Annotated in this window: 33 protein-coding genes, 2 tRNA genes, 1 other RNA gene and 2 pseudogenes; 20 read left to right on the top strand and 18 right to left on the bottom strand. The window is 45.9% G+C overall.

Annotation, left to right across the window (positions count from 1 at the left end):
• Window positions 1-145 precede the first annotated feature (145 nt).
• Complete coding sequence (locus tag ACWJAO_RS06720; protein WP_449139693.1) at window positions 146-1,030, top strand: Rpn family recombination-promoting nuclease/putative transposase; 885 nt, start codon at window positions 146-148, stop codon at window positions 1,028-1,030.
• Between the two features lie 58 nt (window positions 1,031-1,088).
• On the opposite strand, the gene ACWJAO_RS06715 is transcribed toward ACWJAO_RS06720, so the two are convergent.
• From ACWJAO_RS06715 to ACWJAO_RS06695, 5 genes are all read right to left on the bottom strand, one after another.
• Window positions 1,089-2,261: a glycoside hydrolase family 27 protein gene (locus ACWJAO_RS06715; protein WP_449139695.1), complete on the bottom strand. Its 1,173-nt coding sequence runs from the start codon at window positions 2,259-2,261 to the stop codon at window positions 1,089-1,091.
• Between the two features lie 92 nt (window positions 2,262-2,353).
• Window positions 2,354-3,724: a DUF6055 domain-containing protein gene (locus tag ACWJAO_RS06710; protein ID WP_449139692.1), complete on the bottom strand. Its 1,371-nt coding sequence runs from the start codon at window positions 3,722-3,724 to the stop codon at window positions 2,354-2,356.
• Window positions 3,725-3,801: 77 nt separating this feature from the next.
• Window positions 3,802-5,496, bottom strand: coding sequence for a RagB/SusD family nutrient uptake outer membrane protein (locus tag ACWJAO_RS06705; protein ID WP_449139691.1), 1,695 nt, complete (start codon window positions 5,494-5,496; stop codon window positions 3,802-3,804).
• Window positions 5,497-5,514: 18 nt separating this feature from the next.
• Entirely contained in the window at window positions 5,515-8,691 is a 3,177-nt protein-coding gene (locus tag ACWJAO_RS06700) for a SusC/RagA family TonB-linked outer membrane protein (protein WP_449139690.1), read from the bottom strand.
• Between the two features lie 188 nt (window positions 8,692-8,879).
• Entirely contained in the window at window positions 8,880-11,729 is a 2,850-nt protein-coding gene (locus tag ACWJAO_RS06695; protein ID WP_449139694.1) for a beta-L-arabinofuranosidase domain-containing protein, read from the bottom strand.
• A 328-nt stretch (window positions 11,730-12,057) separates the two neighbouring features.
• On the opposite strand from ACWJAO_RS06695, the gene ACWJAO_RS06690 reads away from it, so the two are divergent.
• The 3 genes from ACWJAO_RS06690 to ACWJAO_RS06680 are packed head-to-tail and all read left to right on the top strand — an operon-like array spanning window position 12,058 to window position 18,995.
• Window positions 12,058-14,043, top strand: coding sequence for a glycoside hydrolase family 97 protein (locus ACWJAO_RS06690; RefSeq protein ID WP_449139689.1), 1,986 nt, complete (start codon window positions 12,058-12,060; stop codon window positions 14,041-14,043).
• Window positions 14,044-14,064: 21 nt separating this feature from the next.
• A complete protein-coding gene (locus tag ACWJAO_RS06685; protein ID WP_449139688.1) occupies window positions 14,065-16,500 on the top strand; it encodes a family 43 glycosylhydrolase in 2,436 nt (811 codons plus the stop codon).
• 20 nt (window positions 16,501-16,520) lie between these two features.
• A complete protein-coding gene (locus tag ACWJAO_RS06680; RefSeq protein WP_449139687.1) occupies window positions 16,521-18,995 on the top strand; it encodes a glycoside hydrolase family 127 protein in 2,475 nt (824 codons plus the stop codon).
• Window positions 18,996-19,392: 397 nt separating this feature from the next.
• On the opposite strand, the gene ACWJAO_RS06675 is transcribed toward ACWJAO_RS06680, so the two are convergent.
• Window positions 19,393-20,838: a PepSY domain-containing protein gene (locus tag ACWJAO_RS06675; RefSeq protein WP_449139686.1), complete on the bottom strand. Its 1,446-nt coding sequence runs from the start codon at window positions 20,836-20,838 to the stop codon at window positions 19,393-19,395.
• A gap of 246 nt (window positions 20,839-21,084) precedes the next feature.
• Between ACWJAO_RS06675 and ssrA the strand changes: the two genes are divergently transcribed.
• Window positions 21,085-21,482, top strand: a transfer-messenger RNA (tmRNA) gene (gene ssrA, locus ACWJAO_RS06670).
• A 64-nt stretch (window positions 21,483-21,546) separates the two neighbouring features.
• Here the strand turns inward: ssrA and ACWJAO_RS06665 are convergent.
• The 4 genes from ACWJAO_RS06665 to rsmA all read right to left on the bottom strand — a co-directional run bounded on the left by ACWJAO_RS06665 (window position 21,547) and on the right by rsmA (window position 24,940).
• Entirely contained in the window at window positions 21,547-22,461 is a 915-nt protein-coding gene (locus ACWJAO_RS06665) for a helix-turn-helix domain-containing protein (protein ID WP_449139685.1), read from the bottom strand.
• 49 nt (window positions 22,462-22,510) lie between these two features.
• Window positions 22,511-23,443, bottom strand: coding sequence for a ribosome small subunit-dependent GTPase A (gene rsgA / locus ACWJAO_RS06660; protein ID WP_006847160.1), 933 nt, complete (start codon window positions 23,441-23,443; stop codon window positions 22,511-22,513).
• A 34-nt stretch (window positions 23,444-23,477) separates the two neighbouring features.
• The gene (gene frr / locus ACWJAO_RS06655; protein WP_006847159.1) at window positions 23,478-24,038 is read right to left on the bottom strand and encodes a ribosome recycling factor; all 561 of its coding nucleotides are present in this window, start codon (window positions 24,036-24,038) and stop codon (window positions 23,478-23,480) included.
• Window positions 24,039-24,127: 89 nt separating this feature from the next.
• A complete protein-coding gene (gene rsmA / locus ACWJAO_RS06650) occupies window positions 24,128-24,940 on the bottom strand; it encodes a 16S rRNA (adenine(1518)-N(6)/adenine(1519)-N(6))-dimethyltransferase RsmA (RefSeq protein WP_449139684.1) in 813 nt (270 codons plus the stop codon).
• Window positions 24,941-25,168: 228 nt separating this feature from the next.
• On the opposite strand from rsmA, the gene ACWJAO_RS06645 reads away from it, so the two are divergent.
• The 4 genes from ACWJAO_RS06645 to ACWJAO_RS06630 all read left to right on the top strand — a co-directional run bounded on the left by ACWJAO_RS06645 (window position 25,169) and on the right by ACWJAO_RS06630 (window position 30,963).
• Window positions 25,169-26,167 (top strand): lysylphosphatidylglycerol synthase transmembrane domain-containing protein, encoded by a 999-nt coding sequence (locus ACWJAO_RS06645; RefSeq protein ID WP_449139683.1) that lies wholly within the window; start codon window positions 25,169-25,171, stop codon window positions 26,165-26,167.
• A gap of 82 nt (window positions 26,168-26,249) precedes the next feature.
• The gene (locus tag ACWJAO_RS06640) at window positions 26,250-27,713 is read left to right on the top strand and encodes an aminoacyl-histidine dipeptidase (protein ID WP_449139682.1); all 1,464 of its coding nucleotides are present in this window, start codon (window positions 26,250-26,252) and stop codon (window positions 27,711-27,713) included.
• A 318-nt stretch (window positions 27,714-28,031) separates the two neighbouring features.
• Window positions 28,032-28,958, top strand: a complete 927-nt coding sequence (locus ACWJAO_RS06635; RefSeq protein WP_022121433.1) for a magnesium transporter CorA family protein — start codon at window positions 28,032-28,034, stop codon at window positions 28,956-28,958.
• Window positions 28,959-29,193: 235 nt separating this feature from the next.
• On the top strand, window positions 29,194-30,963 hold the full coding sequence (locus ACWJAO_RS06630) for a DUF349 domain-containing protein (protein ID WP_449139681.1): 1,770 nt from the start codon (window positions 29,194-29,196) through the stop codon (window positions 30,961-30,963).
• Window positions 30,964-31,081: 118 nt separating this feature from the next.
• On the opposite strand, the gene ACWJAO_RS06625 is transcribed toward ACWJAO_RS06630, so the two are convergent.
• Both ACWJAO_RS06625 and ACWJAO_RS06620 read right to left on the bottom strand, forming a co-directional pair.
• Window positions 31,082-31,152: transfer RNA gene (locus tag ACWJAO_RS06625), tRNA-Gln, on the bottom strand.
• Between the two features lie 25 nt (window positions 31,153-31,177).
• Window positions 31,178-31,248, bottom strand: a tRNA-Gln gene (locus tag ACWJAO_RS06620).
• Between the two features lie 212 nt (window positions 31,249-31,460).
• Between ACWJAO_RS06620 and rsfS the strand changes: the two genes are divergently transcribed.
• The 3 genes from rsfS to ACWJAO_RS06605 all read left to right on the top strand — a co-directional run bounded on the left by rsfS (window position 31,461) and on the right by ACWJAO_RS06605 (window position 34,857).
• A complete protein-coding gene (gene rsfS, locus ACWJAO_RS06615) occupies window positions 31,461-31,820 on the top strand; it encodes a ribosome silencing factor (RefSeq protein ID WP_449139680.1) in 360 nt (119 codons plus the stop codon).
• 68 nt (window positions 31,821-31,888) lie between these two features.
• Entirely contained in the window at window positions 31,889-33,979 is a 2,091-nt protein-coding gene (gene ftsH, locus ACWJAO_RS06610; RefSeq protein ID WP_153084659.1) for an ATP-dependent zinc metalloprotease FtsH, read from the top strand.
• An 11-nt stretch (window positions 33,980-33,990) separates the two neighbouring features.
• The gene (locus tag ACWJAO_RS06605) at window positions 33,991-34,857 is read left to right on the top strand and encodes a phosphatidate cytidylyltransferase (RefSeq protein ID WP_449139679.1); all 867 of its coding nucleotides are present in this window, start codon (window positions 33,991-33,993) and stop codon (window positions 34,855-34,857) included.
• Window positions 34,858-35,060: 203 nt separating this feature from the next.
• Here ACWJAO_RS06605 and ACWJAO_RS06600 read toward each other — a convergent pair whose 3' ends face one another.
• From ACWJAO_RS06600 to surE, 3 genes and pseudogenes are all read right to left on the bottom strand, one after another.
• Window positions 35,061-36,014, bottom strand: coding sequence for a glycoside hydrolase family 5 protein (locus tag ACWJAO_RS06600; RefSeq protein WP_449139678.1), 954 nt, complete (start codon window positions 36,012-36,014; stop codon window positions 35,061-35,063).
• Window positions 36,015-36,486: 472 nt separating this feature from the next.
• Window positions 36,487-37,629 (bottom strand): annotated as a pseudogene (gene lpxB / locus ACWJAO_RS06595) (lipid-A-disaccharide synthase); the annotation flags it as partial.
• A gap of 2 nt (window positions 37,630-37,631) precedes the next feature.
• Window positions 37,632-38,396 (bottom strand): 5'/3'-nucleotidase SurE, encoded by a 765-nt coding sequence (surE, locus tag ACWJAO_RS06590; protein WP_153114148.1) that lies wholly within the window; start codon window positions 38,394-38,396, stop codon window positions 37,632-37,634.
• 100 nt (window positions 38,397-38,496) lie between these two features.
• On the opposite strand from surE, the gene ACWJAO_RS06585 reads away from it, so the two are divergent.
• The 6 genes from ACWJAO_RS06585 (at window position 38,497) to ACWJAO_RS06560 (ending at window position 45,893) form a co-directional block, all read left to right on the top strand.
• Window positions 38,497-39,261 (top strand): ParA family protein, encoded by a 765-nt coding sequence (locus ACWJAO_RS06585; RefSeq protein ID WP_117586026.1) that lies wholly within the window; start codon window positions 38,497-38,499, stop codon window positions 39,259-39,261.
• A 56-nt stretch (window positions 39,262-39,317) separates the two neighbouring features.
• Entirely contained in the window at window positions 39,318-40,229 is a 912-nt protein-coding gene (locus tag ACWJAO_RS06580; protein ID WP_022121424.1) for a ParB/RepB/Spo0J family partition protein, read from the top strand.
• 57 nt (window positions 40,230-40,286) lie between these two features.
• Window positions 40,287-40,973 (top strand): DUF5683 domain-containing protein, encoded by a 687-nt coding sequence (locus ACWJAO_RS06575; protein WP_217314805.1) that lies wholly within the window; start codon window positions 40,287-40,289, stop codon window positions 40,971-40,973.
• Window positions 40,974-41,057: 84 nt separating this feature from the next.
• Window positions 41,058-42,416 (top strand): transglycosylase SLT domain-containing protein, encoded by a 1,359-nt coding sequence (locus ACWJAO_RS06570; RefSeq protein WP_449139677.1) that lies wholly within the window; start codon window positions 41,058-41,060, stop codon window positions 42,414-42,416.
• 65 nt (window positions 42,417-42,481) lie between these two features.
• On the top strand, window positions 42,482-44,767 hold the full coding sequence (locus tag ACWJAO_RS06565; protein ID WP_287829956.1) for a RelA/SpoT family protein: 2,286 nt from the start codon (window positions 42,482-42,484) through the stop codon (window positions 44,765-44,767).
• 136 nt (window positions 44,768-44,903) lie between these two features.
• Window positions 44,904-45,893, top strand: coding sequence for a pectinesterase family protein (locus tag ACWJAO_RS06560; protein ID WP_117691726.1), 990 nt, complete (start codon window positions 44,904-44,906; stop codon window positions 45,891-45,893).
• A gap of 28 nt (window positions 45,894-45,921) precedes the next feature.
• Here ACWJAO_RS06560 and ACWJAO_RS06555 read toward each other — a convergent pair whose 3' ends face one another.
• Window positions 45,922-46,269, bottom strand: coding sequence for a MerR family transcriptional regulator (locus ACWJAO_RS06555; protein ID WP_022121419.1), 348 nt, complete (start codon window positions 46,267-46,269; stop codon window positions 45,922-45,924).
• Between the two features lie 177 nt (window positions 46,270-46,446).
• Here ACWJAO_RS06555 and alaS point away from each other — a divergent pair, with 177 nt between their 5' ends.
• Window positions 46,447-49,110 carry an alanine--tRNA ligase gene (alaS, locus tag ACWJAO_RS06550; protein ID WP_218459869.1) on the top strand — a complete coding sequence of 888 codons (2,664 nt, stop codon included), beginning with the start codon at window positions 46,447-46,449 and terminating at the stop codon, window positions 49,108-49,110.
• A gap of 533 nt (window positions 49,111-49,643) precedes the next feature.
• On the opposite strand, the gene ACWJAO_RS06545 is transcribed toward alaS, so the two are convergent.
• Both ACWJAO_RS06545 and ACWJAO_RS06540 read right to left on the bottom strand, forming a co-directional pair.
• Window positions 49,644-50,249, bottom strand: coding sequence for an aminotransferase class IV family protein (locus tag ACWJAO_RS06545; protein ID WP_449139676.1), 606 nt, complete (start codon window positions 50,247-50,249; stop codon window positions 49,644-49,646).
• A gap of 13 nt (window positions 50,250-50,262) precedes the next feature.
• Complete coding sequence (locus ACWJAO_RS06540; RefSeq protein WP_449139675.1) at window positions 50,263-51,252, bottom strand: aminodeoxychorismate synthase component I; 990 nt, start codon at window positions 51,250-51,252, stop codon at window positions 50,263-50,265.
• 379 nt (window positions 51,253-51,631) lie between these two features.
• Here ACWJAO_RS06540 and ACWJAO_RS06535 point away from each other — a divergent pair.
• Window positions 51,632-51,914 (top strand): annotated as a pseudogene (locus ACWJAO_RS06535) (SusC/RagA family TonB-linked outer membrane protein); the annotation flags it as partial.

The following is a 51,914-nucleotide window of genomic DNA, read 5'->3' as shown; positions in this document are numbered from 1 at the left end:
GCACACAGAGCCGATTATTTAAAACGAGAAATAATTAACAGAATTACACGAGCCGTGTGCGGTGAAAGTCGCATGCACGGTTCTTGAAGGGGAAAGTGGGGGCAACCCCACAGACCTACTTAGAATTCTATAAAAAGAACAGATTATGAGATTATCAGAAGAACGATATATCAGCTTACTTACCGACTTTGGTTTCAAACGTATCTTTGGAACAAAGCCAAATAAAGACTTGCTCATCAACTTTCTGAATTCACTTTTCGATGGAGAGCAAGTCATTAAGGATGTCCGCTACCTCAATAGCGAACACGTTGGTGATGTTTTCGCAGAGCGCAAAGCTATCTTTGATGTGTATTGTGAAAATGAGAAAGGAGAAAAGTTCATTGTTGAGATGCAGAACGCTTTTCAGAAATATTTCAAAGACCGATCCCTCTTCTACTCTACATTTCCTATCAGAGAACAAGCTCCAAAAGGACAGGATTGGAATTTCAAGCTAGCCCATGTTTACACGGTAGCATTGCTCAATTTTGATTTTAAGGAAGAAGCTTTCGACCAAAAAGAAATCAACCACGATGTTGGCCTGCTAGACAAAAAGACATTCAAGGTCTTTAACGACAAACTTTCTTTCAAGTATATTGAGATTGCGAAATTCAACAAAAGCGAGACTGAGCTAGAAACGCTGTATGACAAATGGCTCTATGTACTCAAGAATTTACCCAAGCTTGACAAACGACCGAAAGCTTTAAAAGAAAGAATTTTCACGAAGTTGTTTGAAGAAGCAGAAATCGCAAAATTCAGTCAACAAGAGCTACGAGAATACGAGGATAGTCTTAAAGCCTATCGAGACATAAAAAATTCGATCGATACAGCGAAGGAAGAAGGCAGAGAAGAAGGCAGAAAAGAAGGCAGAGAAGAAGGTGTTGCCAAAGAAAAGTTGGCTACCGCAAAGCGTCTTCTCGGCATGGGGCTCACACAAGAGCAAGTTGCCCAAGGAGCAGGTCTTTCAATAGAAGATATAGAGAGACTTATTTAAACAATAATAAAACAAGAAAAACATCCGGTAGCATTAGTTCTATCGGATGGTTTTCTTGTTATTTAATTTTCTTAGAAAGTCTCACCATCAATACACCATGAGCTGGAATGGTTGCCTTGGTATTCTGAGCAGTAGTACCAATATCCTTATGTTTCCAAAGGTCTCTGATTACATATTCATTGGCATGAATGTTCACCTCGTTGGCAAAATAGATAGTCTGGGCTCTCCAGTTGTAGTCCAGCTTCCAAGGGAAATCAGTACGGTTCAGAAAGCAGACAGCCAGTTCTCCGTTGCTCAGAGGCTTTGCCCAGATTTCCTTCTCTCCCATATCCATGAATCGGCGTCCCTGCTCGCCCATAGGGTCCTGGTCAACAGCAATCACTTCCTTGTTGGTCAGTATCTCATGGGTATCCTTATCCATCTTGGTCAAGTCGTTGCCAGCCATCAGCGGAGCTGCCAGCATACACCACATAGAGAAATGAGTGATATACTCATCCTTGGTCATGCCGCCATTTCCCACTTCCAGCATCTCGGCATCATTCCAATGACCAGGTCCGGCATACGGATATAAATCAGCCATCTTGTCAATGACGTTGAGAACTCCTACGCCACCCCAGTCAAAGAGGCATTGGTAGCAATCTCTGATATCGGCAGTAACGCGCCACAGATGTCCGATACCCTTACCCCATTTCCAAGGTTCATGCTCGCCCCATTCGCAAATACTGAGAATCATAGGTCTTCCCGACTCCTTGATTGCATCGCTCATAGTAGCATAAGCAGCTTGCGCATTCTGTCCCTCATCAGAGCACCAGTCATACTTCAAGTAATCTACACCCCATTTGGCATACATCAAAGCATCCTGAAACTGATGACCACGGCTGCCAGGGCGACCTTGACAGGTGTAGCTTCCGGCACAGGAATAAAGTCCGAACTTCAAGCCTTTGCTATGAATATAATCAGCCAGGTATTTCATTCCGTGAGGAAAGCGGTCTGGATCTGCCTGGATGAAGCCAAGCGAGTCGCGTTCTACCTGCCAGCAGTCATCAATAACAACATACTGGTATCCCGCATCCTTCATACCAGTCTCCACCATTTTATCCGCCATATCCATAATCAGCTTTTCGCTGACATTACAACCAAACTTATTCCAAGAGTTCCATCCCATAGGAGGAGTTTGAGCCTGGGCCAGATAAGCAGAATCAGAAACTTCCTTTGGCTTACCAAAGAACATCTGTGCCTTAGAAGGCTGCGCCACAGCAATCGCTAATAACGCAGCCAATAAATACTGAAACTTCAAAATAATAAAAATTAATAACCTTATACCTAAATCAACTTTGTACCATTAAACTTCACTTGATAAGGCCATTGTGCCAATGGCAACTGAGCCAAACTCCAGTGCCCATCCTTTGGACCAGCAGTAACTACAAGCCACAAATGAGCCAATTGCTCGTTTTTAGGCAACTCAAATGAAACTGAAGCATTACGATTGTCAAAGTCTGCTGTTCCAACTTCACCATAGATAGACTTACCCGACTCTGTTACACCAACAAAGCCAAAACGGTAACTACCACACCACCACCAACCACAAGTGTAATTAGGATCACCCATGATATTGTTGAAATTCACAGATACTATTGAACCAGTGGTTGGAACTTCCAACTTCAAAGCATTAAAACCATAGTTTTCTGGACAGTGGCTTGGATCTACCTGTAACCAACCATCACCTATCTCATTCATATACTCTTTAGCACTTGGAAAAGAGTTAGCATACTTACGGGTTACATCACGCACACGGTCATAATCAAAGTTTACCAAGCGAGCATAACAATCATACATCTCATCAAGGAACTGCTGTTGAGATGTTCCTGTCACATTCTGGTATACCACAACTGGATCCTGGTACTCTTGAGCAGCCTTCCAAAGCTTCGCCATAATATCTTTTCCATGCTTCTGACTCCAATACTCTAATACATATGGAGAATGATAGATATTATCGCCATGCAAGAAAGCTTTGTGAGTCAATCCCTTGAAAGCATCCCAATGGTAAGTTTCATCATCTATCCAGTTTGGATTAATCTGCCAAAGCATCCATTGTGAAGTCATCTCATAGATACCACCAAACGTACTATCAAATCCATGTGCTCCATCAGCCTGCAATTGCAACTGGAAGCTATGTCCTAACTCATGGGCAACTGTATTGAGTTTTGGATCTTTCAGTCGATTAGGAGCTGCCCAAAAAGCTCCAATGGTATTATCATAAGTACCACCATACGCAGTGCCATCCAAAGAATACTGAAGCATCACCATCATGCGATACTTGTCAGCCTTAGAACCTTCTGTATGGAAGCCAAGGTCATCACGATAGAACTTATAAAATTTCTCCAACTGAGTTTTGAGATTATCCAAGTCAACACTCATATCAGTACCTTCTAAAGAAGGTGGAGATGCTAAGTCCTTACCAAATCCGCTCTCCCAAAAAATGGCGAGATTTTCAGTATAAGCGGCACGATTATAACAATACTGGAAGGTATCATTACGCCAATCCTGACCAGAGAATTCTCTTGGACGATACAATGATTTGCCATCAGGGATAGGATAAGTTACTGTATAAGGGTCGTGCTCGGTATAATCAGTACATGAAGCCATGCCCAAGAGCAAAGCCAAAGCCCCCAATATATATTTATTTTTTCTCATAAGTATTCGTTTTAATATATTGTTTTTATCGGGAAGGTTCTTTGGCTAACCACAAGAAACCTTCCCTTTTTATCTCTTTACTCATAAGGAGCTCCATCTATCAAATTAGAGCGACGTAACTCATAACGAGGAACAGGCATCCAATAATGCGCCCCAGCAGGAGCCTCACCATTAAATATACGATTGGCTACAACATTACCAGTCTGATACTCCTTGTGTCCATCTCTGTATTTGTAAATGATTACTCCCGTAACAGGCTTACTATAGCACTCTTCCATCTTCTTCCAACGGCGAAGATCAAACCAATGCTGACCTTCAAATACGAGTTCTATCTGGCGCTCGTAATAATAAGCATCCCAAGCTTGCTCTGTATTTGCAGCAGTGGCAGCAGGAAGAAGGGCACGTGTACGCACCTTATTGATATAAGTCATCGCCTCATCGATATTGCCCAACTGGATTTCGCACTCCGCATAGTTGAGATAAATCTCAGCCAAACGAATGAAGAACCAAGGCGTAACATGCTGGGTTGTGCCGTAGTTGTCGTATGAAGGATCCAAGAACTTACGCATAGAATAACCAGTATTGCTGGCATTCCACCACGATTCACCCTGATTACTATCCTTACCAGTTACAACACCATCCTCAGCCGGAATGAAGGTTTCCACTTCACGGGCAGAGTTGCCATATCCCCATTTATCACCATCTAAGATAAATGCTGCATTGAAACGGATTTCACGACCACCCCATGGATAAGAGGTATAACGGTCTTGCAGAACAGGCTTGGTACCATCAGCCATTTGGAACTTATCTACTATTTCCTGGCTAGGGTCAAAGTTTCCCCAACCTTCAAAACCATTTCCACTGCCACAAGGAGCTTGGAATATATAAGAATTATTCTCTCCTGCACCATATTTTGGATCAAAGAGTTTCTCAAAGATAACCTCAGGATTTGTTGGGTCCAAGAACAAGGCACCATATTCCTCACTGTTACTTACCGATTTAAGAGAATATACTCCCAAATCCATGACTGCCTTAGCTGCATCAGCTGCAGCTTGCCATTTTTCACGTGAAGGAGTACCGAAGAGAGGACTTGCCTTATAGAGCAGAATTCTTGACTTCAAAGCCAAGGCAGCTCCCTTGGTTGCACGGCCCAACTCTGAATCATCATATTTTTCGGGTAATAGAGTTGCTGCCTCATCCAAATCCTTACAGATAAAATCTGCAACCTCATCCATATCTGCACGCTTCAACTCAAATTTGTCATTGAGTTGGAAAGTCTTGTCAACCAATGGTACACGACCATAGAGGCTATAGAGCAAATGATAGTTCCAAGCACGAAGGAAGAGTGCCTGTCCTTTTTGGCAATTGCGCTCCGCCTCATCACCAGGCACATTATCAATTTTCTCCAACATAAGGTTCAAGCTCTTGATATAGCCATAAATTGTGCCCCAAGCATCATAACTGGTCTTATCCCAACCAAAGCTATAGGTATCACAGTTAAGAAGACCTGCAGTCACCGTCTCAGAACCATAAAGGTGCTTTTGGAACACTTCTTCAGTATAATTTGAATAACGAGTACCCTTCATGTTTTCTGCCTCAAGGTTGGCATACTGAGCATTCAGATAAATCTTTGACAGAGCCAAATCCCCCCACACAGCATCGTCGGAGTAGCTATTGAGCGGGCTCTGATCAAGTAAGCCGTCGTCACAACTAGTCGTGAGCGAAAGCGTCATTGCTGCGAAAGCAATCGACATAATATATTTTGTTCTCATTGTATGATCATTTATTTGTTAGAATGTGACGTTTGTACCTATGGTAACCATGCGTTGCAATGGATATCCAAGAATACCATTAGAGTTGATCAAGTAGCCATCGTCATTGTAAGAAGAACCGATTTCCGGATCACAAACCTTCATCTTATCAATAGTGAAGAGGTTGTTTCCATTGATATATACACGGAACTTCTCGATACCGATCTTTTGAGTGATACTCTTAGGTATGGTATAGCCCAATTCGATAGACTTCAAGCGAAGGAAGGCTGCATTACGTAACCACCAGTCGGAAGCTACACCATTCCAAGTGTCCCCATATGTCTGCTTGATAAAGGCCTTTGGCCATCGAGCTTTCATATTTTCCTCAGGGGTATTATCTGCACGCCAACGTCCCTCATAGAAGTCTGTAATCATATTCATGGTTGGCTGAACAAGTTGCACAGCTTCAGCTTGACCTTGGAAGAAAACATTCAGGTCGATACCCTTCCAACTACCATTCAATGTCAATCCGTATAGGATTTTAGGTGTAGCCGACTTATTGATTCGAACAGCGTCATCCCATGTAATTTTACCATCGCCATTGGTATCCTGGTAAATCAGGTCTCCAGGCTTGGCATTATCTAGGTGAGGAGTGTTATCCACCTGCTCCTGAGTCTGATAGATGCCCAAAGCATGATAAAGTATAAGTCCATCAATAGGATGGTTGGTTGTACGCTGCCAGTCTGGGGTACTAGCTGCCTCATCCATATATTTCACCTTATTTTCGGCATAAGTAAAGTTACCAGTAACACTCCACTCGAAATCACCCTTGCGATCACGATAGGTAGCCACAAGTTCGATACCAGAGTTATTCACCTTGCCCAAGTTTTCATCTGGCAATACTAATCCAGAATATGATGGAATAGAAGCATTGCGTCTAATCAAGATATCACGACGGCGAGACTGGAACCAGTCGATATCCAATGAGAATTTGTTATTAAGGAATGTAGAGCTAATACCTAAGTTGAGCGTATTGGCAGTTTCCCAAGTTACCAATGGATTGGCTGTTCGTGTCAGATAGAATCCTTTGTTAATGGATCCTTTCTCTCCTGCTCCGAAGTAAGCACCAGTTTGTGTAAACTGATAAGTTGAAAGGTACTGATACTTAGAGATATTATCATTACCCATCTGTCCCCAAGAACCACGAATCTTCAAGAAATCCACTACATTCTTCAATGGTTTGAAGAATGGCTCGTCAGAAATAACCCAACCTGCAGAGAATGAAGGGAATGTACCCCAACGATGACCTGGAGCAAAATTCATGGAACCATCCACACGTACCGTAGCCTCGAAAAGATACTTATCCATATAAGAATAATTTATACGTCCGAAGTAATTCATACGAGTGGTAAGGTCAGAATATCCACCATTATCCTTATCAGCAGGCACGTCACTACCAGCAAAAATATCCATCAACTTATTTGAGAGGAAGTTTGTACGATAAGCATTTATGGTGTGATACTTATACTTACTCTGCTCATAAGCCACGAAAGCCCCCACCTTATGCTTTTCAGCAAAGGTTCGGTTATAACCCAAGCGACCGTTTAATGTAATAGTATAGTAGTAAGAACTCCAATCGTTCAGACTTATTTTACTAGTATCATTACGGCGATTGTTATACTCTTGCTTGGCATTATCGTATTCGTAGAGATCGTAAGGCTGATTTATTTGTTTACCATTCTGCTGAGTATAGTCTAAGCCAGCATATCCCTCCACATACAGACCTTTAGTAATCAAGTCAAGGTCAACATGCAACTTTGGCTTAGCATTAAAGATCAAATTCTTGGAGTTGTTGGAACCAGGAGCACTCGACACCATGACTGCAGCATTATTAGTCAGTCCATCATAACCCGTACGTGGAAGTCCATTAGGGAAATAAGGTGCACTACCAGGGAAGGTACTCATCAAATAAGTAAAGAGATAAGGGGTGGAATAAACACCACGCTTACGCTCCTCCTGACGGAAATTCAAGTCAAGACTTAGCTTTACTCTCTTATTCAGCTTTGCATCCAAATTAGAAGCAAACTGATACTGCTTATAACCATGATCAGAATTCTTATAAATAGCATTCTGATTCATATACTGGGTTGAGAGATAGTAGTTTACCTTGTCTGAACCACCTGAGATAGAGAGGCTATGTTCTGTTTTGGTTGTCCAATCCTTTGCCACTTCGCCCCACCAGTCTGTATTTGGATAGTTGACAGGATCATCACCTGTACGATAATGTTCCAAAGCCTCAGGAGAATAAGTAAGACCGGCCTGACCATGACGGTCGTCTGCATCATACTCATTCACGTAGGTAGCATACTGATATGAGTTAAGCATCTTAGGAATACGGGTAGGCTGAGTGAAAGTAAGACTACCATTATATTGTACTCGTGTACGTCCACTGCTACCACGCTTTGTTGTTACAAGAATAACACCATTAGCCGCACGTGCACCATAAATAGCGGCAGAAGCATCCTTCAGCACAGAAATACTCTCAATATCTTCAGGATTCAAACGGCTAAAGCTACGACCAGCAACACCATCCACGACTATCAGCGGTGAGGTATCACCCAGAGTTCCCTTACCACGTATGAGAATAGAAGCCTCATCGGCACCTGGTTCACCACTACGGTTGTTGGCTATGATACCAGCAGTTTTTCCAGCCAAAGTATTAGCCACATTTGTAGCTGCCACTTTCTGGAGATCGTCACCCGAAATCTGGGAAACAGAGCCAGTAAGAGTTGCTTTCTTCTGAGTACCATAACCAACGACTACAAGCTCATCCAAGAGTTTATTGTCTGCCTGAAGTATAATCTTACCACCTTTAGCAGTAGTAACGCTCTTATATCCAATATAGGATATAACTACAGGAACCTTGCCACCTTTTTTTAATTGTAGAACATAGTTACCATCTAAGTTAGTAACTGTTCCATTAGAAGATCCCTGTTCTACTACACTGGCACCTATAATAGGTTCTCCCTGTTCATCAACAACCACACCCTTAATGGTGGTACCATTCTGCTGAACAACTTGCACAGAAAGGTTAGATGAGGTCTCACTTGCAGCTAGAGTAGGTAATGCCCCCCCACATGCAAGGACCAAACACGCGATAGCTTTTACATAAGCTTGGCTATGTACAAAGCCTGAAATGTTTTGTGTCTGTCTCATTTCTTTTGTTTGTTAGGTTTATAATTGTTTTTTTAAAATTTCGATTGCAAAGTAACAGAATATTTATCATATCATGCCACAAAATCGTCTAAAAAAGTGAAAATATCGTCCAAATCTAGTATATTAGACGATATTTTCGTCTTTTAGCCTATATTACTATTCAGAAATTGCCTTTTCTATTTTTGGGGTTATTGTTTCATCGCCTTCTTCAGCTTTCCCACAGCGGCATGGATCATGTCGTGGGTTCCACTTCCGTCGGTTACGTATTTCTGAACCATTCTGCCATAGCTGATGGCTTCCTTGAGTTCTGCACAGGTGTTATCATCTGGCCAACCGGCACGGCGAAGCAGACCGGAGAGTTCTCGGAGGTCTTCCATCTCGGCAAGGTTGCCAGGACGCATCGTATTGATGGCACGGTTCAGGATGGCAGTAGTGCCTTCCAGTTCATCCTGGGTAACCTTCTTCTTACCCTTTGCCACCAGCTCCTGTGCCTGAGCCATCACCTTCTGCATGCGCTCATAGCCGAATGGTGCCCATGGCGCATACTCCGGAACCTTCTGAGAGAGGGCATTCCACTTCTCCTGATCAGCCTTGCGCTCTGCGGCAAGATTCAGGAGAGAATTCAGTTCGGTGAAATCTATCTTCACCTTCTTGCTCTTATTGCTCTTGGCATCGGTTAGGTTGATGCGGTAGTAGTGGGTGCTGTTGGCGTTGCGATAATAGTCTGGCTGGAATTCCTTGCCATCCAGTTTCAGGGTAAGGAGATTGGCTCCTGCTCCTGTAGTCACGCCGTTTGATTCACCCACAGTAATCTTGCTCAATCGGGAGTCGATGTTCAGCGTAGCCTGGTTCCAAGTCTGTGCCCCCGTACCTGCCATTACCAGCGGTCCGTACATCAGGGTTCCTACCCAGGATGTCTTCAGCGGAGTGCCATCCAGACTTGCCACATCGCTCGAAAGCTTGTCGGCACCATATTCGATATGCTTGCTGAATGGCATGTCGATTTCTACGACATCGCCCACCTTCCAGTGCTTCTGCTCCAGTTCTACATAGGTGCTAGGCTGATAGCTCTTTGCCACTTCCTTGCCGTTCACCTTGATGGAGAAACCTTGCGTAGCCCAGTATGGCACACGGAGTTTCAGGGTGAAATCGCCCTCGCCTTCCGTAATCCTGATGGCTGAATGCTGTGCCGGCCACAGGCAATCCTGCTTGATGGTCACGCCCTTCTCCTTCCAGTGGAGAGTGGTTGGCATATAGAGACCTACCCAGAGGGTATGATCGTTGGCAAAATAAGCCGACTGCTGGTACTTGGTATGGTTTTCAGAACCTGTACCGCCACAGCAGGTGCTCTGAGGAGTCTCGTTGCCGAATGGCTTGGTAGCATTCAATCCTACTGCATACTGATAGCAGGTCTGATACTGGTCCGGATTGAGCGAACCGATAATCTGATTGTACAGCGTGCGCTCGATATAATCGAGATACTGCGCTTTATCAGGGTTATAACAGTTCAAATCCTTGCTCAGCTTGACGAGGTTATACGCACAGCAGGTTTCGTTGATATCCGGATAAGCCTCCGATTCGCCTTCCTGCAGTCCGTTGGTTGCCATACTCAGAATCTGTGTGTATGGCTGACGGAACATCTCTCCGTTACCTACACCACCCATCGCATACATGTATCTGCCCTGCACCAGACTCCAGAAGTTCTGTGCCAGATTGTAATAGTATGGCTTCTGATTACTCTTATAACTGCGCAACGCTCCGATAATCATCGGAATATGCTGGTTGGCATGGCGGGTACGGATGTCGTCGATGTTCTTGCTCAGCGGATCATAGAACTTAGGCGCATCGAAACAGTTGGCAGCCTCGAGGAGCTTCGCCTTTTCATCCGGATTGGAAACCATCTCAGAAAGACGGGAGAGCGATTCGCTCATACCTCCCACCTCACCGGCGATGTACATGTCCCACATCTCGTAGCGGTTGCCCGGCTTGGCTCTGCGCTCATCCTGGGTGCCGTCCTGCTTCACGTGAGTGCGGTAGTGCATGCGGTTCCATACCCAGAGTCCCATATCCTTGGCAATAAGGAGTGCCTTATCGCAGATTTCCTTATCGTCAAAGTAGGTGGCGATGTCTATCAGACCGGCAAGCTGCTTGTGTACGCTGTAATAAGGTGCCCAAACCCATTCGGAGTTATTGTAGGCACGATACATCTCGATAAGAGCACAATGCTGAGCCGGAATGGCGTTGATATAGCCGTAACCATACTGTTCTGGATGCTTCTTATACTCATCAAAAGCAGCCCAGGTTCCCTTCATCTCTCTGAGTTCAGCCTCAGGAGCGAAATCACGAGCCTCCCAGTTGCGCTTCAGATCCTTATTATATACAAAGGTCATCTCCTGATACTGTCGCAACTCATTCACCATACGGGTGATGTTCTTGCGGAGGATAGCCTTCTGCTCAGGATTGGTTGCCACAGCGTATGCCTGTGCGATTGCCGACATATAATGACCAGAGCCATGTCCCTTGAGTTTGGTATCCGGCGAATCCCAGCCATCGCTCTTGGTATAACCCTCCGTGCTCAACCCATAGGTATCACGATAGTTGTAGAGTTGCTGGGTAACATCCCAGGAACAGATTTCACGGATAGCCTCATCGCGGTTGTGGGTAAGTCGGTTGTCACCATCTATGCTCACATCAGCGAGCGAGAAGGTATGAGCCACTTCCTTTTCAGGAGTCTGATAGCCTCCAGCCACCACCTTGATTTGTGCCTTGACAGGATATCCATTGTCGGTTGTCTCGTCACCAATCACAAAACCACCTATCTCATATTGGCTTCCGGCAGGATGCTTCTGCACATCAGCCTCAGCCTGCTCATCAGCAAGCGGAGAGTTAGCCCAGCGTACCTGGCGATACTCTGAATAACCATCGGAATAGGTTACCCACACGAGATTAGGAAGTCGGGGAACTGTGCCCACCGGACAATCCACTGATATGGCACCCACCTTAGAGATGGAGCGATAAACCGTGGCTGCAGTTGTCATTCCCGGCAAACAAGCTACTCCTATTAATAATGTGAACTGCTTTGAATTCATACTGCTAGGTTTAAAATTGATACGTTTTTGTTTCTGCTTGCAAAATAACAGAAAAAAACAACGAAGTCCTAAAATTATCGTACACAAAGATACAATTATCGTCTAACAGGGGGCTTTTGATACGATATTTTCATCATTTTGGACTTTCTTTGCATTACATAAACAATTCTATTCGTAAATTTGCAGCAGAAATAAAAACTTGTGGTAATCCGGTAATATAGGCATTGCCATCAAGCGAACAACAAAACGGACAAAACAACAATAAACCTAGAAAGTTATGGTAAAGAAACTCTTTTTCATCGCCACCTTATTATATATAGGGGCAACAGTATCGGCAGAGAACTATCTGGTAAAATCACCAGATGGTAAAATCGTGGCAGAACTCAACACCAACAAGAATCTCTCTCTTCAATTTAAATACAACGGCTCCATTCTTTTACAGGAGTCTTCAATAGGTGTAACGCTGAACGATGGAATGGACATGGGTAAGAACCCGAAGGTAGCAAGCCACAAGCTTAGCAACCATAAGGAGAGCATCCATGCCCCATTCTATCGTCAGCAAAACTTTGAAACAGGTTATCAGGAACTGAATCTGAAACTGAAGAACGGTTTCGGCATCATCCTGAGAGCTTACGATGAGGGAGTGGCTTACCGATTCTACACCCAGCGAAAGGGCAAGACCATCATCCTGAATGAAACCGCCGCCTACAAGTTTGGCAAGGACAAAAAGGCATGGTTGCCTTATACCACGACTCCCGAAAAGCCATTTGCCATGGCTTTCCAGAATATCTATCACGAAACACGGCTCGATACCGCTAAGCAGGATTTAGCCTTTCTGCCAGCTACCGTAGATTGCGGCAAGGCAAAGGTTACCATCCTGGAGAGCGACTTGGAGAAGTATCCGGGCATGTGGCTGAAGGCTAACAGCAGCGAACAGGATAAAGAGAAGGGAATCCTGAGAGCCGCCTTCGCTCCCTACCCTAAGGAGATGGCTTACTACCCTTGGCGACACATGACCCACGTAAAGAGTACCTGCGATTATATCGCTACCAGCACCGGCAAGCGCAATTATCCTTGGCGCATCTTCGCCATCACAGAGCACGATACACAGATGCCAACCAACAACCTGGTGTATGCACTCGCTGCTCCCAACAAGATTGGAGATACTTCCTGGATCAAACCGGGAAAGGTGGCTTGGGACTGGTGGAACGACTGGAATCTGAAAGGTGTGGATTTCAAGGCGGGCATCAATTTTGAAACTTACAAATATTACATCGATTTTGCTCATAATCACGGTTTGGAATACATCGTCCTTGACGAAGGATGGTACAACTCGAAAGAGGGAAGCATTCTGAAACCGATAGACGATATCCAGTTGCCTAAGCTCATAGAATATGGTAAGAGCAAGGGCGTGGACATCGTACTCTGGGCTGTGTTCAACGTGATGGACGAGAACCTGGAAACCATCTGCAAGACCTATGCTGATATGGGCATCAAGGGATTCAAGGTGGATTTCATGGACCGCGACGACCAGACAGCCATCGAAATGGTGGAACGTCTGGCTGCCTGCACCGCCAAGCATCATCTCATCCTCGACCTGCACGGTATCTACAAGCCACACGGTCTGAACCGCACCTACCCTAACATCCTCAACTACGAGAGTGTCTTCGGTATGGAAGAAAGCCGCTGGACAGAGGCTAAGAACGATATGCCGCTCTACGACGTTACCTTCCCATACATCCGAATGATGGCAGGACAGGTGGATTTCACACCGGGAGCGATGAGAAACGGAACCCGCGATAACTGGAAGGCAATCTACACCAAACCGATTTCGATGGGTACCCGATGCCACCAGGCTGCCTGCTACCTCGTGCAGGACAGTCCGTTTACAATGCTTGCCGACACTCCTACCAACTATGAGGCGGATGAGCCATATACCCGATATATCGCTTCATTGCCTGTAGTCTTCGACAAGACCATCGTGCCACAAGGCGAAATCGGAAAGTATATCGTTACCGCCCGAAAGAAGGGCAACGACTGGTATGTAGGCGGTCAGAGCAACTGGGATGAGCGCACGCTCACCCTGAAATTTGATTTCCTCACAGATGGCGATTACGAGGCAATCGTACTGAAAGACGGCATCAATGCCAACCATGATGCCGAGGATTATAAGATAGAGAAATCCGTCATCAATCAGAAATCAGAATTGAAGTTCCATCTTGCTTCAGGCGGTGGATTCGTTATTAAACTTATTAAGAAATAAATATTTAGAAAAGATGTTCATATGGTTAGTAAAAATATAATTGTAACATTGTTGATAACTGCGGCAGTGCCTGAGACAGGTGCTGCCGCAGCTGCCTACAACACTCCGGGAGCAGGCAACCCTATCCTGCCTGGTTACTTTGCCGACCCAACCATCAAGAAGTTTGGTGATACCTATTATATATATGCTACTACTGACGGTAGCGGAGCCGGTTTCGGACCGGCACAGCTCTGGTGCAGCAAGGATTTCAAAAACTGGACCCTGATGCCGATGAACTGGCCGGACAGCCACTGGATATGGGCACCGGACGTGATGAAGAACGAAGCCGATGGCAAGTATTACTATCTCTACTGCCAGCCTTGCAAACTCCATCTGGGTGTGGGCGATACACCTCGCGGTCCTTGGAAGAACGTGCTGGGCGAGAGCGAAGCCGTGCTCGTACCGGATAGATTCGTAAAGAATGCCATCACTCTAGATGGTCAGACCTTCCGCGATGATGACGGCTCGGTCTATATGTATTGGGGCACCTGGGGCATCTACAAAGGCTTCGGTTGCGGAGCAGGTAAGCTGAATCCTGATATGAAATCGTTCAGCGAAACCAAGCTCATCCCGAACACCGAAGTTACTCACTTCTTCGAGGCGCCATTCGTATTCAAGCGCAATGGCATCTACTACTTCCTCTACTCCTGCGAGCATTGCGAGGATGCCAGCTACCGCGTAGATTACGCCACAGCCAAGAGTCCGCTCGGTCCTTACACCTACCACGGCACTATCCTCAAGACCAATGCCGACGGAAGCGTTCACGGTCCGGGACACAACAGCGTGCTGCAGGAAGGCGACAACTACTACATCGTATATCATCGCCACGACAATCCGCATTCCAACCGTGGATTCCATCGTCAGGTGGCAATCGATAAACTCGAATTCAATGCAGACGGTACCATCAAGGAGGTCATTCCAACCCACGAAGGTCTCGATCTAAAACCGGAGATGAAGGTAGCAAAGAACCTCGCCTTCGGTGCCAAGGTTACCGCCTCTTCCTACTACGACAACGATTTCCGTCCGGAATATGCGGTTGATAACAACAACGGCACACTCTGGCGCCCTCGCACCACCGGACCAGCTTGGATCCAGATAGACCTGGGCAAGAAGCAGAGCATCAAGAGCATCTGGACTCAGTTTGAATACGGAACACAATTCTATCAGTATCTCATCGAGACATCGAATGATGGCAAGCACTGGCAGACCTTCTCTGACAAGCGACAGAACCGTCTGGCCGGTTCGCCGATGGTAGATTTCGGAAATGCCAAGGCACAGTACATCCGCCTCACCTATACCGGCGGACAGAAAAACGGTTTTGGTGGTGCCATCTGGAACATCAAGGTTTACGGTTCCGTAGAAGATTCTGCCCCACAGCAGTGGCTAGGCCTGACTGCAGCCGATTTCGATGGTACAACCTGGCATAACAACGAGGGAATGCTCGCCGGCAAGTTCTCGCTCCTTCAGGGCACCGCCCTCAGAGAGCGTATGGCTGGCAAAGATGCCGTTACCCTGCAACCGGGCGCCCAGCTGGTGATGACTCATCCGCAGCTCGGCAAGACACGCAAGCATACCCTCACCGCCCAGGCTTTCGACAACGGAAGCTGGCATCAGATAGATGAAAACGATCCTCGTCTGAATCTTTCTGAAGGAAAACTGGAAATTAGTGCAGGCGAAAAACAATTTACCCTCACCAATCTCCGTTATTATAACTGGGAACAGGAGGCTGCAGAAAAGGCTTTCGATGCCCAGAGCAACATCGTACGTGAGGCAGTAGCCGACAAGAACAGTCAGGGACTGGTGGTAGATATCAGAGCTGACTACTACAACGAGGGCGATACCGTGCCTTACATCAAGAACGGCAGTCCGCTGGATGTCCATCTCAAGGGCGAGTTTGAGACGCAACACGATACAGCAGCCATCATCAAGACCATAGAGGGCAAGAAGGCATTCGCCTTTACCGGCAAGGAGAGTTACAGAAGCAACTTCATGCTCCCTGCCACCATCCGCGACAACGCTCCATACACCATCGGGGCATGGATTCTGAATCCGGAGATTGCCGAGAATGAATGCGTAGCCGATTTCACCTCTTCGCACGATGAACTGGAGAAGCTGATGCTGGTAAACGGCACCGAACCACGCTGCGGTGTGATGAATCACTATGGATGGTACGAGGATGCCGGCTACAAGGAGATGAAGACCCTAGAAGGCAAGTGGCAGCACGTATATGTCTGCTTCGATGGCAGAATCGAAAGCATCTACATCAACGACAAGCTCATCAGTCAGAAGGATATCCAGCTCCTCGTCAAGCCATCGCAGTTTATGCTTCTGGGCAAGAATGCCGAAGAGGCATGGCCTTTCTCAGGCTATCTGCACTCATTGAAACTCTGGGATGAATACATTCCTTACAAAAAATAAACAAAATAAACTAGCAATACATGAAAAAGATTTTGATGACATCAGCCTTGGCAGCATTGGCATTGATGCCTGCCTCGGCACAAAAGGTAAACAAGAGCTCGGGTGGTTATCCTATCACTCCGGTGCCTTTCACATCAGTAAAGGTTTGGAACAATACGTTCTGGGGACAGCGTATTGAAACCTCTCGCAAGGTGACTATACCTTTGGCTTTCAGCAAATGCGAGTCGGAGGGAAGATACAAGAACTTTGAGCGCGCTGCTCATCCAAGCGACACCTATGATGTGGGCAAACTGATGCCCTACAGCTTCGACGACACCGACCCATACAAAACGATTGAAGGTGCCAGCTACGTGCTGCAAACTTATCCAGACAAGAAACTCAAGGCGTATATCGATAGCGTGCTCGATATCATTGCTCCGGCTCAGGAAGCTGACGGATATCTCTATACCGCACGTACACAGAATCCGAAGCATCCTCATTTCTGGGCTGGCGACAAGCGCTGGAGCATGGAGGAGGATCTGAGCCACGAACTTTACAACCTTGGACACATGGTAGAAGGTGCCGTAGCTCACTGGCAGGCTACTGGCAGCCGCAAGTTCCTCGATATCGCCATCCGCTATGCCGACTGCGTGGTTCGCGAGGTAGGTCCTAATCCAGGACAGGCTTGCGTGGTACCGGGACATCAGATTGCCGAAATGGCACTCTGTAAGCTCTATCTCGCTACCGGCAACAAGAAATATCTCGACGAGGCAAAGTTCTTCCTCGACTATCGCGGTAAGACAAAAATTCAAACAGAATATTCACAGAGCCACAAACCTGTATTGGAGCAGGATGAGGCTGTAGGCCATGCCGTACGTGCCACCTATATGTATGCAGGTATGGCAGATGTAGCAGCCCTCACCGGTGATACTGCCTATATCCACGCCATCGACCGTATCTGGGACAACATCGTGAGCAAGAAGCTCTACATCACCGGAGGAATCGGAGCCACCAACAACGGCGAGGCTTTCGGCATGAACTACGAGCTGCCTAATATGAGCGCCTACTGCGAAACCTGCGCAGCTATCGGCAATGTTTATGTCAACTACCGTCTCTTTCTTCTCCATGGCGAGAGTAAGTATTACGATGTATTGGAGCGCACCCTCTACAATGGTCTCATCAGTGGTGTGAGCATGGACGGCGGCGGCTTCTTCTACCCTAACCCATTGGAGAGTATGGGTCAGCACCAGCGTCAGGCTTGGTTCGGCTGTGCCTGCTGCCCTAGCAACATCTGCCGCTTCCTGCCATCCCTCCCGGGCTATGTATATGCCGTAAAGGATAAGAATGTATATGTCAACCTCTTCCTCAGCAACTCTTCTTCTCTGAAGGTAGCCGGCAAGAAGGTTTCCCTGAGCCAGGATACACAGTACCCTTGGAACGGAGATATCGCCATCAAGGTGGATGACAACAAGGCTGGTCAGTTCGGTATGAAGATCCGCATCCCTGGATGGGTGAAGGGTCAGCCTGTTCCATCTGACCTTTACTACTACAGCGACGGCAAGCGTCTGGGCTATACCATCACCGTAAACGGAAAGAAGGTAGAGGCTAAGGTAACAGAGGATGGCTATTATACCATCAACCGCAAGTGGAAGAAGGGCGATGTGGTTCGCGTTCACTTCGACATGGAGGCACGCACCGTACGTGCCAACAACAAGGTAGAGGCTGACCGTGGCTGCATCAGCATCGAGCGTGGTCCTATCGTATATTGTGCAGAGTGGCCAGACAACCAGGGCTTCGACATCATGAGCATCCTGGAAAACCGCGAACCTCAGTTTGCTGAGGGCAAGCTCTCTTACGATGGCTTCATCGACCCTAAATATAAGAATGTACTGACACTCTACAAGGGTCAGAACATGGAGACCCTGACCGAGAACGTGCAGACCCTCGCCTACGACAAGAGTGGCAAGCTGAGCACCAAGGATCAGACCCTGACCCTCATCCCATACTTCGCCTGGGCTCATCGTGGCAACGGCAACATGAAGGTATGGTTGCCACAGGATGTCAAGGCGGCAAAGCCATCAGCTCCTGCAACTCTCGCAGCTCAGGCTAAGGTAGAATTCTCTTCTCCAGTGCCAGCCAAGAGCAGTATCACCGACGGACTGGTTCCTGCCGATGAGAACGACCGTTCTATCCCATACATCCACTGGTGGCCTAAGAAGAACACCACAGAGTGGATTACCTACACCTTCCCTGAGAGCAAGGAGATCAAGACCAGCACCGTATATTGGTACGACGACCAGCCATGGGGCGGTTGCAAAGTGCCAGACAGCTGGAAGCTCTACTATCAGGACGAGGCAGGCAACTGGAAGGAAGTTTCAGGAGCCGATGCTTATCCATGCAAGCGTGGTGTAGCCTGCATCGTGAATTTCGATCCAGTGAAGACCAAGGCTGTAAAGCTCGAGTTGAAGCAGCCAGAAACCCACTCCTGCGGTTTGTTTGAGTGGAGCGTGAAATAATAAGACTTATTTTTGAATATTTTTCTTTCAAGAATTGCCATATTGCCATATCTGCCAGTAATCTATCTGATTACAAAGCTGTTATGGATATGGCAATTCTTTATTTTTAGGGGTTATCTGCCATATATTGCCATGAACAATCTTTATTCATAACTTCGCCATCGATGCGGAAGAAATTACGTCCCGACGTAGCATCTGATACATCGCGACGTAACAACAACTGCGTCACGACGCAGCATCAGATACGTCGCGACGAAAATGAGGGTACTAATTCTCACAATGGCAACATATGGCAATTCCCGGCGCTTTTCCGAGAATTACCATACGTACTTTTACGCTGAGTATCAACCATTTACACATACAATATGGCAATTAAAACAACGCATTCAAACTTTTTTTATTTTTTCTTCACCAGTCTAATGACATACCCAGACCAAAGGCACCATACGGCAAGTATTCCCATCACGAAGATAAATATATATGTAGCAATACTACCTATGAAGATTCTACCGCTATGAGCCTCCAGAGCCACATTCCATAACGACATAGGCAGCTGGTCCATATAAGCGGGTTGTGGCGCAAAGTCGGTTCCTTCATTATACTCAGCAATGACAGGCGTATCTGAGAAATCCTGACTCATACCTGCTATCGCCTTATTCCCGAAAGGTGCGCCAGTTTTCTTTAGAGCAGATTTCCCGGAAAAATAATCAACGGTTGTTCCCTTTACTCTATCCCAAACAAAGAGACCACTAAACGAACCGCAATACCATTTGCCATCATTGTTTTGCTGAAGGACATTCAATCCCATAACACTGACTGGTGGAGTATTGGAGATGGACTCCAACTTTCCTGTCTGGAAATTCACGGAAAAGAAACCATCCGAAGTTGACAAGAGCCAGTCACCGAACTTTTCATCATAACGCACCACACGGAGTTTGTCATTCCAAGGGTTCTTGCTATGAAGCGTTGTTCCAGGGATAGACGGCATCTTGTTTAACACCAAGGCTATCATCACCGGTGGACGAAGACACCAACCTGTCAAGGCTATCAACAAAGTAAGTATGATGGTGTATCTGCCTAATTTGTCATGCCATTGTAGCGAAGAACGAAGTAACCTCTTCTGTTTAGGCTTTAACCAGAAGATAAAACCTGTGATGCAGAGCAATACCAGGATTATAGCAATGCCATCTACGATGAGTTTGCCAATACTGCCAAACAACTCTCCACTGTGAAGCAGCCATACCGTGCGAAAGACGGTTACTTTCCCGTCATACTCCTTTGGCATAGGCAGCTCTATCCGACGAAAGTTATGATAAGGTGGCAAGGAAACGTAAGCATAGGAACGGCTGAGAACCAAAAGCGTATCTCCATGAGCAGTAATGTCGCTCAACTTCTCTTCTTTCTCTGTCGGAAGAGTCACGCTTTTCCATATTTGATGATTTCCCAACCGGTAAAGTGCAAAAGGAGATACTGACCAGACCGAGCCGTCATCCGTCCTAATAACATTTCTTATCTGCCGGCAGTCCGCCCCTGTTGGCATCCCCTGATTAAAGTCCTTGAATGTGGATGCTGTAGAATCCGTTTGCCAGATTCCCCCGTTTCCATACAGCAATACAGCATCATCCAAAGCAAGCGTTCCCCTCAGCAAACCGCCATTCCAATTCTTGAATTCATAGCGACTTGGCAGATATTTCCTGCTCACGTCCACATCCTTGATAAGCGAACGATGATTGAGCAAAATACCCGACACACAGAACATCAGCATGAAAAAACTCATGATGATACCTAACCATTTATGTTGTTTTCTCCAACTTATTTTCTTATTTAGTATATTCATAATCATTATTATTATCTTGAATGAGGCTGCAAAGGTACATATTTCTAAGAAGATGTGCAATACCTAAAAATAATGAAAATGAGGATATAATTACAGCCATTGGCATTTAGAGTTTGGTTAGCATGTTTAAAGTAAGAATCCATAAAACGCTCATTTTAAGCTATTCAGAATGTTTAGGCTGATTTTTTCCTTAAAAAATTTGGTAATTTCAAATTTTCGCCTTATCTTTGCACCCAATATCAGAAAATTCTCGGGGTTGACTGGATTTGACGGCGAGATGAAATGGTACGTAAGCATGCGGAGGCTCGTTGGCTACCTCCTAAATCCTAGTGAACAAAAAATTAATTGGCGAAAATAACTACGCTCTCGCTGCCTAGTCGAAGTATAGTAAACTAGCTTTATTCCAGCACAGGGTGCTGGAACGAGACATCGCTCAACGGATGTTGTTCCGAATCTTGTTGATCAAGCGGTGCAGGTAAATCGGAAATAGTTCATGTACGCCTCGTTGCATGGATGAAATTTTAGAGGATAAGGGTATGATTGGTGGTCCAGGTCCTGTCATGCCTCGAAAACCGAAGGCTGGAATAAGCATGTAGAAAGCGTATGGTTTCCTTGTGCGGACGAGGGTTCGATTCCCTCCAGCTCCACCCTATTTGATAGAAACAAAAAAACTCGCAGATTCTTCTTTAGAATTTGCGAGTTTTTATTTTATACTTATTGTTTTCTCAAGCTTTCACGATATTTCAGAGGTGACATGTGCAGATGCTCTCTTACATATTTACCGAAGAATGAGGTATTGGAGAAGCCCAGTATACCTGAAATTTCCTTGATAGTTTTCGTCGTGGAACGGAGATAATAGGTGATATCAGCAAGCGTATACTCAGTAATCCACTCGATGGCAGTCTTGCCGGAATGGCGCTTGCAGATGATGGAGAGATATTTTGGTGTGATGCAAAGCTGCTGCGCAAAATACTCAACCGGCTGATGCTTGATTTCGCTCTGCTGCAACATCTCCAGGAACTTATCAAAGAAATCGCTGGCACTGGTTCCCAACGTTTCTTTCGGAAGATCTGTCAGCAAAAGATTGCTCACAGCAAGAAGGGCACTCTTCAGGAGCGTCTCTACAATCTCACGGCGATAAGGTTTCCACGAACTGCGGTCGTTGAACTTCGGATCCAGACAGAGGCGCACCAAGTCGGTAAACTTAGAATAGAACACCATATCCACCTCGTTCATCTTCAACACCGAAACCTTGCTCACATACATGGCACGGTTCCATACCGAGATATGAGAACGAAGGATACTAAGCAAGCCATGATTGCTGACACACATGGCTGTACACGCAAAATCGCCCGACACCTCTTTGATGTCGAGAATAGAGTTAGGCGGACTGATAAATATATCGCCCTTCTCCACGGTGAATTCCCGTCCGTTGAGTTCAGCTCTCAGGCTGCCTCTCTGACAGGATGCAATCATGTTCATCTGGAACCTCATAGGGTCGGGGTTCTGCAACACCTTGACATTATCTATAATCAAGATGTCCTCATCCAGATAGCTCGCACTGATTTCTGCACTCTGTGCGAACTCACCTTCTTCGATACGCTGCCTGACGTCCTTCTGTTCTTTCATTAATATGTTTTTTAAAAATTCTTCACTCTTCAATATTCACTCTTCACTATCAAAAAGCCTCTCTGTATTTGTTTTCGTCCTTATCCTCCAACATAGAGAGATAACTCTGGTAGCGGCTAGCTGCAATATAATGTTCCTCAACCGCCTTGATTACCGCACACCCCGGTTCGTGGGTATGTGTACAATCAGAGAACTTACAATCCTGAGAGAACTTGAAGATTTCCTTAAAATAGCTGGTCAGCTCTTCCTTTTCGATATCAAAGGTACCAAAGCCCTTGATGCCCGGAGTATCAATGAGATATCCGCCTTCCGGCAGTTCCAGCATCTCACTGAAGGTTGTGGTATGCATTCCGCTATTATGCGCCTCGCTGATTTCTGCGGTACGCTGCTCTGCATCAGGAATGAGCTGGTTGATGAGGGTTGACTTTCCTACCCCGCTGTTGCCGCTCAACAAAGATTTCTTATCCTTGATAAGAGGTCGCAACAGTTCAACTCCTTCACCTGTAGCTGCCGACAATTCGATACATTTGTATCCGATGGTCTCATAGAGCGTGCACATCATCTTCTCGTAATGCAATTCTTCTTCTGAAAGTATATCACTTTTATTGAAAATGATGATAACAGGCACTCTGTAGGCCTCAGCGCCAGCCAGGAATCGGTCGATGAAGGTAGTAGATGTCTGCGGATAATTCACCGTTACCACAAGCAGCGCCTGGTCTACATTAGCAGCCAGAATATGACTCTGCTTACTGAGGTTAGGTGATTTACGAATGATATAGTTTTGGCGGTCTTCGATAGAAGAGATAAATGCCGTACCCTCCTGATTGGTAATAAGCTGCACATAATCGCCTACAGCCACAGGATTTGTGCTGCGGATGCCCTTCAATCTGAAATTGCCCTTGATTTTACTTTCAATCAGCTGGCCATCGTCTGTCTTGACGGTGTACCAGCTGCCTGTATTTTTAATAACGAGTCCTCTCATTATCACTTATTAAATAATGTAAGTCCAGAATGATTTAGACTGTCATGATTTCCTTCTCCTTCTCGTCCATCAGGTTTTCGAGCTGCTTGATGTACTTGTCGTGGAGTTTCTGCAAATCATTCTCAGCATCCTTCTCCAAGTCTTCAGAAAGTCCATCCTTGATAGCTTTCTTCAACTTTTCCTTGATTTCCTGGCGCACGTTGCGCACCTCAATCTTAGCACGCTCAGCAATCTTGTTACACTGCTTTACGAGTTCCTTACGGCGCTCACCTGTTGGCTGAGGAATACCCAGACGTACGATTTCGCCATTGTTCTCAGGAGTGATACCTACACCACTATCCATGATAGCCTTTTCGATATCCTTGATAGCCTTTTTGTCCCAAGGGCGGATAGCGATAGTACGGGCATCAGGGGTTGTAACTGTAGCTACCTGGTTCAGAGGAACCATACTGCCATAACTATTTACGCGCACACCATCGAGGATGGCAACATTAGCACGACCAGCACGAACATGAGAGAGTTCCTCTGCGAGATACATTGCTGCCATCTCCATACGCTCTGCTGCAGAATTCAAAGTTTCTTTTACGTCTATCATAATTATTTCAATTTATAATTTACAATTTATAATTTTTAGGGCTTTCCTGTTATACGACGTAGTCCCTATTAACTATTAACTCTTAACTATCAACTATTAAGTATCCCCACTCTTTTGAGTTCTTCGCCCACATAGTTGGTCAGTTCTACAAACTGCTGGATGGTTAGCTGTTCAGGACGCTTGGTCATGATGTCGGTGGTGTAGAAATCCTCACGTGGTGTTACACCCGGGAACATCTGCTTGAGGCTTACACGGAGCATCTTGCGACGCTGGTTGAAGACGGTCTTTACCAGACGCTTAAACAGTTTTTCATCACAGCCAAGGTCAGTCACCTTGTTACGAGTCATACGGATTACCGCACTCTTCACCTTTGGTGGCGGATTGAACACATTCTCATCTACCGTAAAGAGATATTCCACATCATACCATGCCTGGATGAGCACACTGAGGATACCATAGGCTTTGTTGCCTGGTTCTGATGCCATACGCAATGCCACCTCACGCTGGATCATTCCGGTACAGCAAGGAATGAGATCCTTGTAATCGAGCATCTTGAAGAATATCTGCGATGAGATATCGTATGGATAATTACCTGTCAGCACAAACTGCTTTCCATCGAATATCTGGTTCAAATCCATTCTCAGGAAGTCTTCACCGATGATATTATCCTTGAGTGTCGGGAAATTCTCATGAAGATACGCCACCGACTCCGAGTCGATTTCCACCGCCTTGACGGGTCTTGGTTTCTCTACGAGATATTGGGTAAGAACGCCCATACCTGGTCCGATTTCGAGAACAGGTATATCCGGGCAGGCATCCACCGTATCGGCGATGCGCTTTGCTATATTGAGGTCGGTCAAGAAGTGCTGACCGAGATTCTTCTTAGGCTTTACAGCTTTCATATCTTATCTTTATATTATATATTTTGCAAAAATACGATTATTTTTTGAGAATCCACACGAAGTATGCGATTTTTTTCATCTTTTTGGGTAAAAAAGGGAAAGAGCCACCTGTTTCTTTAAAAAAAGGCTATACTTTTAGCCATAAATGGCGCCCAAGCGTTTATTTATGCTAAAAATATGCAGATTCGAACGATATTGTCAATAAAAGTATTATCTTTGCATCTAATTATGGATATAAAGAAGATAGCAAACAACATATGGAAGGTGGCTTTGTCGCTCATTCTGGGTGGCGCCATCCTTTATTGGATGTATCGCGGATTCAACTTCAAGCAAGTAGAGGATGTTCTGCTTCACAAGATGAGTTGGACCTGGATGCTGCTGTCGTTCCCCTTTGGCATCTCTGCCCAGGTGTTCAGAGGATGGAGATGGAAACAGTCGCTGGAGCCATTAGGTGAAAAGGCACGCTCCAGTATCAGCATCTACTCCATCTTCCTCTCCTATGCTCTGAGTCTTGTGATTCCCCGTGCGGGTGAGTTTGCCAGATGCGGCGTATTGAAGAAATGGGATGATGTTTCGTTTCCGAAAGCCCTGGGTACCGTTGTTACAGAAAGAGCCATCGATTCACTCCTCGTGCTGCTGATTACAGCGCTGGTCTTTGTGATGCAGATTCCAGTATTCCTCAATTTCTTTGAGAAAACAGGTACGAGCATGGACAGTTTACTCTGCCAGTTTACAGCCACAGGTTACATCGTGACTGCTATCTGTGGCATAGCAGTACTCATCCTGGCTCACTATCTGCTCAAGCGACTCGCTATATATAATAAGGTGAAAGCAACGCTGGGAGGACTCTGGCAAGGTATCATCTCGCTGAAAGGTGTCAGGAATGTACCGCTCTACATCGCCCTTACCCTGGGCATCTGGTTGAGCTATTTCTTCCACTACTATCTCACCTTCCAATGTTTCGAAGCGACCTCCCATCTCAATCTGATGTGCGGTCTGGTGACATTCATCGTGGGCAGCATTGCGGTCATCGTACCAACTCCCAACGGAGCCGGACCTTGGCATTTTGCCGTTAAGACTATGCTCATTCTCTATGGCATTCAGGCAAACGATGCCCTCTTCTTCGTTCTCATCGTACACTCCGTGCAAACCCTGCTTGTAGTCCTTTTGGGAATCTATGCCTGGATAGCACTGGCGTTTACCGGAAAAGTGAAGAGTAAAGAGTGAGGAGTGAAGAATCCTCTTGCTTTAGGGCGTATGCCCAACTTAACATTTAACATTGAACATTTAACATTAAAATAAAAATATTATGGCTGACATTAAGAATTTGAACCCAGTTGAAATCTGGCGTAACTTTGACAAGTTAACACAAGTTCCACGTCCATCAGGACATTTGGAAAAGATTCAGGCTTATTTGCTCGAATGGGCAAAGGAAGCTGGTGTAGAGGCATTCAAAGACCCAGCAGGCAACATCGTGATGCGCAAACCTGCTACTCCAGGTATGGAGAACCGCAAAGGCGTTATTATGCAGGCGCACATGGACATGGTTCCTCAGAAGGCACCAGACAGCAAGCATAATTTCGAAACAGACCCTATCGAAACCATCATCGATGGCGACTGGGTACGTGCTAATCATACAACACTCGGTAGCGACGACGGACTTGGCGTAGCTACCATCATGGCGGTAATGGAATCAAAAGATTTGCAGCACGGTCCTATCGAGGGCTTGATTACCGCCGACGAAGAGACAGGCATGTATGGTGCCAACGATCTCCCAGCTGGTGAACTGAACGGCGACATTCTCTTAAACTTCGATACCGAGGTTTGGGGCGAGTTCGTTATCGGTAGCGCTGGCGGTATCGACATCACAGCAACTCTCGATTATAAAGAGGTAGAAACCGACAAGGAAGATGCTGCCGTCAAGGTAACCCTCAAGGGATTGAAGGGCGGTCACTCCGGTATCGAGATCAACGAGGGTAGAGCGAATGCCAACAAGTGCATGGTTCGTGTCGTGCGTGAAGCTATTTCAGAACTCGATGCCCGTCTGGCTTCATGGCAGGGTGGCAACATGCGCAATGCCATCCCATTCCAGGCTGAGGTTGTTCTGACCCTGCCTAAGGAGAACATTGAAGCTTTGAATGACCTGGTAGCCGACTGGAAGGACGAAATCTGTGATGAGTTCGAAGGCATTGAAACAACTGAGAACATCGAGTTCTTCACCGAGAATGTAGAGACTCCTAAGATGCAGGTTCCTGCCGAAATCCAGGATAACCTTGTAGATGCAATCTACGCTTGCCACGATGGCGTATTGCGTATGGCTCCATCTATGCCTGAGATTGTAGAGACCTCTTCAAACCTCGCAATCGTTGAGATTGGTGACGGCAAGGCTGCCATCAAGATTCTGGCCCGTTCTAGCCACGAATACTACAAGATGTATCTTGCCACAATGGTAGAAAGCTGTTTCAACATGGCAGGCATGAAGGTTGAATTCAGCGGCAGCTATATGGGATGGAACCCTAACCCTAAGAGCGACATTCTGGAACACGTATTGAAGGTTTACAAAGAGCAGAACGGCACAGACGGTAAGGTACAGGCTGTTCACGCAGGTCTGGAGTGCTCTATCATCCTGAGCAAGTATCCTAACCTCGATGTCGTATCATTCGGTCCTACCCTTCTTAGCCCTCACACAGCCAATGAGCGTTGCCAGATCAGTTGCGTAGCTCCTTTCTGGAACCTCGTTAAACAGCTTCTGACAGAGATTCCTGCAAAGTAAAAAATGGGGAACGAAATTACAAAAAGATTAAAAAAGAAAGCCGAGAGTGAAAATTCTCGGCTTTTTTGTTCCAGTTTTCAAAAGAAATCATTACCTTTGCAGTCGATTTCGCAAGTCTTGTAAAATCTCTGTAGCAGATCATACAAATTCACTTGCATAAGTTTCATTAAAATAACACAAAAATGGACGATTATCACGCGGAGAACAATAATGAATTGTAAGGCGTGGAGATTCAGCAACGACGAAGCCTTTCAGTAGGCCGTACCCAAGCGCTAGTCTCCATACCCCAAACTTTTATTATGTGGAGATTAGCAAACTATGAAGACTTATTGGAATATAGACAAGAATCTGACTGTACTCAATGAGTGGCAGCCAAACTGCTGGATACAAGTAACATGTCCAACTGATGAAGACCAGCGCTTGCTGGAAGAAGAATTCAAGATCCCTGATTATTTCCTCTCGGATATCAGCGATACCGATGAGCGTGCCCGCTACGAATATGACGACGGCTGGATGCTCATCATCCTCCGTATCCCTTATGTCAAGGAAATACGCAGCCGTACACCATACACCACCGTGCCTCTGGGTATCATCCATAAGCGCGATGTTACCATCACCGTATGCTATTATGAAACCAACATGATGATTGATTTCGTAAGCTACCAGCAGAAGCGCAGCGAGGGGTTCACCGACTATGTAGACATGACCTTCCGCCTCTTCCTTTCATCAGCGGTATGGTATCTGAAGCGATTGAAACAGATCAATTCGCTCATAGAAAAGGCAAAACGAAACCTCGATCATGGTGTGAACAATGAGAGTCTGATTGGCCTGAGCCGCCTGCAGGACTCCCTTACCTACTTTATCACCTCTATCCGGGGCAACGAGAACCTCCTGTCTAAACTGAAGTTCAAGCTGCAAGTGGACGAACTTGATGCCGACCTCATCGAAGACGTAAACATCGAGATGACACAGGCACGCGAAACCACAAGCATCTACTCCGACATTCTGGAGTCGACGATGGATACCTATTCGAGCATCATCAACAACAACATGAATACCACGATGCGTACCCTGACCAGTATCAGTATCGTCATGATGTTGCCTACGCTGATTTCCTCATTGTTCGGTATGAACTTAATCAACGGTATGGAAGACAGCCATTACGGATTTGCCATCGCTCTGGTTATCTCCGTACTCGTTTCCGCACTTTCATGGGGCTTCCTCAGATACAAGCGTCTGCTCTAAGCATGCACCACTCTGATAAGCATTAAGTAGCCCAAAAGAGCACATAAAACGATGATTAGCAAGAAAAAGACAATTATAAATACAAAAAAAATTAAAAAATCGAATATCATGGCATGATATTCGATTTTTTTTTTTAAGTTTGCAACTTATTAATAATATAATTTTGTATGGGGCCGAATTGCGGATAAGCAACTACCGGCCCAAGAAACTCGAATCATAAACTAAACAAAGTGACATGATGGACTCTCAAGAAAAAGCTCTGTTGCAGCAGAGCACCCTGGAAGACCCTGCCAAGAAGGCTTATGCCACCAAGCAGGAAGTGCTCGAAAGAGTAAAGGAAATCGCTCATAGCAGCGAAAATCCAAACAAGGAGGAACTCGACCTACTCAAGACTACTTTCTACAAGATTCATCTCGCAGAAAGAGACGCACAGATGAAAGAGTATCTCGCAAAAGGCGGTGACCCAGAGAAGTATATCCTTCTACCGGATGACACAGAAGAAGCCTTCAAGGCTGAGATGCAACTCATCAAGGAGAAAAGAGCCAAGATCTTCCTGGCACAAGAAGAAGAAAAACAAGATAATCTCCGCAAAAAAGAGGAAATTATCGAAAAGATAAAGGCCATGACCACCTCACCGGAGGAGGCCAACAAATCATATCAGGACTTCAAGGTCTTGCAGCAGGAATGGAAGGAAATCAAGAACATCCCTGCAGACAAGGCAAACGAGGTATGGAAGAACTACCAGCTCTATGTAGAGCAGTTCTACGACATGCTCAAGTTGAACAGCGAAGCCCGCGAATATGATTTCAAGAAGAATCTTGAAGCCAAGACCAAACTCTGCGAGGCTGCAGAGAAACTCAATGAGGAAGAGGATGTTATTTCTGCTTTCCACCAGCTTCAGGACCTCCACCAGCAATATCGCGAAATCGGTCCTGTTGCCAAGGAGTTGAGAGAACAGATTTGGGAGCGTTTCAAGGCTGCCAGCACTGTTATCAACAAGAAACACCAGCAGCACTTCGAAGACCTGCGTGCCAAGGAAGAGGAAAACCTTGCCAAAAAGACTGCCCTCTGCGAAAAAGTAGAGACAGCCAATCAAGGAGAATATAAGACTGCCAAGGACTGGGAGAAAGTTACTCAGGAAATCATTGAGATTCAGAAAGAGTGGCGCACTATCGGTTTTGCCCCTCAGAAAATGAACGTCAAGATTTTCGAGCGTTTCCGCATCGCCAACGATGAATTCTTCAACAAGAAGGCTGAATTCTTCAAAGGATTGAAAGATACCTACTCTACCAATCTCGAAAAGAAACAGCAACTCGTAAACAAGGCAAAGGAACTGGCTGACAGTACTGACTGGAAGAAGACTGGCGACAAACTCATCGCTCTCCAGAAAGAATGGAAGAAGGTGGGTACCGTACCTCATAAACAAGGCGAATTGCTCTGGAAGGAATTCCTGGATACCTGCAACAAGTTCTTTGAAGCCCGCAACAAGCAGAATGCCGGTTCACGCAGCGAGGAACATGCCAATCTGGACAAGAAACGCAACATTATTGCCCAGCTCAAGGAACTTGTTGTTGCAGAGATTACAGACAACGATTTCCAGAAGATGCTCAAAGATCTTACCAAGCAATACAGCGCAATCGGACACGTTCCTTTCAAGGAGAAAGACAAGATCTACAAAGAGTATCATGAGGCTATTGATGCAGCCTACGAGAAGCTTCACGCCACCAATGCAAAGCGCCACTTCGACAACTTCAAGAACAACTTGAAGAATGTTGCCAAGGAAGGCGGCAATGCACTCGGCAATGAGCGTGGCAAACTCTTGCGCCGCTACGACCAGTTGCGCAATGAGATTACAACTTACGAGAACAACCTCGGTTTCTTCAATACAGCCAGCAAGAAAGGTAACAGTCTGGTAGAAGAAATGAATCGTAAGATTGAGAAACTCAAGGCTGACCTCGAAATGGTAAAGCAGAAAATCAAGGCTATTGATGCCGAGAAGAAATAAAAACAATAAACCCCAGGGCGAAAGCTCTGGGGGTTATTGTTATACATATTCAGTAAAACAGAATTCCTATAAACAAAAAAAACATCTTTCATTACTGAAAGATGCCTTACCGTATGAGTTGGGATACCCGGACTCGAACCAGGAATGACAGGACCAGAATCTGTAGTGTTACCATTACACCATATCCCAAACTTTAAATAGAACTTTTTGATTGTTGGGATACCCGGACTCGAACCAGGAATGACAGGACCAGAATCTGTAGTGTTACCATTACACCATATCCCAATATCAGCAAACGAGATGTTCATTTCTCAATTGCGAGTGCAAAGGTACTAGTTTTTTTTGAACCTACAAAATTTTTCGGCACTTTTTTCTAAAAAAAACGCAATTTCTTTAATTTTCCGCATTTTTTTTGCCTTTTAAGTCGATTTTCCATTATAATAATGTATCTTTGCAGAAAAATAGAGAATATAAATTAAGTAAGAAAGAAAAGATAAATGAACACAGTTAAACAACTCGTAGAGACTATTAAAGAAGGTATACAAGAAAAGAAAGGTCAAGACATCGTTATCGCCGACCTGACAGAAATCGACGGAAGCATTGCCAAGTACTTCATCATCTGCCAGGGAGGAAGCCCTACTCAGGTTGAAGCTATTGCAGGTTCTGTGGGCGACATTGTGCGCAAGAATCTGAAAGAAAAACCTGTAAATGTGGCTGGTCTCGGCAACGACCAGTGGGTGGCAATGGACTTTGTTGACGTATTGGTGCACATTTTCCTTCCGGAAGTACGCGCTTATTACGACCTCGAACATTTATGGGAGGATGCAAAACTCACCCATGTACCTAATCTCGACTAATCAGTCTCTCTCCCATCCCACATGATGGAACAGACATTGTTTTTCGACTAAAAGTTATACATATAAAAATGGAACAAAGCAATAATATGAAGCCTCGTGGCAATGGCGGACCAAAGATGCCACGATTTAATATGACCTGGCTTTTCACCATCTGCCTCATCACCATGATCATCCTCTTCTTTACAGGAGGAGGCGATGCGATTGGAGGCAGCGCTGCCAAGGAAGCCACATACACCCAGTTCAAACAGTATGTAGACAAAGGCTATGTGCTCAGTGTTGTGGCAAATAAAACAGAAAGCACCCTCAAGATATACATCAACCCGAAATATACGCGCGATGTATACAATATGCCGGCAAAGTCTGTAGGTCCTAACCCATACGTAAAAGTACAGTTCGGTTCGGTTGACGAAGTGGAACGCTATGCCAACCAGATGTTGAAAGAAAAGAAGATTCGCTCTTTCAGCTACGACAACCAGAAGGATAACGACTTCTTAAGCACGCTCTTCAATCTGGCACCTCTGCTCTTCTTCGTATTCTTCATCCTTTGGATGTCTGGAAGATTCAGCGGCGGTATGGGCAGCGGCGGTATGGGCGGCGGCATCTTCAGTGTTGGCAAAAGCAAAGCAAAGATGTACGAAAAGGGAAATGCCATCGGCATCACCTTTAAGGATGTTGCCGGACAGGAAGGTGCCAAGCAGGAAGTAAAGGAAATTGTAGACTTCCTGAAAAACCCACAGAAATATACCGACTTGGGTGGTAAGATTCCAAAGGGAGCCCTTCTCGTAGGCCCTCCGGGAACAGGTAAGACCCTCCTGGCTAAGGCTGTTGCCGGTGAGGCTGGCGTACCTTTCTTCTCCATGAGCGGTTCCGACTTCGTTGAAATGTTCGTGGGTGTAGGAGCCTCACGTGTACGCGACCTTTTCCGTCAGGCTAAAGAGAAATCACCTTGTATCATCTTTATCGATGAAATTGATGCTGTAGGCCGTGCCCGCAGCAAGAACCCAGCCATGGGTGGTAATGATGAGCGCGAGAACACCTTGAACGCCCTCCTTACAGAGATGGATGGTTTCGGTACCAACAGTGGTGTCATCATCCTTGCAGCTACCAACCGTGTAGACATGCTCGACAGCGCCTTGCTCCGTGCCGGACGTTTCGACCGCGAAATTCATGTAGATCTCCCTGGTTTGAACGAACGTAAGGCTATCTTCCTGGTACATCTCAAACCTATCAAGATAGACGAAACTGTAGATGTAGATCTCCTGGCACGCCAGACTCCAGGTTTCTCGGGTGCAGATATTGCCAACGTTTGTAACGAGGCAGCCCTCATTGCTGCACGCCACGACAAGAAGGCTGTTTGCAAACAGGATTTCCTCGACGCAGTAGACCGTATTGTAGGCGGTTTGGAGAAGAAGACCAAAGTGATGACTGCCGACGAGAAACGTAGCATCGCCCTCCACGAAGCTGGTCACGCCACCATCTCATGGTTCTGCCAGTATGCCAACCCTCTCATCAAGGTTACCATCGTGCCTCGTGGTCAGGCTCTCGGTGCTGCATGGTATCTGCCAGAAGAGCGCCAGATAACCACCAAGGAGCAGATGCTCGACGAGATGTGTTCATTGATGGGTGGACGTGCTGCAGAAGAACTCTTCACCGGTCATATTTCATCAGGCGCCATGAACGACCTGGAGCGTGCCACAAAGAGTGCTTACGGTATGGTAGCTTATCTCGGTATGAGCAAGACGTTGCCAAACATCTGCTTCTACAACCGGAACGAATATTCATTCCAGCGTCCGTACTCTGAGGCTACAGCTCGCGAGATAGATCAGGAAGTTCTGAAGATTGTCAACGAACAGTATACCCGTGCCAAGAACATTCTGATGGAGCACAAGGAAGGCCACAATGCCTTAGCCGAACTTCTGATCAAGAAAGAGGTAATTATGGCAGAAGACGTAGAGCATATCTTTGGCAAACGCCCTTGGTTGAGCCGTTCGCAGGAAATCATGGAAGACGAACAGCCAAAGATTGACGATGATGCTGTAAAGGAACTTCCTGAAGTTCAGGCTGCCATCAAGGAGCATGAAGAGAACCAGAAGAAGAATGCTGATTCTGATGAGACTTCCAAGAAGGATGAAGGTTCGGAAGAAAACAAGAACGAATAAAACAAACCGATATGACTGACAAACAGAAGAATCTAGTGATAAGATCCATCACAGGCGTATTTTTCGTAGTGTGCATGGTATCTTGCTTTCTCAATCCCAGGGCAATGGTTATCCTGTTCGCCCTCATTACCGGATTGAGCATCTGGGAGTATTGCGGATTAGTTAACCAGAAGGAGAATGTTACGGTAAACCGTTTCATCAGCACCGTGGCGGGTGTTTACTTCTTCCTTGCCGTGGCTGGTTTCCGTATGGGCATCGTGGGCAATTTCGTGGTTTTCGTACCTTATCTGCTCACCATCCTCTATCTCTTCATCAGCGAACTGTATACGGGCAACAAGGATGCCATCAATGATTGGGCTTACACCATGCTCTCTCAGTTGTACATCGCCTTGCCTTTCTCGATGATCAACGTATTGAGTTTCGAGACATCAGCTTTCGATGGTCAGATACATTACGACATGCTGTTGCCTTTGAGCATTTTCATTTTCCTCTGGACCAATGATACCGGTGCCTATTGCAGCGGTTCGCTTTTCGGCAAGCATAAGCTCTTTCCTCGCATCAGCCCAGCCAAGAGTTGGGAAGGCAGCATAGGTGGAGGCATATTCGTACTGATAGCAGCAGGCATCATCGGCTATATCGCCAACGATGGCGAAGCCCACCGCCTCAGCATTCTCAGTTGGGAAGGTTTAGGTCTGGTTGTGGTATTCTTCGGAACATGGGGCGATCTGGTAGAGAGCCTCTTCAAACGTACCCTCGGAGTAAAGGATAGCGGCAACATTCTGCCAGGACATGGAGGCATGCTCGACCGCTTCGACTCTTCACTCATGGCGATACCGGCAGCAGTAATCTATCTCTACACCATCCAGTTGTTTGGATAATACATCTTTTATGAGATAAAGGTCGAACCTATAGTTTGACCAAGCACAAAGAAAGGCAGGGATTCCGCAAAGAACCCCTGCCTTTCTTTTTCATATCACCATAAAAAAAACGCAAGTAGCTTCGGTGGCTCTCGCAAGTATCTGCGATGGGCTATGCAAGTACTTGCGATAGGCCACGAAAGTACTTGCAATAAACTATGCTGTTATCTGTTATATTTCTTCAGTGCCTGCTTCACCATTTTGCCCCATGGTTTGATGAGATCATCTGTCCAGTTGCCGGTAGCCTTGGCACGTGGCAAAAGCATGGAACAGGTTTCATCCTTATCCGAAACCGACCAGTTTACCCAACTCACCTTGTTTTTCTCCATGACATCAAGCCATTTCTGATACTCATCAGGAGCCAGCGGCCCATTACCCGAAGCCTCCATACCAGCACATTCTGATACAAAGACCGGCAAACCGCTCTTCACGGCAGCCTCCAGTTTATCACGCAGACAATCTTTATGGGTGGCTGCATAGAAATGAAGGGTATACATCACATTCGCTACACCCTCGATAGGACTCTTTGCCACGATATCAATATCCTGGTCCCAATGCGGACAGCCCATTAGGATGATATTATCCGGATCATACTTTCTGATTTCCGTGATGATGGTTTTAGCGTATACCTTCAAGTCTTCCCACTTATCCTCTACAGGTTCGTTGTAGAGTTCGTAAAGCACATGAGGATATTTACCATACTTCTGCGCCATCTTTCCGAAGAAGGCCTTAGCCTCGGCTGTATGCATCTTGTGTGCATGCCAGTCGATAATCACGTAGGTATCATTCTTGATGGCAGCATCTATCACCTGGGTAATGCATTTCAGAGCAAAGTCTGGATTTTCCAGATAGTTGTCGTCTATCTGAATTCCCATGGCTGCTCTGATGATGTTGGCATGCCAGTCTTGCACAAGCCATTTCACCGCTTTTTTGTTGTAGAACCGAGGCCAGATGTTGTGCCATCCCAGACTCACGCCTCTCAACACTACAGGGTTACCACTTTGGTCGCAAATCTGCGCACCTTTTACCTGCAACTGTCCCCATTGCTTTACAGGGTTTGCTGCATACACTTGTGCCATACAAAAGAGGGCACAAATGAGACTCATTAGTTTTTTCATTTTTTTAGGGTTTAAATTAAATATATATTTTTGGGTTTGTTTTTTAGGATAGCCAATAATCCTACATAGGTAGCAGATTACAAATCTGCCTTAGTCAGCAGTTCTGCAGCGGATTGATATCCGCCACAGAACTGAAAGAGATTGCTTTTTATCAAAACATTTCACCTTTTTCCTGTTCTTCTTCAAAGCGTTCACCCTTCTGGGCTTCCTGCGCCTCATACTGTGCCTGGGCTGCACGCTGCTGAGCCTCACGTGCCTTAGCCTCAGCCGCCAGTCGGGCTTTTTCTGCTCTTATTCTTGCCAGTTCAGCCTCTTCTTCTGCCCGTTTCTGCGCCGCCAAAGCTTCCTCTTCGGCACGTTTCTTAGCAGCCTCGGCTTCAGCTATCGCCTTCTGTCGCGCACGCTCTGCAGCCTCAGCAGCAGCTTTGGCTTCAGCTTCAGCACGCTCACGAGCCATACGGAGAAGCATTTCCCTACGCTTAACCAGAAGATCAAACATGATACCCGCAGCCTCATCCGGCGCAACCTTATCGCCTAACAGAGTTCGAACTTCCTGATATTCTGCCAACATCTTATCCCTGCCAGGTTCTCCCGAAAGAATCTGATAAAGTTCGTTGGCAATACCATCAACAGAAAAGCGGTCAGCAAGCATCTCCGGCACAATCTCCTTATTGACGATAAGATTCACCAGCGAGATAAACTTCACTTTGATGATATGCTTGAAACCGAAACGGATGAGATGAGGTACAGGCGTTTCATAACATACCACCTGAGGCACATCGAAAAGAGCCGTCTCTAAAGTTGCAGTACCACTGGTAACAAGAGCTGCCGTAGCATGCGACAAGAGCGGATAAGTCTTGTTACGCACCAGTTTGACAGGTGTACCTTTGATAAACTTCTCATAGTAAGCATCGTCTATCGAAGGAGCACCGGCAAGCACCATCTGATAATCTTCAAAACGCTCAGCCACCTCAATCATCGCCGGCAGATTGTCTTTAATTTCCTGCAGACGGCTTCCTGCCAGCAAAGCGACAACAGGACGATAGGTGTCAAGATTATTCTCCTGACAGAATTCCGTAAAACTCTGATGATATCCCGACCTGAACTCCCCTACTTCCTGAGCCGTAGGATTACCTACATAGTGAATAGGATAACGGTGCTTCTTTTCGAAGAACGGTACCTCGAATGGCAAGATTGAGAAGAGTTCAGCGATATCACGTTTAATGCTGCGGATCCGCCACTCCTTCCATGCCCATATCTTAGGAGAAATGTAATAATAGGCAGGGATATTGGTGTTCTTTTTCAAGAACTTAGCTATCTTGAGATTAAATCCCGGATAATCTACCAGTATCACTACATCCGGTTTCCATTTCACAATATCTTCCTTGCATCTCTTCATGTTCGAAAAGATGGTACCCAAATGTAGCAGTACAGGCACAAAACCCATATAAGCCAACTCCTTAAAATGCTTGACGCGAGTGCCACCTTCAGCAGCCATCAAATCACCGCCGAAGAAACGGAATTCAGCAAACTCGTCTATTTTTTTCAACGAGCGCATCAATCTGCTGGCATGCAAATCTCCACTAGCCTCGCCTACTATCAGGTAATACTTCATAATTATAATTCAAAGTTCTTTAACCAATCATAATCCGTTACATCAATCTTAGTTGGGGTAATAGCGATGTAACCATGATTCACAGCCCATTGGTCAGTATCCGTTGCCTCCGGTTCGTCATTACGGTATTCACCCACCATCCAATAATAATCATATCCATGCGGATGAGTGCGATGATCCACCTCATTGATCCAGGAGCCATGAGTCATCCGGCAACCCTTGAAACCCTTGAACGGAGGTAAAGCCGGGAAGTTGACATTCAGACAGGTATATTCCGGCAATCCCTTCTCCAGCACCATCTTAACAACCTTCAGTACCCCATCGCGCAAAGGAGTGAGATCAGCATTTTCATCATAATTGCAACTGCTGAAGGCTATGCTTGGAATATGCTGCATACAGCCCTCCTTAGCTACACCCATCGTTCCCGAATAATGATTGTTCACACTCGAATTGTCACCATGATTGATACCGCCGATAATCAAATCGGGCTTGCGATCAGCAAGAAACTGATCCAACGCCAGTTTCACACAGTCAACCGGTGTGCCGCTACATGACCAAACCTCCACATCATTCCCCATATTGTGGCGACGCTTCAGGCGCAAGGGAGTAGTAGCCGAGAAGGCACAGGCGAATCCCGAACGGGCACTTTCCGGTGCAACAACCAGCAGGTCACACCAGTCTTTCAGAAAGTTCACAAGGGTCTTGATTCCATTGGCATGATAGCCATCATCATTCGAAATTAATACTAACGGTTTCTTATTTTCCATAAAAATATCTTTCTTTTTGGTGCAAAAGTACGAAAAAACCTTTAAAGATAGCGACTTTCTCACAATATTTTTGTATCTTTGCCGAAAATTTACTAAGAAAATGGGAAAAATCATCGCATTAGCTAACCAAAAAGGCGGTGTAGGAAAGACTACTACCACCATTAACTTGGCAGCATCGCTTGCCACGCTAGAGAAAACGGTACTCGTAGTGGACGCCGACCCACAGGCAAACGCTTCCAGTGGATTGGGCGTGGACATCAGCGAGGTAGACTGCTCGCTCTACGAATGCATCATCGACCATGCAGACGTGCGCGATGCTATCTACACCACCGACATTGATGGACTCGACATCATTCCTAGTCATATCGACCTGGTAGGTGCCGAGATAGAGATGTTGAATCTCAAAAATCGCGAAAAGGTGATTAAGACATTGCTGCAGCCTATCCGTGACGAATACGACTACATTCTGATAGACTGTTCGCCTTCGCTCGGCCTCATCACCGTCAATTCGTTGACAGCAGCCGACAGTGTCATCATCCCAGTTCAATGTGAATATTTCGCTCTTGAAGGTATCAGCAAATTGCTCAATACCATCAAGATCATCAAGAGCAAGCTGAATCCGAAACTCGAGATAGAAGGTTTCCTGCTCACCATGTATGATAGTCGTCTACGCCTTGCCAACCAGATATACGACGAGGTGAAACGCCACTTCCAGGAATTGGTGTTCAAGACCGTAATCCAGCGCAACGTGAAGCTGAGCGAGAGTCCGAGCCATGGTCTTCCAGTTATCCTTTACGATGCAGAAAGCAATGGAGCCAAGAACCATCTGGCCTTGGCAAAGGAGATTATCAACAAGAATAGTTAAGATTTGGAAATTGAGCCCTTTCAGAAAGTTCAATGTTCAAAATTAAAAGTAAAAAAATGGCAGTACACAAGAAATACAACAACGGTACAAAGAGCAACGCTTTAGGACGCGGACTCGATGCCCTCATCTCTACCGAGGGAGTGCGCACCCAGGGCAGCAGTACCATCAATGAAATTCCTCTCGACCAGATTGAGGCGAATCCCAATCAGCCACGCCGGGAGTTTGACGACGAAGCCCTACATGAGCTCGCCGAAAGCATCAAGGCCATAGGCATCATCCAGCCTATCACCTTAAGACAGGTTTCAGAAAACAGATTCCAGATTATCGCCGGTGAACGCCGCTGGCGCGCTTCACAACTTGCGGGGCTGACAGCTATCCCTGCATACATCCGCACCATCAGCGATGAGAACGTAATGGAAATGGCGCTCGTAGAGAATATCCAGCGCCAAGACCTCAACGCCATAGAAATAGCACTCGCCTACGAACACCTTCTGGAAAACGAGGGTATGACACAGGAGAAAATTTCAGAACGTGTGGGCAAGAGCCGTGCAGCTATCGCCAACTATCTGCGACTGCTCAAACTTCCTGCCCAGGTGCAGATGGCACTACAGAAGAAAGAAATCGACATGGGTCATTGCCGTGCCCTACTGGCCCTCGACTCACCTTCGCTGCAAATCAAGTTGTTCAAGGAGATACAGAAAAACGGTTACTCTGTGAGAAAAGTTGAAGAGATGGTACAGCGACTCAAGAGCGGAGAAGACATCGAGAGCGGTAAGAAAACCATCACGGCTAAGGCTCAGATGCCTGAGGAATTTACACAACTCAAAAACCGCCTGTCACAGTTTCTCAATACCAAAGTGCAGTTCACCTGCTCTGCTAAGGGCAAGGGAAAAATCAGCATTCCATTCGCCAACGAAGAGGAGCTGGAGCACATCATGAATGTTTTCGATCAGTTAAAGCAAGAATAAAAAGTGAAACTCAGTATATCACAAATCTGTTTGGCAACCCTGCTGCTCCTGACACCGATGGGCGCACAGGCACAGAAGTCGAAACAAAAAAAACAAGTGACCGATGTGCCAGCCATCGCATCAGCCGACTCGGCAAAAATAGCCATCGACTCGATGCTTACCGCACAAGACAGCAGCAAACTGGCAAGCCTCAACCAACCAGTAAAGCCTGTACGCAAAAAGCGCAACTGGGCTACCTGGCGACCTGATACCAAGCGTGCCATGTGGTTGGCACTGGTATTGCCTGGTGCCGGACAGATATACAATCGCAAATATTGGAAACTGCCTTTCATCTATGGCGGTTTCGTAGGCTGTACATACGCCATCACCTGGAACAACCAGATGTATCACGACTATTCGCAAGCCTACATGGATATTATGGACGATGACCCAAACACCCAGAGCTACAATCAGTTTCTGCACTTGGGTGCCCAGATCAACGAATCGAACATAGAACGCTATAAGGAAATCTTCCGCAAGCGAAAAGATAAATATCGCCGTTGGAGAGACTTGGGAACCTTCGTCATGATAGGCATCTATGCCTTTTCAGTGATTGATGCTTACGTAGATGCATCGCTCTCGGAATTTGACATCTCCGATGATCTCTCGCTCCGAATAGAGCCTACCATGCTGAATAACGGCAACAAGACTGCCAATCCGTTGCGGTCTGGAAGCCTCGGCGTAAGTTGCTCACTCACATTTTAATGCGTGAGGAGTCAGAATACACCTATTTATATATATTATAACGCAAAATAGAAATTAGAAACATAGACGAGATAAAACATCAATATGAAGAAAATACTAGTCATGGCAGCAGCGATGCTGTTCAGCTTACAAGGCATTCATGCCCAAACCGACGTTACAGAAGAAACAGATAGCGATGATATCATCACCGTTACCGACAAAGACGGAAAGCAGGAGGAAATCGAAGTACCAGAGGGATTGGAAGATAACCTCGACAGCCTGCTCCACCTTTACAATGCACAGACTTACATGATGGCAGATACAACCTGCAAATACCGCGATGTAAACCCTGTCTTCGAGAAGGAAGTGTATATCGACCGTCTGAAGAGAATGCCTACCATCATCGAAATGCCATACAATGAGGTAGTACAGAAATTCATAGACCGATACAGCGGTAAATTACGCCGTTCGGTAAGTTTTATGTTGGGAGCAAGTAACTTCTACATGCCTATCTTCGAAGAGGCATTAGAGGCTTACAACCTACCACTGGAATTGAAATATCTGCCAGTTATCGAATCGGCACTCAACCCTAAAGCTGTATCACGTGTTGGTGCCACAGGTTTATGGCAGTTTATGCTGCCTACCGGCAAGCGATATGGACTGGAAGTAAACTCACTCATCGATGAACGCCGCGACCCGGTAAAAGCATCCTATGCAGCCGCCCACTATCTGAGCGACCTGTACAAAATATTCGACGATTGGAGCCTCGTGATTGCAGCTTACAACTGCGGACCAACCAATGTCAACAAGGCCATCCATCGTGCAAAAGGCAACGCCGACTACTGGAACATCTATCCATATCTGCCAAAGGAAACACGTGGATATGTACCAGCTTTCATCGCTGCCAACTACATCATGAACTACTACTGCGATCATAACATCTGCCCTATGGTAAGCGAACTGCCTGTAAAGACAGACACTATCGTAGTATCAAAAGATATCCACCTGGAGCAGATTTCCAAAGTGCTGAACATCGACATCGAGCACCTGCGCAATCTGAATCCACAGTATCGTCATGATATCATCAACGGATTGAACCATCCGATGGCATTGCGTCTTCCATCTACCCTCATCGGTAGTTTCATCGACCAGCAGGACAGCATCTGTGCTTACAGAGCCGATGAACTCTTCCTGAAGCGCGCTACCGTAGATGTCAATGATGCACAGCCAACCTATAGCCGCCCACGAAGCAGCTACAGTCGCCACAGCGCTTCTTCACGCAGCAAGAAGAGCTGCAAGCGAGGCAGAAACAGAAAACAAGGCAACAAGAGTGTAACCATCAAGAATGGTGATACCCTTTCTGAAATAGCAGCACGCCACGGAACAACCGTCAAAAAGTTGCGCAAACTGAACGGCATCAAGGGTAACAGTATCCGTGCCGGAAAGAAAATCAAAGTGAAATAAAAGAACTACGTACGCTGTAGTTTTTTCAGTCTAATTAAGAACATTATTTATTGGAGGGACCCACTATGGATGACCAGAACTTGAAAGACCTAGAAAGAGAGCAGGCTGATAACCAGTTGATTGGCGATGCCTTTCAACACCTGCTTGACACCTACCTGAGTTCGCGACACCGCAAGAAGGTAGATATAGTGACCAAGGCATTCAACTTCGCCCGACAGGCGCACAAAGGTGTGCGCCGTCTTTCGGGCGAACCATATATCATGCACCCTATCGCCGTGGCTCAGATAGCCTGCGAGGAGATGGGGCTCGGCTCAACGAGCATCTGTGCCGCACTGCTTCATGATGTGGTAGAAGATACCGACTACACAGTAGAAGATATCTCAAACATCTTTGGAGCCAAGGTGGCACAAATCGTTGATGGACTCACCAAGATCAGTGGTGGAATCTTCGGCGATAAGGCATCAGCACAGGCAGAAAACTTCAAAAAACTGTTGCTCACTATGAGCGATGACATCCGTGTTATCCTTATCAAGATTTGCGACCGCCTGCACAACATGCGCACGCTGGAATCGCAACCGGCCAACAAACAATACAAGATTGCGGGCGAAACCTTGTATATTTATGCACCTCTCGCCAACCGATTGGGCTTGAACAAAATCAAGACCGAACTCGAAGACCTCAGCTTCCGCTACGACCATCCACAGGAGTATGCCAACATAGAGCATAAACTTGCCGATACCGAATCGCAGCGAGATACCCTCTTCGAGAGTTTTACTGCACCTATCCGCGAAGAACTCGACAAGTTAGGTGTAGAATACAAAATCAAAGCACGTGTGAAGAGCCCTTATTCTATTTGGAACAAGATGCAGAACAAGCACGTTACCTTCGATGAGATTTACGACATTCTTGCTGTACGCATCATCTTTACGCCAAAGGTGAGAGCAAACGAAGTAAACGAATGCTTCAATATCTACGTAGCTATCAGCAAAATCTACAAGAGCCATCCAGACCGTCTGCGCGACTGGTTGAACCATCCGAAAGCAAACGGTTATCAGGCACTCCACGTTACACTGATGAGTAAGCAGGGAAGATGGATAGAAGTGCAGATCCGTTCCGACCGTATGGACGAGGTGGCAGAAAAGGGATTTGCTGCCCACTGGAAATACAAAGAAGGAAACGAAGGTGAATATACAGAAGATGAGAACGAACTGAACGACTGGCTCAGCACCATCAAGGAGATTCTGGACGATCCGCAGCCGGATGCCATGGACTTCCTCGATGCCATCAAGCTGAACCTCTATGCTTCAGAAATCTTCGTCTTCACACCAAAGGGAGAAATCAAGACGATGCCGGCAGGCTGTACTGCCCTCGACTTCGCCTTCCAGATTCATACCTTCCTGGGCAGCCACTGTATCGGAGCCAAGGTAAACCATAAGCTGGTTCCGCTGAGCCATAAGCTGCAAAGTGGCGACCAGGTTGAGATTCTTACTTCCAAGAGCCAGCATGTACAGGAAGAATGGGTAAACTTCGTCAGTTCGGCCAAGGCAAAGAGCAAGATTCTGGCTATCTTGCGCCGCGATTCACGAGAGGTTCAGAAGAAGGGAGAAAACATACTCACCGAATGGCTCAAGAAGAACAGCATCGAGATGAGTGCGTCGGTGGTAGACCGCCTATGCGATTTTCATAATATCCAGAAGCCTGAAACCCTCTTCCAGTCATTGGGAGACCATCAGATTATCCTAGGCGATAAAGACTTCAATGAGTTGCAGGGCAAGCCTAAGAAACAGCAGACCAGCAGCTGGCGCAATTATATCCCATTCCTGGGCAAGAGTAAGGAGAAGGCTCCAGAAAAAGGCATCGTGAAACCTCAGGAACTTTTCGTGGTGGGCAAAGACTTCAACAAGAAGAAGCCACTCATCCTGACCGAGGAGAATATCAACCAGTTTATCTTCCCTAGCTGCTGCCATGCGATTCCTGGCGATGATGTTATGGGCTTTATCGACAACAAGAACCGCATTGAAATACATAAGCGCTCTTGCAGCATAGCAGCCAAACTGAAGTCCAGTTTCGGCAACCGCATCGTAGATGCCAAATGGGATATGCACAAGCAGATACTCTTCGATGCTACCATCGAAATCAAGGGTATCGACCGTAAGGGCATGCTGCTGGATGTAAGTAAGGTGATTAGTGACCAGTTAGGCATCAATATCCACAAGATAACAATCAGTAGTGATAACGGTATCTTCGACGGAACCATCGAACTCCGTGTTCACGACCGCGAAGAAGTTAAGACCATTATGAACCAACTCCGAAATATTGATGATCTGCAGGAAGTACAGAGAATCCTGTAACTTAGGAGTTTATGATAATAAAGAAAAGATAAATAATAGAGAATCGCCGGATTTAAAATCTGGCGATTCTCTATGAAATCATACAGATTTCAACATCTTATAAAAACAGATTCAAAACAACAAGCTTAAAAACAATATGAAAAAATTATTCTTATCATTTTTAATGATGTTGACCCTGTTGCCTCTGGCAGCAGCCAACAAGTATGACAACCCCGACACGATTGTAGTATCTCGTGATGGTACCGGCGAATTCCGCACCATCGACGAAGCCATCGAAGTATGTCGCGCTTTCATGGATTACAGCAAGGTAATCTACGTTAAGAAAGGCGTATACAAGGAGAAACTCATCCTCCCTTCATGGCTCACCAACATCACCATCTGTGGTGAAGACCGTGATAACACCATCATCACATGGGACGATCATGCCAACATCAAGATGCCTGTAGGTGGACTCGATTCAGAAGCAGCTGTAAAGGGTAAACCGATGGGCACATTCCGCACTTATACCCTGAAGGTACAGGGCAGTTACATCACCCTGAAGAACATCACCATCGAGAACAATGCAGCCAAACTGGGACAAGCAGTCTCCCTGCATCTTGAAGGCGATCATATCCTGGTTCAGAACTGCCGTCTGCTGGGCAATCAGGATACCGTTTATACAGGTATAGCCAACAACCGTTCAGCCTTCTATGATTGCTACATCGAAGGAACCACCGATTTCATCTTTGGTCCGGGAAGAGCATGGTTTGAGAATTGTGAGATTCGCAGCAAGGCCAACAGCTACATCACAGCTGCATCCAGTCCTGCCGGTCAGGAATATGGCTATGTATTCAACAAGTGCAAGCTTACCGCCGAGCCAGGTGTAGACAAGGTTTATCTGGGCCGTCCATGGCGCCCTTATGCAGCTACCCTCTTCATGAATTGCGAAATGGGCAGCCACATCCGTCCAGAAGGATGGCACAACTGGGGCAAGCAGAGCAACGAACAGACAGCCCGCTACAGCGAATATAACAACCACGGTGCAGGTGCTGCAACCAAGGCACGCGTAGCCTGGAGCCGTCAGCTCACCAAGAAAGAAGCTGCTAAAGTTACCATCAAGAATGTCTTCGGCGAAGAAGCGTGGTAACCCTAGCTAATCATAAAGTCCAAAGTTACTAAACCAGTCCATCGAGCTGCTTTTTGAGTTCTTTGAGCTGGTCTCTTACAGAAATAAGGGTGTCGAGAACTTCAGAAGATTTCTCGGCACCCGTTCTGTTTTGGTTCAGATACTTGCGGGCAGCCGCAATCTTCAATCCCTTCACCTTGATAAGGTTGTAGATGAGCCTTACCTGCTCAATATCCTTATCGGTATACTGACGCACTTTATTGCCAGCAACCTTCGGTTTGAGAAAAGGAAACTCCTTTTCCCAATATCTCAACGTAGAGTCGTTTAGACCAAACATTTCACCTACTTCCTTGATAGAATAGTACAATTTCGTTGTTTTATCTGGAATTATTGCCATTTTTTCCGTCTTTAATTTCAAAAATAATTAATTTAGTTGCAAAATTAAACAATTCTTCTTATCTTTGCAAAGATTTTCGGAAGAAAATGCCCTAAAGGGCAAAAATATTTTCTGAGAGGATACTCAATCCCCTCTCCAAAACAGGAAAAAGAAATTAAAGATAAATATAAAAAAGATATGATGACAGCTAATGAAGTGCGCGAATCCTTCAAGAAATTCTTCGAAGGTAAGGGCCACAAAATTGTTCCATCAGCACCTATGGTTATTAAGGATGACCCAACGCTGATGTTTACAAACGCTGGTATGAACCAGTGGAAAGACATCATCCTCGGTACAAAAGACCCAGGCAAGGATGTTCGTCGTGTTGATACTCAGAAATGTCTCCGTGTAAGCGGTAAGCACAACGACCTCGAAGAGGTAGGTCACGATACTTACCACCACACCATGTTCGAGATGCTCGGTAACTGGAGCTTCGGCGACTACTTTAAGGAGGGTGCCATTGATTTGGCATGGGAGTATCTTACTGAAGTTTTGAAACTCAACCCTGCCGATCTCTACGTTACCGTATTCGAGGGTAGCAAGGAGGAAGGTCTGGAACGCGACAACGAGGCTGCAGGTTACTGGGCTAAGCACGTGCCAGCCGACCACATCATCAACGGTAACAAGCACGACAACTTCTGGGAGATGGGCGAAACAGGTCCTTGCGGTCCTTGCTCAGAGATTCACGTGGATTCTCGTACTCCAGAGGAGAAGGCTCAGGTGCCAGGCCGTGAGTTGGTAAACAAGGATAACCCTCAGGTCATCGAAATCTGGAACATCGTGTTCATGCAGTACAACCGCAAGGCTGATGGTTCTCTCGAACCTCTCCCAATGCACGTTATCGATACAGGTATGGGCTTCGAGCGCTTGGTTCGCATGTTGCAGGACAAGCACTCTAACTATGATACTGATATCTTCCAGCCAATCATCAAGGAAATTGAGGCTATCTCTGGCAAGAAGTATGGCTTCACTACTCCTACTGGTGAGAATGGCGAGGGCAAGGATGAGCAGGAGAAGATTGACATCGCTATGCGTGTCTGCGCCGACCACCTCCGTGCCGTAGCCTTCTCTATCGCCGATGGTCAGTTGCCAAGCAACGCCAAGGCAGGTTACGTAATCCGACGCATCTTGCGCCGTGCCGTACGTTACGCTTACACATTCCTCGGCCAGAAGCAGGCATTCATGTACAAGCTCGTTAATGTATTGGTAGAGCAGATGGGTGCAGCCTTCCCAGAGTTGCCAGCTCAGCAGGAGCTCATCACCCGCGTGATGAAAGAGGAAGAGGATTCATTCCTCCGCACCTTGGAGAAGGGTATCAACCTCCTCAATGGCGATATGGACGAGCTCAAGGCTCATGGCGAGACTCAGCTTGATGGCGTAAGCGCATTCCGCCTCTTCGATACATACGGTTTCCCTCTCGACCTGACAGAGCTCATCTGCCGTGAGAATGGTTACACCGTAGATGCTGCAGGCTTCGACGAGGAGATGAAGAAGCAGAAGGAACGTGCCCGCAATGCTGCTGCCGTAGAGAATGGCGACTGGGAGGTTTTGAAGGAAGGTGACCAGAACTTCGTAGGTTACGACTATACAGAATATGAGTGCCACATCCTGCGCTACCGCAAGGTGACTCAGAAGAAGAACTCTTTCTATGAGTTGGTACTCGACAACACTCCATTCTATGGTGAGATGGGTGGACAGGTTGGCGACAAGGGTGTACTCGTTAGCGAGAATGAGACCATCCAGGTTATCGACACCAAGCGCGAGAACAACCAGAGTATCCACATCGTAAAGGAGTTGCCAAAGGATGTAAACGCTGATTTCATGGCTTGCGTAGATATCGAGAACCGCGAGGGAAGTGCAGCCAACCATACAGCTACCCACTTGCTCGACTACTGCCTGAAGCAGGTTTTGGGCGAGCACGTAGAGCAGAAGGGTTCTTATGTAGATAAGGACACCTTGCGTTTCGACTTCTCTCACTTCCAGAAGGTAACTGATGAGGAGCTCCGCAAGGTAGAGCACATGGTAAACGAGATGATCCGTGCCGACTATCCATTGGATGAGCACCGCGATACTCCTATCGAGGAGGCTAAGGAGCTTGGCGCTATCGCCCTCTTCGGCGAGAAGTATGGCGACAAGGTTCGTGTGGTTCGCTTCGGTCCATCTGCTGAGTTCTGTGGTGGTATTCATGCCAAGAGCACAGGTAAGATTGGTTTCTTCAAGATTATCTCTGAGAGCAGCGTAGCAGCCGGCATCCGCCGTATCGAGGCTTTGACAGGCAAGGCTTGCGAGGAGGCTATCTACGGCTTACAGGATACCATCGTAGCCTTGAAGGGCTTGTTCAACAATGCCAAGGATCTCGAAGGTGTCATCAGAAAGTACATCGACGAGCACGATGCCTTGAAGAAGGATGTTGAGAAATTCCAGGCTCAGGCTGTAGAGCGTGCCAAAGATAAGCTTGTAGAGAATGCAAAAGAAATCAATGGTGTGAAGGTTGTTACAGCCGTATTGCCTATGGAGCCAGCAGCTGCCAAGGACTTGGTATTCAAGGTTCGCGAGGCATTGCCAGAGAACATGATCTGCGTGGTAGGTTCTGTTTATAACGACAAGCCTATGCTCAGCGTAATGTTCAGCGATGATATGGTAAAGGATCACGGTTTGAACGCTGGTAAGATGATTCGAGAAGCTGCCAAGCTGATTCAGGGCGGCGGTGGCGGTCAGCCTCACTATGCTCAAGCTGGCGGTAAGAACAAGGACGGCTTGAGTGCTGCAGTAGATAAGGTTGTAGAGTTGGCTCAGCTGTAATAAGCCTCTCCAAAAGAGTATATGATAAAGTTACCATAACTCTTAATAAGGTATAAAGGGTTGCAATCCATCTTTCCGAGGATTGTAACCCTTTTTCTATTGACATTAGAGGGGTCTCCATATCATAATTATCAATTTATGATAATCATCAAATGATAAAATTTCTTATTTCATTATCATTTTATGATAATCGCTTTATGATAATCGGAATAAAAGTTGTATCTTTGCAGAAGATAAGCTGCACTCGGCAATTAGAAAGCAAGCTTTCATTGCGCTCATTTGCACTATATTTGCAGAGGATAATCAAAAAAGTTGTATCAGTCTAATAATCAGCATAGTTGTTTCGACTGGTTTATTTATGGTAACGATTTAGCGAAAGTCAGACTACTTCTGCCTGCTTTACTTTGCATAATGGTTCAAACAACTCTTGCGGTTGCAAAGATATAGTATTTATTTGATAACACCAAATATTTTAGTAGCCATGTTCGCTACAATCATAAAATATCTTGTATATCAGAAGTAATAGAGAATGTTCAAAAGTGGACATTCTTCATTGCTATTTCTCTTTCCCCAAACTCAATCATCGCATTAAAAAGACTTACCTTGTTGGCATTTCGCAAATCTTCCAATGTAATATCTGCTTTTTGTATCATTCCCTTGTCCAATAGTGCGGCTCTTTTTGTGCCTGGCAATAAGGGATATTTGGGAGTCACCCAATGTTTGCCGTCAAATATGGCAAGGTTCGTGAATGAGGTATCCGTTAAAAGTCCATGTTTGACGATGATGATTTCGTCACAGTTTCCTTTCTGTGCGACCAAGGCATTGAGGCGACTGCGGTCGGTACTTTTGTAGCCATACGTTATCGTGTCGTCTTCGACCACTTGAAGGGAGTTTATGTTTCGAATAAAATACGGAGCATATTCTACTGCTTCAACGCCTTGTTCGCCATACACCACTCTCGCCTTGTAAAAATCCATGCTTTCCGTTGGATTTATCAGTTTTTCCAATGAGGGCATAGACGCATTGCATAATGAAGGAAAGAACTTACAGATGGTTTTCTCCATTCTTTCCTGATGATATGTAAGGGCTTGTGCCTTTCCATCCTTAATCTTTATTGTCTCTACGAATTGCTGTGCCATATTAAAATCTGTTCTATTCAAAAGGAAGATACACTTTTTGTAACACTTCCTCGTATTCTTTTCTGCAATCACTCTTCGAAGTAATGCCTCCTCCTGCCTTGAAATACGTTCCCAGACCGTCATTTTCAAGAAAGCGTATCATTACAGCCGAATTGAGTTCACCATTATTATATATACCCATGATTCCTGTATAGAATCCACGGTCATAGCCTTCCGCTTCATGGATTATTTCCATAGTCCTGTCCTTTGGCGCACCTGTTATGGAACCTGCGGGCAACATTGCATCCAATATGTTTCCGATGTGCTTTTGATAGTCGGTTGGTAACTTACCGCTTATTTCGGAACTGGTCTGGAGAATATTCCCCTTATTGGTATGGAGCACATCAATATAACGGTATTTATCCACCCTTACATGCTCCGCCACACGGCTAAGGTCATTGCGAATCAGATCCACAATGGTAGCATGTTCGGCAGCTTCTTTTTTATCGCCCATCAACACTTGTTCTGCTTCGGGTAAGGACGCGTCAATCGTGCCCTTCATCGGATAAGAATATATCATTCCGTTCTTTATCCTCACGAATGTTTCCGGCGAGAAGCACACGAACAGCCTATTGCTATTTCTGTCTTTTAGCAGAATCTTGTACTTGCCTTTAGCCCGTAGGAAGATGTCCTCAAACGTAAGGTTGCAGTCCACAGTCACCTTACATGTAAGGTTGGCGAGATAGCTGTTTCCACGCAGTATGTTGCTTTTGACGGTTTCGAAGCTTTTCGTGTAATTTTCAAAATTTGGCTCAAACACTTTCCACGTCGGATGTTTGGCAACAGAAAAGAGTGACTGCCGTTTTACATTGGTTATACCCTCAAAGTCATAAAGGCATTCGTCGGTAGCTATTTCCGACAGCTTCCGTATGTATGCTTCCGAACCTGCATAGTTGACAACAAAAAGGAAAGGTTCCTTTTCGTTAGCCAAATGATTGATACGGTCTATAATATTTTGTTTCATTGTCTTACATATAAAAATGCAAAATTATAATATTTATGAGAGAACGCCAAAAATATTAGTAGCCACATTGACTACATTTGAAAATTTGCATGACTTTTACCATTGTTTTTTAATACGCTAACAATAAGATACAAATACATAAAAATGGTTACTAACCTGTGATGTAATAATGAAAAATCACAAATATTTTACATCCTAAAAACTCCGTGAATCGTTATATTCTCGGACAGGTGCAGTTGTGATAGAGATTTACTCGACGTATTTCGATTTTTATCGTTAATAATACATAAATATTGGAGTTTATATACGTTTTTTAATGAATTGCACATTATCTTTGCTTATCAGAAATCATCCATAACCAAAGTAATAGAAATAGAAAATGGCAAAGAGCAAAAAAGACTTTACATTACTTCTCATTGCGCTCTTTTGCAGTTCTTTGGCTCATGCACAAAAGCAAGTTCCTGTAGAACGGAAAGATTCCATTGACAATGGAAGTAATATTATAAAGATAGTTGGAAATCATTCCAACAAGGGTGCGGCCAACAACGCCCTCGACGTGTTGAGTGGTCAGGCTGCTGGTGTCAACGTGACATCCAACGGTCTTGATCGCATGGCTATGCTCAATAGTGTGCGAGTACGTGGTACAACCTCCATCATCGGTG

The sequence above is a fragment of the Segatella sp. genome, from assembly GCF_977051555.1.
Note: the sequence above shows the minus strand (reverse complement) of the source record. Positions and strands in the feature narration are given on the sequence as shown.

Bases quoted from the DNA above. Each gene is read 5' to 3' on its own strand.
- ACWJAO_RS06720 (WP_449139693.1), top strand. From the start codon at position 146: ATGAGATTATCAGAAGAACGATATATCAGCTTACTTACCGACTTTGGT.
- ACWJAO_RS06715 (WP_449139695.1), bottom strand. From the start codon at position 2,261: ATGTTCTTTGGTAAGCCAAAGGAAGTTTCTGATTCTGCTTATCTGGCC.
- ACWJAO_RS06710 (WP_449139692.1), bottom strand. From the start codon at position 3,724: ATGAGAAAAAATAAATATATATTGGGGGCTTTGGCTTTGCTCTTGGGC.
- ACWJAO_RS06705 (WP_449139691.1), bottom strand. From the start codon at position 5,496: ATGAGAACAAAATATATTATGTCGATTGCTTTCGCAGCAATGACGCTT.
- ACWJAO_RS06700 (WP_449139690.1), bottom strand. From the start codon at position 8,691: ATGAGACAGACACAAAACATTTCAGGCTTTGTACATAGCCAAGCTTAT.
- ACWJAO_RS06695 (WP_449139694.1), bottom strand. From the start codon at position 11,729: ATGACAACTGCAGCCACGGTTTATCGCTCCATCTCTAAGGTGGGTGCC.
- ACWJAO_RS06690 (WP_449139689.1), top strand. From the start codon at position 12,058: ATGGTAAAGAAACTCTTTTTCATCGCCACCTTATTATATATAGGGGCA.
- ACWJAO_RS06685 (WP_449139688.1), top strand. From the start codon at position 14,065: ATGGTTAGTAAAAATATAATTGTAACATTGTTGATAACTGCGGCAGTG.
- ACWJAO_RS06680 (WP_449139687.1), top strand. From the start codon at position 16,521: ATGAAAAAGATTTTGATGACATCAGCCTTGGCAGCATTGGCATTGATG.
- ACWJAO_RS06675 (WP_449139686.1), bottom strand. From the start codon at position 20,838: ATGATTATGAATATACTAAATAAGAAAATAAGTTGGAGAAAACAACAT.
- ACWJAO_RS06665 (WP_449139685.1), bottom strand. From the start codon at position 22,461: ATGAAAGAACAGAAGGACGTCAGGCAGCGTATCGAAGAAGGTGAGTTC.
- rsgA (WP_006847160.1), bottom strand. From the start codon at position 23,443: ATGAGAGGACTCGTTATTAAAAATACAGGCAGCTGGTACACCGTCAAG.
- frr (WP_006847159.1), bottom strand. From the start codon at position 24,038: ATGATAGACGTAAAAGAAACTTTGAATTCTGCAGCAGAGCGTATGGAG.
- rsmA (WP_449139684.1), bottom strand. From the start codon at position 24,940: ATGAAAGCTGTAAAGCCTAAGAAGAATCTCGGTCAGCACTTCTTGACC.
- ACWJAO_RS06645 (WP_449139683.1), top strand. From the start codon at position 25,169: ATGGATATAAAGAAGATAGCAAACAACATATGGAAGGTGGCTTTGTCG.
- ACWJAO_RS06640 (WP_449139682.1), top strand. From the start codon at position 26,250: ATGGCTGACATTAAGAATTTGAACCCAGTTGAAATCTGGCGTAACTTT.
- ACWJAO_RS06635 (WP_022121433.1), top strand. From the start codon at position 28,032: ATGAAGACTTATTGGAATATAGACAAGAATCTGACTGTACTCAATGAG.
- ACWJAO_RS06630 (WP_449139681.1), top strand. From the start codon at position 29,194: ATGATGGACTCTCAAGAAAAAGCTCTGTTGCAGCAGAGCACCCTGGAA.
- rsfS (WP_449139680.1), top strand. From the start codon at position 31,461: ATGAACACAGTTAAACAACTCGTAGAGACTATTAAAGAAGGTATACAA.
- ftsH (WP_153084659.1), top strand. From the start codon at position 31,889: ATGGAACAAAGCAATAATATGAAGCCTCGTGGCAATGGCGGACCAAAG.
- ACWJAO_RS06605 (WP_449139679.1), top strand. From the start codon at position 33,991: ATGACTGACAAACAGAAGAATCTAGTGATAAGATCCATCACAGGCGTA.
- ACWJAO_RS06600 (WP_449139678.1), bottom strand. From the start codon at position 36,014: ATGAAAAAACTAATGAGTCTCATTTGTGCCCTCTTTTGTATGGCACAA.
- surE (WP_153114148.1), bottom strand. From the start codon at position 38,396: ATGGAAAATAAGAAACCGTTAGTATTAATTTCGAATGATGATGGCTAT.
- ACWJAO_RS06585 (WP_117586026.1), top strand. From the start codon at position 38,497: ATGGGAAAAATCATCGCATTAGCTAACCAAAAAGGCGGTGTAGGAAAG.
- ACWJAO_RS06580 (WP_022121424.1), top strand. From the start codon at position 39,318: ATGGCAGTACACAAGAAATACAACAACGGTACAAAGAGCAACGCTTTA.
- ACWJAO_RS06575 (WP_217314805.1), top strand. From the start codon at position 40,287: ATGGGCGCACAGGCACAGAAGTCGAAACAAAAAAAACAAGTGACCGAT.
- ACWJAO_RS06570 (WP_449139677.1), top strand. From the start codon at position 41,058: ATGAAGAAAATACTAGTCATGGCAGCAGCGATGCTGTTCAGCTTACAA.
- ACWJAO_RS06565 (WP_287829956.1), top strand. From the start codon at position 42,482: ATGGATGACCAGAACTTGAAAGACCTAGAAAGAGAGCAGGCTGATAAC.
- ACWJAO_RS06560 (WP_117691726.1), top strand. From the start codon at position 44,904: ATGAAAAAATTATTCTTATCATTTTTAATGATGTTGACCCTGTTGCCT.
- ACWJAO_RS06555 (WP_022121419.1), bottom strand. From the start codon at position 46,269: ATGGCAATAATTCCAGATAAAACAACGAAATTGTACTATTCTATCAAG.
- alaS (WP_218459869.1), top strand. From the start codon at position 46,447: ATGATGACAGCTAATGAAGTGCGCGAATCCTTCAAGAAATTCTTCGAA.
- ACWJAO_RS06545 (WP_449139676.1), bottom strand. From the start codon at position 50,249: ATGGCACAGCAATTCGTAGAGACAATAAAGATTAAGGATGGAAAGGCA.
- ACWJAO_RS06540 (WP_449139675.1), bottom strand. From the start codon at position 51,252: ATGAAACAAAATATTATAGACCGTATCAATCATTTGGCTAACGAAAAG.